At 70.2% G+C, this 54,923-nt stretch carries 53 protein-coding genes (1 of these 53 running past the window's edge); 32 read left to right on the forward strand and 21 right to left on the reverse strand.

Annotated elements, in window-relative coordinates:
- The first annotated feature begins 88 nt into the window (after window positions 1-88).
- Genes HCC78_RS13985 through HCC78_RS13995 form a run of 3 tightly spaced genes read left to right on the forward strand, consistent with a single transcriptional unit; the run spans window position 89 to window position 3,539 of the window.
- Window positions 89-1,585, forward strand: coding sequence for a glutamine synthetase family protein (locus tag HCC78_RS13985; protein WP_172329406.1), 1,497 nt, complete (start codon window positions 89-91; stop codon window positions 1,583-1,585).
- A gap of 2 nt (window positions 1,586-1,587) precedes the next feature.
- A complete protein-coding gene (locus HCC78_RS13990) occupies window positions 1,588-2,892 on the forward strand; it encodes an aromatic ring-hydroxylating dioxygenase subunit alpha (RefSeq protein ID WP_172329407.1) in 1,305 nt (434 codons plus the stop codon).
- The gene (locus HCC78_RS13995; RefSeq protein WP_172329408.1) at window positions 2,892-3,539 is read left to right on the forward strand and encodes an aromatic-ring-hydroxylating dioxygenase subunit beta; all 648 of its coding nucleotides are present in this window, start codon (window positions 2,892-2,894) and stop codon (window positions 3,537-3,539) included. Before HCC78_RS13990 ends, HCC78_RS13995 begins: the two co-directional genes overlap by 1 nt.
- 59 nt (window positions 3,540-3,598) lie before the next feature.
- Here the strand turns inward: HCC78_RS13995 and HCC78_RS14000 are convergent, their stop codons facing one another.
- The 6 genes from HCC78_RS14000 to HCC78_RS14025 all read right to left on the reverse strand — a co-directional run bounded on the left by HCC78_RS14000 (window position 3,599) and on the right by HCC78_RS14025 (window position 9,121).
- Window positions 3,599-5,110: a tripartite tricarboxylate transporter permease gene (locus HCC78_RS14000; RefSeq protein ID WP_172329409.1), complete on the reverse strand. Its 1,512-nt coding sequence runs from the start codon at window positions 5,108-5,110 to the stop codon at window positions 3,599-3,601.
- Between the two features lie 21 nt (window positions 5,111-5,131).
- A complete protein-coding gene (locus HCC78_RS14005; protein WP_172329410.1) occupies window positions 5,132-5,629 on the reverse strand; it encodes a tripartite tricarboxylate transporter TctB family protein in 498 nt (165 codons plus the stop codon).
- 64 nt (window positions 5,630-5,693) lie between these two features.
- Window positions 5,694-6,656 carry a tripartite tricarboxylate transporter substrate binding protein gene (locus HCC78_RS14010; RefSeq protein WP_172329411.1) on the reverse strand — a complete coding sequence of 321 codons (963 nt, stop codon included), beginning with the start codon at window positions 6,654-6,656 and terminating at the stop codon, window positions 5,694-5,696.
- A 56-nt stretch (window positions 6,657-6,712) separates the two neighbouring features.
- Window positions 6,713-7,366 carry a 2-dehydro-3-deoxy-6-phosphogalactonate aldolase gene (locus HCC78_RS14015; RefSeq protein ID WP_172329412.1) on the reverse strand — a complete coding sequence of 218 codons (654 nt, stop codon included), beginning with the start codon at window positions 7,364-7,366 and terminating at the stop codon, window positions 6,713-6,715.
- On the reverse strand, window positions 7,359-8,324 hold the full coding sequence (locus tag HCC78_RS14020; RefSeq protein ID WP_172329413.1) for a 2-dehydro-3-deoxygalactonokinase: 966 nt from the start codon (window positions 8,322-8,324) through the stop codon (window positions 7,359-7,361). Before HCC78_RS14020 ends, HCC78_RS14015 begins: the two co-directional genes overlap by 8 nt.
- Complete coding sequence (locus HCC78_RS14025) at window positions 8,321-9,121, reverse strand: IclR family transcriptional regulator (RefSeq protein WP_172329414.1); 801 nt, start codon at window positions 9,119-9,121, stop codon at window positions 8,321-8,323. Before HCC78_RS14025 ends, HCC78_RS14020 begins: the two co-directional genes overlap by 4 nt.
- 151 nt (window positions 9,122-9,272) lie before the next feature.
- Here HCC78_RS14025 and HCC78_RS14030 point away from each other — a divergent pair, with 151 nt between their 5' ends.
- The 5 genes from HCC78_RS14030 to HCC78_RS14050 all read left to right on the forward strand — a co-directional run bounded on the left by HCC78_RS14030 (window position 9,273) and on the right by HCC78_RS14050 (window position 16,251).
- Window positions 9,273-10,040, forward strand: coding sequence for an SDR family NAD(P)-dependent oxidoreductase (locus HCC78_RS14030; protein WP_172329415.1), 768 nt, complete (start codon window positions 9,273-9,275; stop codon window positions 10,038-10,040).
- A gap of 329 nt (window positions 10,041-10,369) precedes the next feature.
- Window positions 10,370-11,578 (forward strand): plasmid partitioning protein RepA, encoded by a 1,209-nt coding sequence (gene repA, locus HCC78_RS14035; RefSeq protein WP_216671159.1) that lies wholly within the window; start codon window positions 10,370-10,372, stop codon window positions 11,576-11,578.
- A gap of 1 nt (window position 11,579) precedes the next feature.
- Complete coding sequence (repB, locus tag HCC78_RS14040; RefSeq protein ID WP_172329417.1) at window positions 11,580-12,593, forward strand: plasmid partitioning protein RepB; 1,014 nt, start codon at window positions 11,580-11,582, stop codon at window positions 12,591-12,593.
- A gap of 195 nt (window positions 12,594-12,788) precedes the next feature.
- The gene (gene repC, locus HCC78_RS14045; protein WP_172329418.1) at window positions 12,789-13,991 is read left to right on the forward strand and encodes a plasmid replication protein RepC; all 1,203 of its coding nucleotides are present in this window, start codon (window positions 12,789-12,791) and stop codon (window positions 13,989-13,991) included.
- 1,756 nt (window positions 13,992-15,747) lie between these two features.
- The gene (locus tag HCC78_RS14050; RefSeq protein ID WP_172329419.1) at window positions 15,748-16,251 is read left to right on the forward strand and encodes a DUF2076 domain-containing protein; all 504 of its coding nucleotides are present in this window, start codon (window positions 15,748-15,750) and stop codon (window positions 16,249-16,251) included.
- A gap of 142 nt (window positions 16,252-16,393) precedes the next feature.
- Here the strand turns inward: HCC78_RS14050 and HCC78_RS14055 are convergent, their stop codons facing one another.
- Complete coding sequence (locus tag HCC78_RS14055) at window positions 16,394-17,839, reverse strand: trehalase family glycosidase (RefSeq protein ID WP_172329420.1); 1,446 nt, start codon at window positions 17,837-17,839, stop codon at window positions 16,394-16,396.
- A gap of 258 nt (window positions 17,840-18,097) precedes the next feature.
- Between HCC78_RS14055 and HCC78_RS14060 the strand changes: the two genes are divergently transcribed.
- From HCC78_RS14060 to HCC78_RS14075, 4 genes are read left to right on the forward strand one after another with little or no spacing between them, the layout of a single operon-like run.
- On the forward strand, window positions 18,098-19,039 hold the full coding sequence (locus HCC78_RS14060; RefSeq protein ID WP_172329421.1) for a tripartite tricarboxylate transporter substrate binding protein: 942 nt from the start codon (window positions 18,098-18,100) through the stop codon (window positions 19,037-19,039).
- 59 nt (window positions 19,040-19,098) lie between these two features.
- Complete coding sequence (locus HCC78_RS14065; protein WP_172329422.1) at window positions 19,099-19,548, forward strand: tripartite tricarboxylate transporter TctB family protein; 450 nt, start codon at window positions 19,099-19,101, stop codon at window positions 19,546-19,548.
- Between the two features lie 21 nt (window positions 19,549-19,569).
- On the forward strand, window positions 19,570-21,051 hold the full coding sequence (locus HCC78_RS14070; RefSeq protein ID WP_172329423.1) for a tripartite tricarboxylate transporter permease: 1,482 nt from the start codon (window positions 19,570-19,572) through the stop codon (window positions 21,049-21,051).
- Window positions 21,048-22,289, forward strand: coding sequence for an alpha-hydroxy acid oxidase (locus HCC78_RS14075; RefSeq protein ID WP_172329424.1), 1,242 nt, complete (start codon window positions 21,048-21,050; stop codon window positions 22,287-22,289). Before HCC78_RS14070 ends, HCC78_RS14075 begins: the two co-directional genes overlap by 4 nt.
- 9 nt (window positions 22,290-22,298) lie before the next feature.
- Here the strand turns inward: HCC78_RS14075 and HCC78_RS14080 are convergent, their stop codons facing one another.
- From HCC78_RS14080 to HCC78_RS14095, 4 genes are all read right to left on the reverse strand, one after another.
- Complete coding sequence (locus HCC78_RS14080; RefSeq protein ID WP_172329425.1) at window positions 22,299-23,354, reverse strand: Ldh family oxidoreductase; 1,056 nt, start codon at window positions 23,352-23,354, stop codon at window positions 22,299-22,301.
- Window positions 23,355-23,408: 54 nt separating this feature from the next.
- Entirely contained in the window at window positions 23,409-24,923 is a 1,515-nt protein-coding gene (locus HCC78_RS14085; protein WP_172329426.1) for an ABC transporter substrate-binding protein, read from the reverse strand.
- Between the two features lie 91 nt (window positions 24,924-25,014).
- On the reverse strand, window positions 25,015-25,815 hold the full coding sequence (locus HCC78_RS14090) for a FadR/GntR family transcriptional regulator (RefSeq protein ID WP_172329427.1): 801 nt from the start codon (window positions 25,813-25,815) through the stop codon (window positions 25,015-25,017).
- Window positions 25,816-27,442: 1,627 nt separating this feature from the next.
- Complete coding sequence (locus tag HCC78_RS14095; protein ID WP_253949171.1) at window positions 27,443-28,306, reverse strand: LysR substrate-binding domain-containing protein; 864 nt, start codon at window positions 28,304-28,306, stop codon at window positions 27,443-27,445.
- Window positions 28,307-28,406: 100 nt separating this feature from the next.
- On the opposite strand from HCC78_RS14095, the gene HCC78_RS33175 reads away from it, so the two are divergent.
- Window positions 28,407-28,871, forward strand: a complete 465-nt coding sequence (locus HCC78_RS33175; RefSeq protein WP_216671152.1) for a hypothetical protein — start codon at window positions 28,407-28,409, stop codon at window positions 28,869-28,871.
- Between the two features lie 418 nt (window positions 28,872-29,289).
- On the opposite strand, the gene HCC78_RS14105 is transcribed toward HCC78_RS33175, so the two are convergent.
- On the reverse strand, window positions 29,290-30,072 hold the full coding sequence (locus HCC78_RS14105; RefSeq protein WP_172329429.1) for an alpha/beta fold hydrolase: 783 nt from the start codon (window positions 30,070-30,072) through the stop codon (window positions 29,290-29,292).
- Between the two features lie 83 nt (window positions 30,073-30,155).
- On the opposite strand from HCC78_RS14105, the gene HCC78_RS14110 reads away from it, so the two are divergent.
- Window positions 30,156-30,500: a MerR family transcriptional regulator gene (locus HCC78_RS14110; protein ID WP_172329430.1), complete on the forward strand. Its 345-nt coding sequence runs from the start codon at window positions 30,156-30,158 to the stop codon at window positions 30,498-30,500.
- Between the two features lie 8 nt (window positions 30,501-30,508).
- Here the strand turns inward: HCC78_RS14110 and HCC78_RS14115 are convergent, their stop codons facing one another.
- A complete protein-coding gene (locus tag HCC78_RS14115; protein ID WP_172329431.1) occupies window positions 30,509-31,714 on the reverse strand; it encodes an oxidoreductase in 1,206 nt (401 codons plus the stop codon).
- Window positions 31,715-31,890: 176 nt separating this feature from the next.
- Here HCC78_RS14115 and HCC78_RS14120 point away from each other — a divergent pair, with 176 nt between their 5' ends.
- On the forward strand, window positions 31,891-32,874 hold the full coding sequence (locus HCC78_RS14120; RefSeq protein WP_172329432.1) for a hypothetical protein: 984 nt from the start codon (window positions 31,891-31,893) through the stop codon (window positions 32,872-32,874).
- 72 nt (window positions 32,875-32,946) lie between these two features.
- Here HCC78_RS14120 and HCC78_RS14125 read toward each other — a convergent pair whose 3' ends face one another.
- From HCC78_RS14125 to HCC78_RS14135, 3 genes are read right to left on the reverse strand one after another with little or no spacing between them, the layout of a single operon-like run.
- Complete coding sequence (locus tag HCC78_RS14125; RefSeq protein ID WP_216671153.1) at window positions 32,947-34,101, reverse strand: aminotransferase class V-fold PLP-dependent enzyme; 1,155 nt, start codon at window positions 34,099-34,101, stop codon at window positions 32,947-32,949.
- A complete protein-coding gene (locus HCC78_RS14130; RefSeq protein WP_172329433.1) occupies window positions 34,098-34,517 on the reverse strand; it encodes a RidA family protein in 420 nt (139 codons plus the stop codon). The genes HCC78_RS14125 and HCC78_RS14130 overlap by 4 nt, the downstream gene beginning before the upstream one ends.
- Window positions 34,514-35,506: a threo-3-hydroxy-L-aspartate ammonia-lyase gene (locus tag HCC78_RS14135; protein WP_172329434.1), complete on the reverse strand. Its 993-nt coding sequence runs from the start codon at window positions 35,504-35,506 to the stop codon at window positions 34,514-34,516. Before HCC78_RS14135 ends, HCC78_RS14130 begins: the two co-directional genes overlap by 4 nt.
- Before the next feature lie 91 nt (window positions 35,507-35,597).
- On the opposite strand from HCC78_RS14135, the gene HCC78_RS14140 reads away from it, so the two are divergent.
- Window positions 35,598-36,548: a LysR substrate-binding domain-containing protein gene (locus tag HCC78_RS14140; protein ID WP_172329435.1), complete on the forward strand. Its 951-nt coding sequence runs from the start codon at window positions 35,598-35,600 to the stop codon at window positions 36,546-36,548.
- A 21-nt stretch (window positions 36,549-36,569) separates the two neighbouring features.
- On the opposite strand, the gene HCC78_RS14145 is transcribed toward HCC78_RS14140, so the two are convergent.
- The 3 genes from HCC78_RS14145 to HCC78_RS14155 all read right to left on the reverse strand — a co-directional run bounded on the left by HCC78_RS14145 (window position 36,570) and on the right by HCC78_RS14155 (window position 38,926).
- The gene (locus tag HCC78_RS14145) at window positions 36,570-37,397 is read right to left on the reverse strand and encodes a class I SAM-dependent methyltransferase (RefSeq protein WP_172329436.1); all 828 of its coding nucleotides are present in this window, start codon (window positions 37,395-37,397) and stop codon (window positions 36,570-36,572) included.
- 91 nt (window positions 37,398-37,488) lie between these two features.
- Window positions 37,489-37,956, reverse strand: coding sequence for a DUF1203 domain-containing protein (locus HCC78_RS14150; RefSeq protein WP_172329437.1), 468 nt, complete (start codon window positions 37,954-37,956; stop codon window positions 37,489-37,491).
- 532 nt (window positions 37,957-38,488) lie between these two features.
- Complete coding sequence (locus HCC78_RS14155) at window positions 38,489-38,926, reverse strand: hypothetical protein (protein WP_172329438.1); 438 nt, start codon at window positions 38,924-38,926, stop codon at window positions 38,489-38,491.
- A gap of 1,019 nt (window positions 38,927-39,945) precedes the next feature.
- On the opposite strand from HCC78_RS14155, the gene HCC78_RS14160 reads away from it, so the two are divergent.
- A complete protein-coding gene (locus HCC78_RS14160; protein ID WP_172329439.1) occupies window positions 39,946-40,974 on the forward strand; it encodes a Gfo/Idh/MocA family protein in 1,029 nt (342 codons plus the stop codon).
- A gap of 15 nt (window positions 40,975-40,989) precedes the next feature.
- Here HCC78_RS14160 and HCC78_RS14165 read toward each other — a convergent pair whose 3' ends face one another.
- Both HCC78_RS14165 and fdxA read right to left on the reverse strand, forming a co-directional pair.
- A complete protein-coding gene (locus HCC78_RS14165) occupies window positions 40,990-41,778 on the reverse strand; it encodes a ferredoxin--NADP reductase (protein ID WP_172329440.1) in 789 nt (262 codons plus the stop codon).
- Window positions 41,778-42,119, reverse strand: coding sequence for a ferredoxin FdxA (gene fdxA / locus HCC78_RS14170; RefSeq protein ID WP_172329441.1), 342 nt, complete (start codon window positions 42,117-42,119; stop codon window positions 41,778-41,780). The genes HCC78_RS14165 and fdxA overlap by 1 nt, the downstream gene beginning before the upstream one ends.
- 125 nt (window positions 42,120-42,244) lie before the next feature.
- Between fdxA and HCC78_RS14175 the strand changes: the two genes are divergently transcribed.
- From HCC78_RS14175 to HCC78_RS14245, 15 genes are all read left to right on the forward strand, one after another.
- Window positions 42,245-42,535 (forward strand): DUF971 domain-containing protein, encoded by a 291-nt coding sequence (locus HCC78_RS14175; RefSeq protein ID WP_172329442.1) that lies wholly within the window; start codon window positions 42,245-42,247, stop codon window positions 42,533-42,535.
- 61 nt (window positions 42,536-42,596) lie between these two features.
- A complete protein-coding gene (locus HCC78_RS14180; protein ID WP_172329443.1) occupies window positions 42,597-44,339 on the forward strand; it encodes a fumarate reductase/succinate dehydrogenase flavoprotein subunit in 1,743 nt (580 codons plus the stop codon).
- 14 nt (window positions 44,340-44,353) lie between these two features.
- Entirely contained in the window at window positions 44,354-44,596 is a 243-nt protein-coding gene (locus HCC78_RS14185; RefSeq protein ID WP_172329444.1) for a ferredoxin family protein, read from the forward strand.
- Window positions 44,597-44,603: 7 nt separating this feature from the next.
- Entirely contained in the window at window positions 44,604-45,560 is a 957-nt protein-coding gene (locus tag HCC78_RS14190) for a HEAT repeat domain-containing protein (RefSeq protein ID WP_172329445.1), read from the forward strand.
- Window positions 45,561-45,870: 310 nt separating this feature from the next.
- On the forward strand, window positions 45,871-47,250 hold the full coding sequence (locus HCC78_RS14195) for an ABC transporter substrate-binding protein (protein WP_216671154.1): 1,380 nt from the start codon (window positions 45,871-45,873) through the stop codon (window positions 47,248-47,250).
- 82 nt (window positions 47,251-47,332) lie between these two features.
- Window positions 47,333-48,205, forward strand: a complete 873-nt coding sequence (locus HCC78_RS14200) for an ABC transporter permease (protein ID WP_172329446.1) — start codon at window positions 47,333-47,335, stop codon at window positions 48,203-48,205.
- A 5-nt stretch (window positions 48,206-48,210) separates the two neighbouring features.
- A complete protein-coding gene (locus HCC78_RS14205) occupies window positions 48,211-48,867 on the forward strand; it encodes a hypothetical protein (protein WP_172329447.1) in 657 nt (218 codons plus the stop codon).
- Window positions 48,860-49,699 carry an ABC transporter ATP-binding protein gene (locus HCC78_RS14210; protein ID WP_172329448.1) on the forward strand — a complete coding sequence of 280 codons (840 nt, stop codon included), beginning with the start codon at window positions 48,860-48,862 and terminating at the stop codon, window positions 49,697-49,699. Before HCC78_RS14205 ends, HCC78_RS14210 begins: the two co-directional genes overlap by 8 nt.
- Entirely contained in the window at window positions 49,696-50,286 is a 591-nt protein-coding gene (locus tag HCC78_RS14215; RefSeq protein WP_172329449.1) for an SCO family protein, read from the forward strand. The genes HCC78_RS14210 and HCC78_RS14215 overlap by 4 nt, the downstream gene beginning before the upstream one ends.
- Complete coding sequence (locus tag HCC78_RS14220; RefSeq protein WP_172329450.1) at window positions 50,283-50,711, forward strand: copper chaperone PCu(A)C; 429 nt, start codon at window positions 50,283-50,285, stop codon at window positions 50,709-50,711. Before HCC78_RS14215 ends, HCC78_RS14220 begins: the two co-directional genes overlap by 4 nt.
- Window positions 50,698-51,279, forward strand: a complete 582-nt coding sequence (locus tag HCC78_RS14225; protein ID WP_172329451.1) for a c-type cytochrome — start codon at window positions 50,698-50,700, stop codon at window positions 51,277-51,279. Before HCC78_RS14220 ends, HCC78_RS14225 begins: the two co-directional genes overlap by 14 nt.
- Window positions 51,280-51,281: 2 nt before the next feature.
- Window positions 51,282-51,995, forward strand: coding sequence for a Crp/Fnr family transcriptional regulator (locus HCC78_RS14230; protein ID WP_216671155.1), 714 nt, complete (start codon window positions 51,282-51,284; stop codon window positions 51,993-51,995).
- A 143-nt stretch (window positions 51,996-52,138) separates the two neighbouring features.
- A complete protein-coding gene (locus tag HCC78_RS14235; RefSeq protein WP_172329453.1) occupies window positions 52,139-53,185 on the forward strand; it encodes a pyridoxal-phosphate dependent enzyme in 1,047 nt (348 codons plus the stop codon).
- Window positions 53,178-54,341, forward strand: coding sequence for a Xaa-Pro peptidase family protein (locus HCC78_RS14240; RefSeq protein WP_172329454.1), 1,164 nt, complete (start codon window positions 53,178-53,180; stop codon window positions 54,339-54,341). Before HCC78_RS14235 ends, HCC78_RS14240 begins: the two co-directional genes overlap by 8 nt.
- Window positions 54,341-54,923, forward strand: the 5' portion of a protein-coding gene (locus tag HCC78_RS14245; RefSeq protein ID WP_172329455.1) for an Asp/Glu racemase. The gene runs 176 nt beyond the window's last position; 583 of the gene's 759 nt are visible here — the first part of the coding sequence; it begins with the start codon at window positions 54,341-54,343; its stop codon lies off the right edge, out of view. Before HCC78_RS14240 ends, HCC78_RS14245 begins: the two co-directional genes overlap by 1 nt.

Raw genomic sequence — 54,923 nt, forward strand, 5'->3', positions numbered from 1 at the left:
TTATTCCGTAAAATTCCGAACATACGAAGCAGCGAACAGGGGTCCCGCCGCTGCGGCCCGGACCCGGCACCAATCAGGGAATGGCACGATGGCACTGGATGCGGCCGGCGGTGGATTCATCGCCCGGAACAAGCTGTGGACCGAGGCGCAGGCAGAAGCGGCCGCGCGGGTGATGGCGCTGGTCGAAGAGCACGAGCTGCGCACGATCCGCGTGGCGGTGGCCGATCCGCAGGGCAAGATCCGCGGCAAGACCCTGACCCCGCGCGCCTTCCGCGGCGCGATGGCGGACGGGCTCGACTTCACCACCGCGCAGTTCAACTTCGACAGCGCCGAGGGCATCGCCTACAACCCCTTCACCTCCGGCGGCAGCCTCGCCATGGAGGAGATGGAGGGCTTTCCGGATGTCACGCTGGTCCCCGACCCCGCCACCTTCCGCATCCTGCCCTGGGTGCCGAAGACGGGCTGGATCCTCGGCGACATGCATTTTCCCGACGGCGCCCCCGTCCCTTTCGATGCCCGCCACAAGCTGAAGGACGCGGTCGCCGCGCTGGAGAAGACCGGCCATAGCTATGTCGCCGGGCTGGAAATCGAGTTCACCGTCTGCCGCGTGCTCGACCCGATGATGGCGCCCGAGCACATGGGCAGCCTCGGGCTTGCCCCCGAGCCGCCGAAGGTGGAGCCGCTGTTCCGCGGCTTCGCCTACCAGTCCGAGGCGCATCTGGACGTGGCGGACGAACTGCTGGGCGTGCTGGCCGATCATTGCGAGGCGCTCGGCCTGCCCTTGCGCACGATGGAAAACGAGATGGGCCCGGGGCAGCTGGAATTCACCTTCGACGTGACCGGCGCGCTGGAAGCCGCGGACAACCTGACGCTCTTCCGCTCGATGGCGAAGCAGGTCTGCGCCCGGATGGGGCTGCACGCCACTTTCATGACCCAGCCCGGCCTGCCCGCCTTCTTTGCCTCCGGCTGGCACCTGCATCAGAGCCTGTCGAAGGACGGCAGAAATGTCTTCGCCACGCCCGAGGGCTCCGGCGCGCTGCTGTCGCCGACCGCGCTGAATTTCGTCGGCGGGCTGCTGGAACACGCGGTCGAGGCCTCGGTCTTCACCACGCCGACGGTCAACGGCTACAAGCGGCGCAAGCCGAATTCGCTGGCGCCCGACCGCGCGACCTGGGGCTATGACAACCGCGCCGCGATGATCCGCGTGCAGGGCGGGCCGGGGCTCTCCTCCACCCATGTCGAGAACCGCATCGGCGAACCGGCGGCCAACCCGTATCTCTATCTCGCCAGCCAGATCCTCTCGGGCCTCGACGGGCTGGAACGGCAGCTCGATCCCGGTCCGATGGAGCACGCGCCCTACGAGGCGGTGCACCGCCCGGAGCTGCCCAAGGATCTCTACGCCGCGGTCGAGGCGCTCGACGGCAGCGCCTTCTTCCGCGGCCATTTCGGCGACACCTTCGTCGACTGGCTGGTCGGCATGAAGCGCTCGGAACTCGCCCGCTTCGAGGCGGCCGAACCGGCATGGCGGGACGCCCCCGAGGCGGTGACAGCCTGGGAACACCGCGAATACTTCACCCGGTACTGACCATGACGCGCTACCAGAGCATCCCCACCGGCCTCGACGGGCTGGTGGAGGAGGGGCGCGTGCATCGCAGCCTCTATACCGACCGCGCGATCTTCGAGCGCGAGATGACCCATCTCTTCGGCGGCACCTGGACCTATCTGGCGCATGAAAGCGAGCTGCCCGAACCCGACGATTTCGTCCAGCGCCGTCTTGGCCTGCGCCGGGTCATCGTCACCCGCGACGGCGAGGGCCGGCTGCACGGGCTTCTGAACCGCTGCACCCATCGCGGCGCCACGGTCTGCCGCCAGGCCGAGGGCAAGGCAAAGCGATTCACCTGCCCCTACCACAACTGGTCCTTCGCCAATTCCGGCGAGCTGCGCTCGGTCCCCCTGCCCCGCGGCTACGGGCCCAGCTTCGACCGCGCGAAGCTCGGCCTCGGCAAGATCCGCGTCGAGAGCTATCGCGGCTTCGTCTTCGGCACGCTGAACCAGTCCCTGCCGCCCCTGCAGGACCATTACGGCACGGCACTCTCGATCCTCGACGAGTGGCTCGACCGCTGGCCCGGCGCCGAAATCAAGCTGCGGCGCAGGACGCACCGGCTGATCTGCAACGGCAACTGGAAGCTGATCTACGACAACGCCGCCGACGGCTATCATCCGGGCTTTTCGCATGCCTCGCTCTTGCGGATGCGCAAGGCGCGCTATGGCGGCGGCGTGGACATGCAATGGACGCTGGGCGATGTCGATGCCGGGCTTCAGACCGTGGCCGATGCGCGGAACGGCTGCACCTTCATCGACCAGCGCGCCGAGATTGCCCGCTACTGGGACCAGGCCGCGCCGATGCCGGGCGAGGAGGCCTATGCCGCGCAGATCCGCGCGCGCTATCCGGAGGTGGCCGAGCGGGCGCTCGACGTGGTCGTGGGCTCGGGAATGAACCTGAACATCTTCCCGAACCTGCTGGTCATCGGCAACCAGCTGCAGGTGATCGAGCCTCTGGATGTCGATCGCACCGACCTGATCTGGTACGCGACCGCGCTGGAGGCGCCGAACCTGCCGCCGGAGGTCAACACGCTCCGGATGCGGCTCCAGGAGGATTTCCCGAGCTTCGGCGAGCCGGACGACCTGGCGAATTTCGAGGAATGCCAGGCCGGGCTGTCGATCCCCGAGATGGACTGGGTCCATGTCGGCCGCCACATGGATACCGGCGCGGAATATGACGGCCCCCGCGGCCTGACCACCGGGCCGGTCTCGGACGAGCTGCCGATGCGGGTCTTCTGGACCGAATGGCTGAAGCGGATGCAGTCGGATGACGAGATGAGGGCGCTGTGATGGACGATTTTCTCGATGACGGCATCATGGGGGCGGGCTTCACGCTGGAGCAGATCCTGACGGATGCCGTGACCTCGCCCTATCTCGACGACAGCTATTACGACCTGCTTCGCCAGGACATGGCGGAGTGGGAGGCGATGGGCCAACCGCTGAGCGAGGCCGAACGCGCCAGCCACGAAGCGCTGATCCTGCAGGAAAACTGGCTCCTGGACCGCCGCGCCTACGAGAAGTGGCTCCATCTCTACAGCGCCCGCTGCCTCTACTGGATCCCGGCCGCGGACGGCCTGCCCGCGCCCGAGGTGGCCGATCCGCAGCACCAGGTGACCATCGCCTTCGACGACCGCCGCCGCCTGGGCGACCGGATCGTCTGGCTGCGCACAGGGGTCGCCTCGGCCCAGATCCCGGTCAGCCACACGGCGCATCTTAGCTCGGGCTTCGTCCGCGTGCCCACGGTGCGCGAGGGCGAGGTGAAAATCCGCTCGTCCTTCCTCTGCCACGAGATCCGCGCCGGCCACCCGGTGCAGGTGCTGTCGGGCTGGATGGGCCATGTGCTGGTCGAGGAGGAGGGCAGCTGGAAGATCGGCCGCAAGCTGGTCTGCCTGCTCGATGCCGGGCGCGCCCACCACAACCTGACATTCCTGGTCTGAGCCTCCCCGAAGCGGGAAGCCCAACGCAGAACCGGCCCCGCAGGGCCGGTCCGGATGGTTCAGGCGGAGCGCCGCGCGCCGCCGCCGCCCTGCCGCATCTGCCACAGCCAGCGCAGCACCGGCAGGAACAGCGTCAGCAGCGCCAGCGCCAGAAGCGCCACGGTGATCGGCCGCGTCCAGAGGAAGTCGAGGCTGCCGTTCGACAGCGACAGCGCGCGGCGGAAATTGGCCTCGGCCATCGGCCCCATGATCAGTGCCAGCACCACCGGCGAGGCCGGAAAGCCGTATTTCTGCATGAAGTACCCGGCCACGCCCGCCACCAGCATCACGCCGACATCGAACATCGAGTTGTTCAGCGCGTAGGTGCCGACCATGCAGAGCACCAAGATCGTCGGCGTCAGCAGCGCGGGCGGCACCTTCAGCACGTTGCCCATGATCCGCATCAGCCCCAGCCCCAGCACCAGCATCGCGACATAGCAGAACACCATCCCCGCGAAGAGCGTGAAGACCAGGTCGGCATGCTGCTGGAACAGCAGCGGCCCGGGCTGCAGCCCCTGCAGAGTCAAGGCGCCCAGCATGATCGCGGTCACCGCGTCGCCCGGAATGCCCAGCGTCAGCATGGTCAGCAGCGCGCCGCCGGTGCAGGCATTCGCCCCGGATTCGCAGGCCGCCACGCCCGACAGCTCGCCCTTGCCGAAATTCTCGGGGTTGCGCGAGAAGCGCTTGGCCTCGTTGTAGGAGACGAAGGCGGCGACATCCGCCCCCGCGCCCGGGATCATGCCCATCAGCACGCCCAGCCCGGTGGACCGCCCGATGGTCGGCAGCACGCTCCGGAGCTTGTCCCAGGGCGGCACCATCCGGCCGAGCTTCGCCGCCCGGCCCAGCCGCCGCGCCGGATCCTCCATCGTCTTGAACGCCTCCGCCGCGGCGAAGAGGCCGATCATCACCGGGATGAAGGGCACTTCGTAGAGATCGGGGAAACCGAAGGTGAAGCGCGGGAAGCCGCCCATCGGGTCGAGTCCGATCGTCGCGACCAGCAGTCCCAGCATCCCCGCGATCAGCCCCTTGACCGGCGAGCTGCCGGAAATCGAGGAGATGATCGACAGGCCGAACACCGCCAGCGCGAAGCTCTCGGGCGCCGAGAAGTTCAGCGCGAAGCGCGCCAGCACCGGCGCGAGGAAGATCAGCACCAGCACCGAGCCGGTGCCGCCGAGGAAGGACGACACCGTCGCCGTGCCGAGCGCCAGCGAGGCCTGGCCCTTTTCGGTCAGCGCGTAGCCGTCCATCGCCGTGGCCGCCGCCGCGGGCGTGCCGGGGATCTTCAGCAGGATCGCCGTGACCGAGCCGCCATAGACCCCGCCGAAGAACACGCCGGAAATCAGCAGCAGCCCCGGCAGCGGGTCCATGCCGAAGGTGAAGGGCAGAAGGATCGCCACCCCCATCGTCGCGGTCAGGCCGGGCATGGCGCCGATGAAGATGCCGATGGCCACGCCGATCACGGCCATCAGCAGCGCCATGGGGCTGGCCGCCAGCGTGGCGACCCCCTGGGCAAGCATCGAGAAATCGAACATAGCAGTCTCCGTTCGCCGCGCTCAGCCCGCGCCCAGCAGGGCGGAGCCGGGCAGCGGCACGTTCAGCCCGTAGGAGAAGAGCAGGAAGATGGCGGCGGAGGCGGCCGCGGCATAGACGGCATTGCCGACCAGCTGGCGCCGCCCCATCAGCCAGATCATCGCGAAGAGGAACAGCGCCGCGGTGGCGAGGAAGCCAAGCCAGGGCATCAGCGCGATCGCCGCCGCGACGGCCGCCACCGCCAGCGCGACGCGCAGCCTGGCGCCGGGCACCGGCGGCAGGCCCTCGTAGCCGGGGGCGCGCAGCGTCTGCACCGCCGAGACCGCGCAGAGCGCGATCAGCACCAGCGCATAGAGGACGGGAAAGCGTGCCGGGCCGACATCGGTGGGAAGCGTGTTGGGCGGAAAGCCCCGTGTCAGGACGATCGCCGCCACGGCCACCGCCGCGACGAGGCCGAGAAAGGCCAGGGTCCCCGCGCGCTCGCCCGGGGAGACCGCCTGCTCCATTGCAGTGTCAGTCATGGGAATTGCTCCTCAGAGAAGATGCCGGGCGCGGCAGCCCCGCCGCCCGCCCGGCCGCGGAGGGTCAGCGGGCCATGCCCAGCTCGCCCATGAGCTCTCCGAAGAACTCGTCCTGCGCCGCGATCTTCGCCTGGAAGGCATCGGCATCCATGTAGGCATGGTTCAGGTTCATCTTCGCCAGCTGCGCCTTGAAGGCCTCGGACTGCCCGGCAGTGGCAGCCACCTCGCGCAGCACGGCCAGCGCGTCATCCGGCAGGCCGTTCGGCACCAGCACGCCGCGCCAGGTGCCGACCGTCAGGTCGATGCCCTGCTCCCTGAACGTGGGCACCTCCGGGAAGGCGCCGACCCGCTCGTCGGCCATCACGCCCAGCATCCGCAGCTCGCCCGCGGCGACGAAGTTCGACACTTCGGCCGGGCTGACGCTGACCGCCTCGATATGGCCGCCCAGCAGCGAGGTCACCGCCGGCGCCGCGCCCTCGAAGGGGATGTGGTTGAAGGTGGCGCCGGCATCCTTGCCGAAGGCTTCCGCCGCCAGGTGCCAGATCGCGCCGGTGCCGGAATTGCCGATCCGCACCGTGCCCGGGTTCTCCTTGGCGTGGGCGACGAACTCCTCCAGCGTCTGCCAGGGCGCGTCGGCCTTGACGGTGATCGCCGAGGGGTCGGCGTTCAGCTGCGCGATGGCGGTGAAGTCCGTCGCCTTGAAGCTGGCCATGCCCATGTGCGGCAGCATGGTGATCTCCGCGGTGCCGAGCCCGATCGTGTAGCCGTTCGGCCGCGCCCGCGCGATGCCGGTCAGCCCGACCGCGCCGCCGCCGCCGGTGCGGTTGACCACGCCGATCGCCTTGGGCAGCGTCTCGTTGGCGATGTCGGCGAAGGCCCGCGCCACCAGGTCGGTGCCGCCCCCGGCCGAATAGGGCACGATCATCTCGATCGTGCGCGACGGATAGCCCGCCGCCATCGCGCGCCCGCCCAGCGGGATCGCAGCCATGGCACCAAGCGCCGAGAAGGTGAAACTACGTCTGTCCATCGTTATCCTCCACAGGAACAAATGCGGCCCTCTCCTTGTCCGGGCCGCGGAACGCGTCAGGCGGGAACCGCCTGCACCGGAAAAGCCGAAACGAAATCCCGGGCGTTGGCCGCAACCTTGGCCACGCTGTCGCCGGGACGGTAGAGCGCGCTGCCCAGCCCGAAGCCCGCAACCCCGGCTTCCAGGAAGGGCGCCATCGTGGCGGGCGAAATGCCCCCAACCGGCAGCAGCCGCGTGCCTTTTGGCAGCACCGCGCGCATCGCGCGGATCGCCGCCGGCCCGACCAGCTCGGCCGGGAAGATCTTCAGCGCGTCGGCCCCGGCGGCCAGCGCCGCGAAGGCCTCGGTCGGCGTCGCCACGCCCGGCACGCAGATCAGCCCGGCCTCCTTGGCCGCGCGGATGACCGCCGTGTCGGCATGCGGCATCACCGCCAGCTCGGCGCCGGTCTGCGCCAGCTGCGCCACCGCCGCGACCGACGTCACCGTGCCCGCGCCCACCAGCACATCGGCCGGCATGGCCGCGCGAACCTGCGCGATGCTGTCGAAGGGATCGGGCGAGTTCAGCGGGATCTCCATCAGCCGGAACCCGGCCTCCTGCAGCGCGCGGCAGGTCGGCAGGCTTTCCGCCGGGGTCAGCCCGCGCAGGATCGCCACCAGGGGCAGCGCGGCCATGGCCGCGTCGAACCGTTCCGCGAATGCGGTCTCAGACATTGCTGGTCTCCGTTTGTCCGGCCAGGAACCCGGCGGCTCCGGCAAGGGCGAAAAGCCCGGCTGGGGCGGGATTGCCCGGCTGCGCGGCGGGCGCGCGGCCGAGAAGCTGCTCCAGCGCCCGTTCGTAGCGGCGGCAGAGCGCGCCCTCGCCGACCAGGAACAGCGGCCGCCCGGCGTCCAGTTCCCCGGCCGCCGACAGCACCTCGTGGCCGATCAGCAGTCCCGACATGTAGTCGGCCAGCCCCTCCGGCGCGATCCGGCCGGTCAGGCCCAGCGTCCGCACGCTGAACAGCGCGTGGCTGAAGCCGCCCTCGCGCGCCCGCTCCAGCCCGCGGCCGAAGGCCTCCGGGTCGCCGCCGCCGTCCTGCGGCATCAGCCGGCCGAGGATCGAATGCGCCCGCAGAACGGCGAAGAGCTCGCCGGTCATGTAGGTGGCGAAATGGACGACCCGGCCGTCTTCCAGCTGCGCCCATTTCGAATGCGTGCCGGGCAGCACCAGCATCGCGTCGCGCGCCGCCTCCGGATGCGCGGCCAGCGTGCCGGCGATCTGGATCTCCTCGCCGCGCATCACGTCCGGCGCGCCGTCCGGCCCGTCCATCAGCAGCCCCGGCGCGATCGTCACCCGGCGGCCCTTGCGGGTCTCGAAGGACAGCGACGCGGCGGCCAGCGACTCCGGCCCCGCCGGGCAGCGCAGGTACGGCACCTCGCGCCAGCCCTGGGCGCTGCCGACCATGCCGGCCGCGACCACCGGCACCGGTCCCGGCGCCGCGTCCAGCCAGTCGCCGCAGATCGCCTCGAAGGCGGCCTCGAACCCGTCCTCTCCCGGCGCGGGCAGGTGCTGGATGCCGCAGCCGTCGGCCCGGGTCTGCAGGATCGCGCCGCCGGCATCCATCCGGTAGGCCCGCAGGCTCGACGTGCCCCAGTCCAGGGCCACGAGGGCGGTCGGCAGCTCGGTCATTCGGATCGCCCTCCCAGGCGTCTTGAAATTTCCGCGGCATGGGCCGCGACGACGGGACCGAGTTCGGCCAGCCGGGTCTCGGGCATGAAGGGCACGGCGCTTGCCACGCTCAGCCCGGCCGCCACCTTCCCCGAGAGGTCGCGCACCGGCGCGCCGACGCAGCGGATCCCGTATTCGTTCTCTTCCAGGTCGAAGCAGAAGCCGCGCGCGCGGCCCTCCTCCAGATCGGCGCGGAAATCCGGCCAGGGCCGCGGCGGCACCCGTCCGGGATGGCGCGCCTGGATCTCGGCGGCCGCGCGGTAGAGCGGCTCCCAGCGGTCCTCGGGCATGGCCAGCATCATCGCCTTGCCCAGCCCGGTCAGCGCCAGCGGCATCCGCTGCCCCGGCCGCGACCGCATCTCCAGCCCGCGCGTGCCCTCGATCTTGTCGAGATAGAGCACCTCCGCCCCGTCCGGGATGCCCAGATGGACGGTGTCGCCGGTGATCCCCGCCAGCTCGCGCAGCACCGGCTCGGCCAGGCTGCGCACCGGGCGCTGCTCGGCGGCGCGCTGGCCGAGGAAGATCAGCTGCGGCCCCAGCAGGTAGCCCGCCTGCGGCACGTGATGGAGGTATCCCGCCGAAACCAGGCTCGACAGCAGCCGGTGCGCCGTGCTGCGCGGCACGCCGAGCGCGCGGCCGATGCTGCCGGCATCCGACACGCCTTCCGACACCAGCCGCAGGACGTCGAGCCCGCGCAGCAGGGTCTGCGTGCCTTTCGCCGCGCCGGACGCGGCGGTGCTGACCGGATCTTCCCCCATCTTTCCTCCTTTTCCGGGGGGACTATGAATCGGCCCCCGTTTTGTGTCAAATAGTATTATACCGTCCCATATAGTGGGACATATGGAGGAGCCGGGCAGACCCGCGCCGCATCGCGGGCGCCGGGGCCCGGCAAGCAGGAAGGAAGACGACATGCATGACGATCTTGCCGGGCGCCGCGTCCTGGTCACCGGATCGAGCCAGGGCATCGGCCTGGCCGTGGCCTGCGCCTTTGCCGCCGCCGGGGCGCGGGTCGGGCTGAATGCGCGCAGCGCCCCCGGCGGGCTGGACGCTCTGCTGGACGGGCTGGGCGGCGGCGCCGCCTTCTTCCCGGGCGACCTGTCGCGGACCGCGGACTGCGAACGGGTGGTGGAGGACTGCGCCGCCCGCTTCGGCGGGCTCGACATCCTGGTCAACAATGCCGGCGCGCTGGTCGGCCGGGTTCCGCTGGAGGAGATCGACGACGCCTTCTACGACGCGGTGGGCAGCGTCAACTGCCGCTCGGCGCTGATGTGCACCCGCTCCGCCCTGCCACACCTGAAGCGCTCCGCCGCCGAAACCGGGCAGATGGCCTCGGTGATCCTGGTCGGCTCGATCGCCGGCAGCACCGGGGGCGGCCCGGGCGCGGGACTGTACGGCGCCGCCAAGGCCTGGCTCCAGAACATCCAGAAGAACTGGGTCGCCTTCCACACTGCCGACGGCATCCGCTTCAACACGGTCTCGCCCGGCACGGTCGACACCGCCTTCCATGCCGACAAGGACGCCGCCGCCCGCGCCGCGGTCTCGGCAGGCATTCCGATGGGACGGTTCGGCCGCCCCGAGGAGATCGCCCCGGCCTTCCTCTTCCTCGCCTCCAATGCCGCCGCGGGCTATGTCACCGGCCAGGTGATCGAGGTGAATGGCGGCCAGTTCATGCCCTGACGGCCCCCTGCCGGACCGGGCCGTTCCGGCAGCCCGGTCCGTCTGCGGCGCTTCTGTGCCGAATCCTGGATACTTCCGCCGCCGGTCTCCCGGGCCGAGGATGTCCGGTAAACCCTTCCCTGCCGATCCGCCCTGCCCCGTCCCGGCCATGTCCGTGGACCGAGGGACACGCTTGACGCGGCGACAGCGCCAAGCTCCCGTATTGCCGAGAAAACTCTTGCCAGACTCGCTGCACCCATGCAGATAGTAACGGAAGGCAGTGAAATATTCGGCCATAACCGTAACAACAGGCAGGACGGCACCTGATGCCGGACAGAATAGGCAAGGCCATGGCAAAGGACCAGAGCGTCCTTCCCCTCCGCCAGCGCGGAGGCGAACGCATTGACCGGCTGGTCGGCGAGCATGCCGAAAAGCTTTCCGAACGGCTGCAGGCCCACCGTGCCCAGCTTTTTCCCCCGAACGCCCGCAAGGAACTGCGCCGCTTCACCTCCGGCGAGGCCGCGCAGCTGCTGGGCGTCAAGGACGCGTACCTGCGCAAGCTGCATCTCGAAGGCCGCGGCCCCTCGCCCGAGATCCGCGCCGGCGGCCGCCGCTACTACGCGCCCGAGGACATCCAGGCGCTGCGCGAACTGCTCGAACAGGGCGCCAAGACGCCCGGCACCTACCTGCCCGGCCGCCGCGACGGCGACCACCTGCAGGTGATCACGGTGATCAACTTCAAGGGCGGCTCGGGCAAGACCACCACCGCCGCGCATCTGGCGCAGCACGGCGCGCTGCAGGGCTACCGCGTGCTGGCGATCGACCTCGACCCGCAGGCCTCGCTCTCGGCGCTGCACGGATTCCAGCCGGAATTCGACCTGCTCGACGGCGGCACGCTCTACGACGCGATCACCTATGACGACCCCAAGCCGCTGGCCGAGATCATCCAGCGCACGTATTTCACCAATCTCGACATCGTGCCGGGCAATCTCGACCTGCAGGAATTCGAGCATGAAACCCCGATGGCGCTGTCCCGCGGCGAGGGCGGACTGTTCTTCACCCGCGTCGGCGCCGTCCTGGGGCAGGTGGAGCAGGATTACGACCTGGTCATCATCGACTGCCCGCCGTCGCTGGGATTCCTCACCATGTCGGCCCTCTCGGCGGCAACCGCCGTGCTGGTCACCGTGCATCCGCAGATGCTGGACGTCATGTCGATGTGCCAGTTCCTGCTGATGACCTCGAACCTGCTGGGCGTCGTCTCCGATGCCGGCGGCGACATGAGCTATGACTGGATGCGCTACCTGGTGACCCGCTACGAGCCCGGCGACGGGCCGCAGAACGAGATGGTCGCCTTCATGCGCTCGATGTTCGGCGAGCATGTCCTGAACCACCCGATGCTGAAATCCACCGCCATTTCGGATGCCGGCATCACCAAGCAGACCCTCTACGAGATCGAGAAATCGCAGTTCACCCGCTCCACCTACGAGCGCGCGATCGAAAGCCTCAACTCGGTGAACGGCGAAATCGAGGGGCTGATCCAGAAGGCATGGGGGCGCTGAGATGGCACGCAAGAACCTGCTCAAGGGGCTGATGGTCAACGCCGCCGTGCAGGCGGAGAAAGCCGCGGAAGAGGGCGCCGCCCCGGCGCCCGGCCCGGCCGCGTCCGACCCTGCCCCGTCCGGCCGCCCGCGCTATTCCAAGGGCGCCATCGGCGCCGTCAGCCAGTCGCTGGCCGAGCTGAAATCCCGCGCCCTGACCGATCTCGACCCTTTCTCCATCGAGGATGGCGGCGTCACCGACCGGCTCGACGACGACGACCCCGAGGCGCATGCCATGCTGGTCGCCAGCTTGCGGGACTACGGCCAGCAAGTGCCGGTTCTCGTCCGTCCGCATCCCGGCAGCGAAGGGCGCTACCAGATCGTCTACGGCCGCCGCCGGATCCGCGCGCTGCGCGATCTGGGCCAGCCGGTCAAGGCGATGATCCGCGATCTCGACGACCGCGAGCTCGTCGTTGCCCAGGGCCAGGAGAACACCGCGCGCAAGGATCTGACCTTCATCGAGAAGGCGAATTTCGCCCGGCAGATGCGCGACGCGGGCTATGACCGCAAGATCATCTGCGACGCGCTCCACGTCGACAAGACGCAGATCAGCCGGATGCTGTCGGTCGCCGATTCGGTGCCGCTGGCGCTGATCGAGGCGATCGGCGCGGCGCCCTCGGTGGGGCGCGACCGCTGGCTGGCGCTGGCCAACCTGATGTCGGAAACGGGCACGGGCGAGGGCGAGGCGATCGCCATGGCCAATTTCGCCGAGGCCAAGGACAGCGACGGCCGCTTCCAGGGGCTGATGAAAGCGCTCGCCCTGCCCCGGCGCCGCGCGAAGCAGACCGGCGACAGCCGCGACGCGGTGCTGAAATCCGCCGCGGGCGAGCCCGTGGGCAAGCTCACGCGGCGCGACGGCAAGATCACCATGACCATCCCCGCCGGAGCCGCCGAAGGCTTCGACGAGTGGCTGGAGAAGAATTTCGACCGGATCCATGGCGACTGGCTGGCCAGCCGCCGCGGCAAGGGCCGGTAAACGGCCCGCACTGACAGGCAAGAGAGCAGAAACCAAAGGAGGCACGGCACAGGCAGAACCAAAAAGAAAGCCCCCCGGACATGACATCCGAAGGGCCTCTCAAGCGATCTAGCACCTCCTTGATAGGCCACTGCGTTGACAGCTGTCAACAACCGTCTCTGGACGGAGGGGAGGTTTTTGCCCGCGTGAACTGACATGCAGAGATTGACAGCGACGCCCTTCGGGCGGCGGGCGGTGACGGCTGCCCAAATGGAGGCGCAGGCGCGTGCAGCCGCTCCGGCGCCCGTTCCCGCCGTGGACAAATGGCAGGTCTTCCGCGACCTCACCACCGCCCGCAGGCAGTTCGGGCTGTCCGGCCGCAGCCTCACCGTCCTGAACGCGCTCCTGTCGTTCTTCCCCGAAACGGAGCTCTCCGGCGACGGCCCGCTGATCGTCTTCCCCTCGAACCGGACCCTCGGCGAGCGCGCCCACGGGATGGCGGAGGCAACTCTGCGGCGCCATCTCTCGGCTCTCGTCGAGGCCGGGATGATCCTCCGCCACGACAGCCCCAACGGCAAGCGCTACGCCCGGCGCGGCTGCGATGGCGGGCTGTCCGTTGCCTACGGCTTCGACCTGCGGCCCCTGCTCGTCCGATGGCCGGAAATCGCCGCGGCAGCGATCGAAACCCGCGACCGGGAGCTGCGCCTCCGCCGTCTGCGCGACGCGGTGGTGCTGCGGTTCCGCGATGCCGGGAAGCTGCTGGAATTCCTCCGCGCCGATGACGCCCGGACCCTCCGCAGCGATGACATCGCCTTCCTCGCCGAACTGCCGCTGCTGCTCCGCCGGAAGCCCTGCTCGGAGGCACTGCGGAAAGCCGCGGACCATCTGGATGACCTCTGCCAGAGGCTCGCGGCTGCTGCGGTCACCCTCGCTGAAACAGCGGAACCGAGCGGCAGACCCGACCGGAATGAGCGGCACATACAGGTTCAGGATATAAACTTCCCTGACTCTGAAAAGCCCGAGCAGACAGCATTCACGCAAAACCCGGACAGGCTGCAAGACAGAACAGGGACAAACAAAGACAACAACAAAGAAGCCAGCCTTCCACGCATCCTCGCTGCATGTCCTTCGCTATCGGCCTACTCCACCGAACCAGTCGGGGATGCCGACAGCTTCCGCCGTGCAGCTAAGCAAATTGCGCCCTGGCTTGGGATCAGTTCGGACACTTGGCAGGGGGCGGAGAACAGCATGGGAGGATTGGCAGCGGCTGCCACCGTCGCGGCTATGCTGGAAAACCGGGGACGGATCCGTTCGCCCGGCGCCTATCTCAGGAGCCTCAGCCGGAAGGCCGCCCAGGGGACATTCTCCATCCTGCCGATGCTGCGGGCCCTGGAGGGACGGAATGCAGCAGCGAGTTGACGGCTGTCAACTTTCCGATCCGGCCAGACGGCAGGTGCCGAGTTGACAGCCGTCAACTTCCCAATCTCGAACCCGAAGAAGGCGAGCGGAGAAAGGGGCAGGGCATCTTCCGCCGCCAAGCCTCGGCCATCATTGCAGGCGTTACAGCAGGAAACGGAACAGCTTGCCCTTGCTCTCCTCGGGGCCAATTTCGATCTCGGGTTCGACGCCGGATGGACAAATCACTGGGACAGGCTGAATGGCGGATAGCGGCGCATTACCGGACATACCCCGCATGGTCACCAAGCGGCGTTTTCGAAGCTATAATGTATGGGAAAGCGCCTGAGCGCGACACGTCCGCGAACCGGGCATGACATGTCGGCCAAGGGCCGGCATCCTTCTCTAACCATAGCGGAGTCCTAGCTGTGCGTCGACCTTCGATCGCAGGTTCCGCGCTTGCGACGCACCATTGGAGAGATGGCCGAGGGCAAAGGGACAATTTCGGCCAGGCAGCGTGGGACAGCATAACTTGTGCACTCCAGATGCGGTCCGTTTTCCGGGTCAGATCATCGCGATCGGAGTTGCCGTTGCCGCCTTCAGCGTTCGCATCTGCGGCCGCCACGGACCGCAGCAAAACGCGACGGTCAGAGCCAGTCATCGGGAGGAGTCCACCCCAAGCGTCGAACACATGCAGCCGGATGAGCGCACGGATGCCCTGCGGAGCGGCATCGCCGGATGCAAGCGCGGAAGCATGCAGCCCTCGATCTTGGAGGCCACGCGGACCCCGCCAAGGTCCTTTTCGCCGGGGAACGGGCCGGAGAGGGTCACGGTCTGGCAGGAGGGCGTCCCGAAAGGATGCGCGCAGCAGACGGCGGCTGCCGGGGAGGGAACCGCCAGTTCCGGAACGGAGGGATGCACGGACTGCCGAAGGGACCGGGCAGGGAGGATGCGACCCCAGCTGTCAGGTCGGATCGGCGAGGGTCCAGCAGGCGTAGAGGGTTCGTCCGCTCCTGGAATGGAGTGCCGCATTGCGGTGGGGAACCTGCTGGCGGCGGAGCCGCAAGGCCCCACGTGCTCCGCCGGACCGGTGGCCGGTCGGCCGACGCCCGCGGGGGGCGCGATGAACGTCCAATGGAATTCGCGGGCGATCGCGGTGTCCTCCCCGAAAAAGCGGCTGGCGGTGTCTTGCGGCAGTGGCAGGGCAGGGAAGGGCTGCGGAGGCATCCGAAACCGAATTCTGCGGGGGCAGAGGATCGTCCTGGCAGCCTTGTGCGCTCCAGCTTGCGGAAAGGCTGAGGGGTGTTTCGGGCGGGGGGCGGGGGTGTCGGCATGAGCAGCGGGCGGCATCGGTCGCAGCGCCTGTGCCGGTCGATGACGATCCTGCCGGCCGGGACCTGCTGGTTTCCGAGCCCAAGCGGCAGTCGCTGCCCTGCCCCGCCTGCTGCGCCGCTGCCGGCGGTCCTCGCCGGGAACCGGGCGGTGCCGATGGCGGCCCGCAGGAGACGGCAGCCATTGGCCGAGGTGCCAAGGCAGCGGCGGCCGCGGGCTTTGCGGTCCGACTGCGCCGGTTCCGTGCCGGATGGCCATGGCCCAGCCGTCGGCCCGGCACCAGGAGCGGCGCGGGCTGCGCCCTGCTGCCGCAGATGGCGATGACGTTGAGTCACGCCGCCGTGCGTCCTCTCCCGTCGGGGCGGAGCCCGCCATATCTGCAGAGGCACCGGGCGGATGGCCTCCGTCCGGGCGGCACGGTGCCGAAACACTTCAGAGGGAGCCATAGATGGACACGAGCGACCGCCAGGCGATCAGCGGACTTTTCGACAAGCTTGCGGAGGTCGAGCGCCAGGCGCCGTCCCGCGATGCGGAAGCCGAGCGCTTCATCGGAGACGCGATTTCCCGCCAGCCGGGCGCGCCCTACTACATGGCGCAGACCGTGGTCGTGCAGGAGCACGCGCTGACTGCGGCGCAGGCGCGGATCGAGCAGCTGGAGGCCGACCTGGCCGAGGCGCGGCAGCGGCCGCAGGGCGGCGGCGGATTCCTGTCGGGGCTCTTCGGCGGGCAGGCGCCGCGCCGGGCCGCGCCGATGCGCCAGGCGGTGCCGCAGGGCGCGCCGGGCGGGTTCCTTGCCGGGGCCGCGCAGACCGCGATGGGCGTCGCGGGCGGCATGCTGGTGGCCAATGCCGTTTCCGGCCTCTTCGCCGACGAGGCGCAGGCCGCGGAAATGCCGCAGGAGGATGACTCCGATTTCGGCATGGACGACTTCGGCGACGACGGCGAGTGGTAGGCCACCCGCCGTCTCCGCGGTCGGCCCGGCAGCTCTGCCGCGTCCCGGCCGCGGGACAGCTCCGGCAGCGGCGCGTTGAGCGCCGGGCCATGCCGCGGTGCCCTGCGCTCCCCGGCCTCTCCGGGCGCGGCGCGGCGCGCGGCTAGGGATCGGCGGCGAGGTCGAGATAGACGCCGTTGGTCCAGCCGAACCCGTCCTGCAGCTCGTATTCGCCGCCGCCGCCGGGCGACAGCGGGTCGATCACGTTGTATTTCTCGACGAACTTGCCCGAGGCGCGGAACACCGCATCGCAGGTGGCCAGCCACCGGCTGCGCAGTTCCGCGGCCAGCGCGCGATGGCCGTAGCGCCGCAGCCCCTGCACCGCGATCCATTGCAGCGGCGCCCAGCCGTTGGGGCTGTCCCATTGCTGGCCGCTGGCAATGTCCGTGGTCAGCAGACCGCCGCCGCGCAGCAGCCGGCGTTCCGCCCAGTCCGCCGCCCGGGCCGCCTGCGCCTCGGTGGCGGCTCCGGCCCAGAGCGGGAACAGCCCGGCCGCCGAGGTGACCGGGAGCAGCGATCCGTCGTCGGCGAGAAGATCGAAGAAATAGCCGCGCTCCGCGTCGAAGAAGCGTGCCGAGATCGCATCGCGCCGCCGGTCGGCGGCAGCACGGTAGCCCTGGGCGCGGTCCGGCGCGGCGTCCGACGCGGCCAGCGCCAGCAGTTCCTCCATCCGCAGCAGCAGGCAGTTGAGGTCGACCGGCCAGATGCGCGTCGTGCGGATCGTGCCGAGGTCCTGCGGATCGGAGAGCCAGCGCGAGGAGAAGTCCCAGCCGCTTTCGCAGGCGGCGCGCAGGTCGCGGAAGAAGCCGGGATGCGCCCGCGCGTGGTCCTGCCAGGCCAGGTCGGTGGCATACATCTCGATCCGCGGCCCGTCGCCCGCATCCCAGTAGCGCGCCAGCCCGCCGCGGTTGCGCGGGCTCTCCATGAAGAAGCGGTACTCGGCCTCCATCGCGGGCAGGTAGCGGGCGAAGGCCGCGGCCGGATCGCCGGTGGCGCGCCCGTAATCGGCGACCATGGGGGCGAAGAAGGGCGGCTGAGACCGGGTGAGGAAGTAGGAGCGGAAGCCGTTCGGAACGAAGCCGGTCTCGCGGATCGCATGGGCGAAATTGTCGAGCATGTCCCGCACCAGCCCGGTGCGTCCCGAGCGCAGGAGCCCCAGCTGGGTGAAGTAGCTGTCCCAGTAGTAGGCTTCCTGGAACCGCCCGCCGGCGATCACGTAGGGATGGGGCAGGGGGTAGCGGGCCGAGCGCTCCGCCGGGTCGTCTGCCGGGCGGATCAGGTGCGGCCAGACCGCTTCCAGGTGCTCTGCCGGGCCATGCGCCGGATCGGTGCGGTAGCCTGCGCCGGGCGGCTGGGCGGGCCGGAACCAGCGCGCGTGGAAGGCGCGCAGGTCGACCGGCCCGTCCGCCTGGGCCGCGGCATAGGCCGCCCGGATTTCCTCCGCCGGCGCCAGCAGGACCGAATCCGAGATCGCCTTCTCGTCCGGCCAGAGGCCGGAGCAGTGGAGATCGGCGAAGAGCGTCTCCAGGCTCTGGTCGAGATATTCCATCGCATGTCCTCCCCGGCGGTGCGCTGGTCCCGAGGCTAGTCCCGGGCCTCGGCGATGGCCAGTGCGCGGCTTCCGCGGCCGCGGCGCAAACTTCCGCTTGATCTGTCCCGCCAAAAATGTATTACACTAAAAAACACAAAATACATTAAATCGCGGACCCCGCGGAACCGGCCCTGCAAGGAGACGCCGCCCCCGTTTGCGCGGGAGGCGGGCGGTCCGGACTTTGCCGCGCCACGGGCGCATGATGGGAGGAAGACGATGAAGAGAAGACTGGTCCTTGCCGCAATGGCATCGCTCGCGGCGGCGGGCGCCCTGCCTGCCGGAGCGCAGGAAGCCGCATGGCCGGCCAAGCGGGTGCAGATCTACGTGCCTGCCTCGCCGGGCGGCATCACCGACTCGGCGGCGCGAACCTTCGCCCGCGCGCTGGAGCGCCAGACCGGCGCCACGGTCGCGGTGGTCAACCAGACCGGCGGCGGCGGGGTTGTCGCGGTGCAGAGCGTCACCTCGGCAAAGCCCGACGGCAGCACGCTGCTGGTGTTCCATGCGATGCTGCATGCCGCCAACCTGTTCGGCCGCTCGCCCTATACCTACGAGGATCTGACGCCGATCTCGACGCTGAGCCAGGCCAATGACGTCTATGCCGTGCGCGCCGACGCGCCCTACAGCACCCTGCCCGAGCTGTTCGAGGCGGCCCAGGCCGATCCCGGTTCGATCCGGCTGGCCTCGCAGCTCGGCGGCACCACGCAGGTCAAGGGCGAGGCGCTGGTCAAGGCTTCGGGCGGCGCGCTGAAGCTGGTCGATGCCGGTTCCGAAGCCGAGCGCATGGCCGCGCTGATCGGCGAACAGGTGCAAGTCTCGTCGATGAGCGTCGCCACCGCGCAGCAATACGTGGAGTCGGGCGACATCAAGGTGCTGGCCGTGCCGACCGCCAAGCCGGATCCCTTCGCGCCCGACTGGCCGACGGCCGTCTCGCAGGGCGTCGACATCGATTTCCCGCTGACGTTGGAGCTCTACGGCCCGCCGGGCATGGATGACGACGTCTCCGGCTTGGCCGCGACCGCGCTGCAGGCCATCGCCGCGGATCCGCAATATGCCGAGGAAATGGCGAAGATCCGCCAGACCCCGCATATCCTGTCGCCGGAGGAGACCGCTGCCTTCGTCGCCAGGGAATACGCGTTCGTCGACAGCATGATCGACTGAACCTCCCGCCGGGGCCGCTTCTGTCGGGCGGCCCCGGTCCCAGCCAACGCGGAGATCCCATGTCCAGCACCCGCATTTCCGCCCTCGCCTTCCTGGCGCTGGCCGTCTTCATGCTGTGGTCGAACGAGCAGCTCGGCAAGATCGACATGATGGGCGATCCCGGCCCGCTCCTGATGCCGCGCATCACCGGCGGACTGATGGCCGCGCTTGCGCTGCTCCTCGCCCTCCGCCCCGACGCCGGAGAGGCGCCGAAAGCTGCAGCCTCCGCCCTGCCGCTGCCTGCCGTCGCCGGGCTCGTTGCCGCTGTGCTCGGCTATGCCGCGCTTTTCGGCATCCTGGGCTTCACCCTGTCGACGGCGCTGTTCCTCGCAACGGCAATCCTGCTCTTCGGTCCGCGCCGCCCGCGCGACATCGGCATCGCCGCGGCGGTCGGCATCGCGGTCTCGCTGGGGCTCGGGCTGGTCCTGAACGGCCTTCTGGGCGTCAACCTGCCCGGCACCCTGATCTGATCCCGCCAAAGGAGCCTTCCCATGCTGCCGGATTTCCTTTCCAGCCTCGCGGCCCTGCTGGTTCCCGGCCAGCTGGCGCTGATGTTCGGCGCCGTCGCGATCGGCCTGTTCTTCGGCGCGCTGCCAGGGCTGAACGCGATGATGGCCGTCGTCATCATGCTGCCGCTGACCTACGTGCTTTCGCCCTCGGCCGGGCTCGCCGTGCTGATCTCGGCCTATGTCGGCGGCATCTCCGGCGGCCTGGTCTCGGCCGCGCTGATGCGCATTCCGGGCACGCCGTCCTCGGTGGCGACGACCTTCGATGCCTTCCCGCTGGCCCGCGAAGGCAAGGCGGTGAAGGCGCTCGGCACCGGCATCGTCGCCTCCTTCTGCGGCGGCATCATCAGCCTCGCCATCCTCGTCGCCTTCGCCCCGGCGATCAGCCAGATTGCCGTGCGCTTCGGCCCGTTCGAATACACCGCCCTGACCGCGCTCGCCCTGACGCTGGTGGGGGCGCTGGCGGGCGAGCACATGGTCAAGGGGCTGCTCGCCGCGCTGCTGGGCCTCGGCCTGTCGCTGATCGGCTTCGCGCCGATCGACGGCACGCCGCGCTTCACCTTCGGCCAGGTCGACATGCTGGCGGGGATCGGGCTCGTGCCCTTCATGATCGGCCTCTTCGCCATCCCGCAGCTCGTCACCGAGGCGCTGGCCCCGGCGCGCAAGCTGGAGCTTGACGTGACCGAGCGCGGCATCGGCGTCACCAGCCGCGAACTGCGCGGCAACGCGCCCAACATCTTGCGATCTTCCCTGATCGGCACCGCCATCGGCGTGCTGCCCGGGATCGGCGGCGGCGCCTCGAACCTCGTCGCCTATGCCGCCGCGAAGAAGCGTTCGAAACGCCCCGAAACTTTCGGAAAGGGCGCGGTCGAGGGCATCTATGCCGCCGAATCCGCCAACAACGCGTCGATCGGCGGCGCGCTGCTGCCGCTGCTGACCCTGGGGATTCCGGGCGATGCGGTGACGGCGATGCTGATCGGCGGCTTCCAGATCCACGGGCTGCAGCCCGGGCCGCTGCTGTTCCGCACCCAGCCGGACGTGGTGACGGCGATCTATGCCGCCTTCCTGATCTCGGCGCTCATGGTGCTGGCGATCCAGCTGTCGACCATCCGCATCTTCCCGCGCGTGCTGCAGACGCCGAAACGCTATCTCGTGCCGGTGCTGGTCGTGCTGTCGGTGATCGGCGCCTTTGGCGCGGACAACCGGGTCTTCGACATCTGGGTGATGCTCGGCATCGGCGCGCTCGGCATCGCGATGGAGCGCTACCGCTTTCCGCTGGCGCCGATGGTGCTGGGCTTCGTGCTCGGGCCGATCCTGGAACAGAACCTGCGCCGCGCGATGATCTATTCCGAGGGCAGCCTGACGCCCTTCGTCACCCAGCCCATGGCCGCTGCCTGCACCTTCGCCTGCCTCGCAGTCATCGCCCTGAACCTCTGGCAGGCCGCAAGACGGAAACGCCCGGCATGACGATCACCGCAGACACGCCCTCCGCCCGTTCGACTGCCAAGCAGGATCCTGCGCCGCCGCGCCTGCCGCGCCGGATGCGCAAGGTCTACGCGCTGGAGGACCTGGAGCCCTTGGCCCGCCGCCACCTGCCGCGGCCGATCTTCGGCTATGTCGAGGGCGGGGCCGAGACCAACGCCTCGCGCGCCGATGCGCTGGCGGCCTTCTCCGAGATCGCGCTGCTGCCGCGCATCCTCAACGATGTCTCTGCGCGGCGGCTCGACACGGAGCTGATGGGCGAGCGCTGGGACCTGCCCTTCGGCATCGCGCCGATGGGGGTCTCGGCCCTGACCGGCTACCGCGGCGACCTCTCGCTGGCGCGCGCCGCCGATGCCGCGGGCATCCCGATGGTGATCAGCGCCGCGAGCCTGATTTCGCTGGAGGAGATCCGCGCCGCAGCACCGCGGGTCTGGTACCAGGCCTATCTGCCGAAGGACGAGGCGGACATCCTGGCGCTGCTCGACCGGCTGGTCCGGGCCGACATCCGGACGCTGGTGATCACCGTCGACAGCGCCGTGGTGCCGAGCCGCGAGAACAACCTGCGCACGGGCTACAAGACGCCGCTGAAGCCCAGCCTGTCGCTTCTGCTGGACGGGCTGACCCATCCGGCCTGGGCGATGGGCACCTTCCTGCGCACCTTCCTGAACCACGGCAACCCGCATTTCGAGAACGCCTCGGCGGGCCGCGGCGCACCGCTGCTGTCGCGCCAGGCGGTGCGGGACTTCTCCGGCCGCGAGTTCCTGAACTGGGAGATGGTCAAGACGATCCGGGAGCGCTGGCAGGGGCGGCTGGTGCTGAAGGGCGTGCTGCATCCGGCGGATGTGGCGCTGGCGCGCGGGGCCGGGCTCGACGGCGTGGTGCTGTCGAGCCATGGCGGGCGGCAGCTCGACTACGCGGTCTCGCCCCTGCGCGTGCTGGCGGCGGCCAAGGCCGTGTCGGGGGAGATGCCCCTGATGCTCGACAGCGGCATCCGCCGCGGCACCGACATCCTGAAGGCCTTCGGGCTGGGAGCGAGCTTCGTCTTCATCGGGCGTCCGTTCAACTACGCTTCGGCGCTTGGCGGCGAGGCGGGCGTGGCCCATGCGATCGGGCTGATGCGCACGCAGCTGCGCGCTGATCTGGGCATGATGGGGCTGCTGTCCATGCAGGAGATGAGCCCGGATCTGCTGCTGGCGGAAGGGTTCCGCCAGCGCAGGCCGTGATCCCGCGGCTCAGGCGGAGACGGCGAGGGCGGGAACGCCCAGCCTCGAAGCCAGCGCGCAAAGCGCGTCCATCCGGTAGTCCGAGACCGGCACGCCATCGGCCAGCGCCGCCCTGCGCTTCGCCGCCGCCCTGTCGCCCGGCATCCGCACCGAACCGCCCGGCTGGGCGGCAGGCGTCGCGCGGCAGGTTTCTGCCAGCCAGGTCGACTGCTCGAGGAAGGCGTCGTGACCGGCGAAGGCCTCCGGATCGAGCACCTGGAGGAAGACGTTCTGCGCGAATTCGCCGACCGCCGTGTTGGCGCGGCCCTTGCCGGACAGGCCCTGGCCCAGCATCTCCTCTCCGATCGCCATCGAGAAGCCCTTGTAGCCCTTGAGCTGCCCGCCGAGCGGCAGCAGCGTGCCGCCGCGCTCGGTGAATTCCTTCGGATCGTCGGTCGGCTGCCCGTCCGCGGTCAGCGCCCAGGCCTCGGGATAGCGCTTGCCCTCCGCGGCCAGCGATTGCGACATGGTCACGGTAGTGATCGAGCAGGAAATGTCGATCAGGATCGGGTCGCCCGCGGTGGGGAAGCCCATCGCCGTCGGGTTGGGCGTCAGGAGCGGTTCGGTCCCACCGAAGGGCGCCATCCGCCGCGCGCCGGGATTGGACGAGCTCAGCCGGACCACATAGCCCTGGTCGGTCACCTTGCGCATGAAGGCGGCCAGCGCGCAGGTGTGATGCGAATTGCGGATCGTCGCGGTGACCACGCCATGGTCCGCCACGCGGGCGCAGGCCTGCTCCAGCGCCTTCGAGACCAGCCAGGCCCCGGGAAGCGACTTGCCGTCCCAGACGAAGATCGCGCCGCCCCTGTCGCGGACGACCTCGTGCTCGCCGGTGCCCGCCATGCCGCCCTGGGCCAGCGCATCGGCATACCAGGGCAGCAGCCCGACGCCATGCGTGTCATGGCCGATCATGTCGCCCTCGACGAGGACATCCGCCGTGACGGCGGCCTTGGCCGGGTCCATCCCGGCGGCTTCGAGGATGGCGGCGGCATGGCCGCGCAGGGTGTCATGGGGGATATGGTGCATTGCGGTCTCCTTGCATGCAGCGGCGCCCCGGACCGGCCGGGGCGCCTGCGGGTGTCAGTCGTTGAAGCCGATCTGCGACAGCTGCAGTTCCAGGTTGGTGGCGATGGTCGGCGTGAAGGCCAGCCGAGGCGAAACCCGGGTGTAGCCCACCATGTGGAACAGCATGATGTCGGCGATGATCTCGTCGTTGGCCCGGGCGAAGACCTTCTGCCAGAGCGCCTCGCGCTCCGCGCCGGTGGCGGCGGTGGCCTTCTCGATGGCCGTGTCCAGCTCGGGATCGGAGACCATCGAATGGGCGCCGTCCGAATGGTACTTCACGTAGGCGGTGAAGACCGGGTCGCCCATCGCGTTGTCATGCTGGGCCTGGGTCAGGCTGGGGCCGTCATCATCCGGGAAGGGCTTGACGAAATAGGTGTTCCAGACCGAGACGTCGTTCATCTGCAGGTCGATGTTGAAGCCGACCTCGCGCAGCATGGCGGCGATCGCCTCCATCGCCTCGGTGGCATTGGCGAACTGGTTGACGCGGCCGATCATGTGGATCGGCATGTCGACCGGAACGCCGTCGGCCTTCGCCTCGGCCAGAAGCGCGCGGGCGCGGTCGGGATCGTAGGGGAAGGGCTCGATGTCCTTGTTGTAGCCCATCGTCGTCGGCACCACGAGCTGGGTGGCGATCTGGACGTCCTCCGAGAACAGCGTGCCGATCATCGCCTCGCGGTCGATGGCGAGGTTCAGCGCCTCGCGCACGCGGCGGTCGTCGAGCGGCGGCTCCAACGTGTTGATCCGGATCCGGGTGGTTTCGGAATTCGGGTAGGAGAAGTCCGTCTCGGGATCGGTCGCGTCCTGGATGGCGATCGAGGGCACGATGTCGGCCTCGCCCGCCTGGACCATCGCGGCCGCCACGGCCGAGTCCGCGCGGAACACGTAGCTGGCGGATTCGACGATCGGCTGCTCGCCCCAGTAGTCCGGGTTGCGCGCCAGCTTGATGCTCTTGCCGACATCCCAGCTGTCGAAGACATAGGGCCCGGTGCCGACCGGGGCGCGGGTGAACTCGTTTTCGGGCGTGGCCGCCCTGCTCTCCACCGGCATGACCGCCATCAGGAGCGGCAGGATCGGCGAGGGGGGCGACGTGGTGATCTCCAGCGTGTGCGGATCGGGCGTCTCGAAGCTGAAATCGATCCCGCCGAAGAATTTCGCGCCGACCTCGCAGGGCAGGTTCGGGTTCTGGTTCCTCTGGATCGAGAAGATCACGTCCTCGGCGGTGAAATCGCCGCCGTCATGGAATTTCACCCCGTCGCGCAGGTGGAACCGCCAGGTGTCCTCGTCCACCTGTTCCCAGCTGGTGGCCAGGCGCGGCATGATCCCGCCGTCGCGGTAGTTGTACTCGGTCAGGCGTTCAGTGATGTTCTGCGAAATGATCCGGCTGATGTTCTGGCGCCCGACCATGCAGGGCTCCATCACGTCGACTTCCTCGTTCAGGACGATGGTCACGTCCCGCCCCTCGGCGGCGGCCGCACCGGTCCAGGCCGCGGCAACCATCGCCGCAGCCACAGCAGTCTTGCTGATCTGCATATTTCTCTCCTCCTCGCGGAATCCCCCCGTTTCTCCTCCGGGGATTTGCGCAGGAATTAATGTATTATAAAAATATCGGATTGAAAGACATTTATTCGGAAACCGGCGCGCCGTCCTGCGGATTGCCCGATTCCCGGTCTTTCACGCCGGCGAAGACGCGTTCCTTGCCGCGCTGCATGTGATAGGCCATGTAGTTGCGCGCGGCATCGGCATCGCGGGCCTCGATGGCGTGCAGGATGGCGGCATGCTCCTCGGTGACGCGGGCCGAGCGTTCGGCGAAATCGCGCGGCATCGAGCGGCGGGCATAGTTCATCGCGCTGGCGAAGGTCTCCCTGCGCGAGGCCAGGGCGTCGGTCAGGAAGTTGTTCCGCGCCGCCTTCACGATGGCGATATGGAAGGCCAGGTCGTTCTCGACGCTCATCTCGCCGCGGGCGAAGGCCGCGGTCTGTGCGGCATGGGCCTCGCGGATGCGCCGCAGGTCCGAGGCCTCGGCCCGCTGCGCCGCCAGCCCGGCCGCCTCGCGCTCGATCAGTTCGCGGAATTCGTGGAAGCGCTGCACCTCGGCGACCGAACCGACCTGCGGCGGGCCGAGCACGTCGCGCGAGGGGCGCTTGAGCACCAGGCTCTTCTTGCCCGGCGAGGAGGAGATGATCCCGTCGGTCTTCAGCCGCGACATCGCCTCGCGGACGACGGTGCGCGACACCGAGAAGCTGTCGCAGAACTCCGCCTCGGTCGGAAGGCACTGGCCGACCGGGATGGTGCCCTCGACCACGAGGCGCAGGATCTCCTCGTAGACCTTGTCGCTCAGCGGCACGTCTGGGGTCTTCGAGACCGCCGCGAGCGTTTCGAGCGCGGCCGCCGCCACAGGGTCATGTACCTTCGTTCTCGCCATCCGCCCGATCTGCCTTCCCGCCTTGCGATGGGGCAAGGTTAGCGGAGGCCCGCCCGCGATTGAATAGCGGATCCGCAGGCGTCCGGGACCGGCCGGGCGCGCGGAGGCACGTGCGGGCCGGGGCAGGGCGGCCGGCCCCGGCAAGGGGCCCCTCCCATGCCCCCGGGCCGGGAGGGCGCTGGCTTGCGCGGCGAGGATGCTCCGGCGGCCACCGTCCCGGCCTCGCGGGAACCGCGGCGGGCGCCCTGACTTGGACCGGAACCTGGCTGAACCGGGCGGGATCATGGGGCTGCGCGGTGGCGCTGCCGCCCGGCGCGCTGACTCTGGGTCCGGGCGGCACGGCGCTCCCGGGGCAAGGGCGCCGTGCCGCCGCTTCCCGTGGAGAACCGCGTCATGTCCGGCAGCTCTGCCGCCAGTGGCCGGCATGGTGATCCGGCTGCCCAGGACATGCCTCGTGCCGGGGCAGGTGCGCATGCTCCATTCCTTGGGGCGTCCGGCGCAGGTCCCGCTGCCTGAAGGACCATATCCGCGCCCATAGGCAGGAGAACCGGGCCGCCGCTGTCCTGTCACGGCCGGGGGGGCTTGGCGGCCGGAGGCATAGCGGTGGCGCCGGATTTCGGCTCCGGCGCCGCAGGGCACCTGCGATGCGAGGCAGCGGGCGCGCCAGGATTTCGGGTATCGGCAGCCGCATTTTGCCGGCCCTGATCTCGGACCCGGCGCTGCGCTCGGCGCGCCGTTGCCGGGTCCATTGTCCGGGCCGTCGCACAGGACGCCATGCCGCCCCATGTGGCAGATTGGAGAGCCGCCGGTCCGGGTCCGCCGCCACCGCATCATGTCGAGGCCGCCGCCTGCGATGCGTCCGCTCCGGACGTGGGTCGGCCCGGGACCGCTGCCGGTCGACGCGCCCGAGCGCAGCGCTGTCCGCTGCGCAGCGGAACCGGCCGTCATGGCGGCAATGACGCGATCCTATTGTACGCTGTTGCGGGAGAAATCCGACATCCCCCATCTACCCGTTGATATGGACGTAGGATCGCACGGTGCCGATCGCATCGGCCGTCAGCCCGTACAAATCGGATGCGCGTGCTCTCCGCCGCCCCGGCGAGCGTCGCGCAGGTAATCAGCGGGATGGTTCTGCGGCATGCCGGTCGGCAGGACGGTTCCGCCTTTGCCGTCCGGCCGACGAAAGCGGCGGAGGTGCCGTCATTCGCATTTCGAGGAAACCCATGGCGGGGCCGCCGATGCTGTCGAAGCCGCGGATGCGGCGGCGCAGGCCGGCGCCGATCTAGCGGATAAATGCTGACTCCGGCCCGGGGAGGGAGTCCATCTCAAGCGCCTCCGGACAGGCCGGAAAGGGCTGCCGTGCCGGTCAGGTCGCCGGCCTTCGTCTCCGCGCCGGCTGGTCCGAACGGTCCGGCCCGCGCGGTCCGGGATCGCGGAAAATGGCGCAGGCGGGGCTGTCCCGCCGTTGTCCCCGGGCGCTGCCGGACCCCCCGGAAATCCCGCTTGCGGGGCGCTTCCCGTCAATGGCGTGGCTGATCTCGGCGCACCGGGTCCGGCCGGAGGTCGTGGCCGGACCCTTCCGGCAGCAGCCGCGCCATCCCGGGGCCTGCGCAGGCCCCGCACGGCATCACCAGGGGGCATCCGCCCCGGGGTCGCGCAGCAGGGCCGCCGCAATCGCCCGGGCCGGGCCGCCGCCGTCATGTGCCACGCGGACATGGGTCAGGGGCAGGGCGGGGAGGCCCGCAGAGGCCGGGACTTCCTCCAGATCCCGCCCGGCCAGCGACCGCGGCAGGGCGGCAATTGCCAGATCGGCCCGCAGCGCCGCCACCTGTCCCATCGCGGTGTCGCTGCCATAGGCGATCCGGTAGCGGCGGCCGGCGGTGTCCAGCGCCTCCAGAGCCGCGCGGCGCCAGGCGCAGCCGGGATCGGCCGCCGCCAGCGGCAGGGGATCGGTGTCCGCCGCCCGGCCGCCCCGCGCCGTCAGCCAGCAGAGCGGGTCCGAGCGGATCTCGTCGCAAGGCAGCGCGGCAGGACCGACATCGTTGAAGAGCGCCAGGTTGCAGGCCCCCTCGCGGAAGCTCTCCGCCACGCGCGCCGCCGTCCCGAGCCGCACGTCGACGCGCAGCTCCGGGTAGTCCCCGGCGATCCGGCGGAGCAGTCCGGGCAGCAGCGACACGCCCAGATCGTGCGGGGCGGCAACGCTCACCAGTCCCTCCAGCGCGGGGCGGCGGAACAGGGCCAGCGTCTCGTCGCTCAGCGAAAGCATGTCCCGCGCCTGCCGCAGCAGCAGTTCGCCGTGCCGGGTCAGGGCCACGCGGCGGGCATTCCGCTCCAGCAGGCGGTGGCCGAGCGCGTCTTCGAGCCGGGCGATCTGCAGGCTGACCGCCGAGGGCGAGAGGTTCACCCGTGCGGCGGCCAGCCGGAAGGACCCGGTGTCATGGATGGCGACGAAGCTGCGCAGGGCGTCGAGATTCAGGGTCCGGGCGGCCATGGGTTCCATTCATGAGAATTTCGAAACCATAAGATTTAATAATGCCGTTTTCCTGCATCTTGGTCTGCCGGTACCGTTCCGTCAACCCGAGGAGATGCCGATGCCGCGCCCGCCCCGCCCGATCCTGTCCGGCCTTGCCTGGGCCGCCCTTGCCGTCCTGGTCTGGTCCGGTTCGCTGCTGCTGCTGCGCACCGGGGTGACCTCCGGGCTGACGGCGCATGACCTGGCCGCGCTGCGGTTCGGCACGGCCGGGCTTCTGCTGGCGCCTGTCCTGCTGCGCGGCGGCACCCGTCTGCGCCTGGCTGTGACGCTCGCGATGGCGGCCAGTTTCGGGGCGCCCTATGTGCTGCTGCTGTCGCTTGCCATGAAGACGGCCCCGGCGGCCGCTGCCGGGGCGGTCAATCCCGGCGCGATGGCGATTGCCTCTGTGCTTCTGGCGCGGGCCGCCCGCTGGCTGCGGCGCAGAGGCTGGGCATCCTGGCGGCCGCGGCGGGCCTCGCCGTGCTCGTCCTGGCCGGAGGCGGACCCGCGCCGGGGCATGTGCTGCTGCTGGCCACCGGGCTGATGTGGGCTGGATACGCGGCGCTGGTGCGGCATTTCCGGGTGCCCGCCCTGGCCGCGACGGCGGCGGTCTCGGTCGCGTCTGCGGTTCTCTACCTGCCGGTCCACGCCCTGTTGCTGCCAAGCCGGATCGGGCAGTGCCGGTGGCGGAGGTGCTGCTGCAGGCCGGTTTCCAGGGCGTGCTGGTCAGCATCGTGGCGGTGTATGCCTTCACCCGCTCGGCGGAGCTTCTGGGACCGGTCGCCGGGACCAGCCTGCCGGCGCTGATCCCGGTGGCCACGCTGGCGCTCGAGTCGGCCGTGCTGCGGCAGGCCCCGCCACCGGGCGAGGCCTGCGCGGCCGGGCTCGTCGCGTTCGGCATCGGCGCGATCCTGGCAGGCCGGCATGCGGACGGCCTGCTGCACAGGTCCGCGCGTTGCGGGTCAGCCGAGGAAGCCGGAGATCGCGGCGGCGACCGCGCCGGGGCATTCCATCGGCGACAGGTGCGGCCCGTCGATCCAGCCGAGCCGCGCCCCGGGGATTCCGGCTGCCAAGGCTGCGGAGGCTGAGGGCGGCACCATCTGGTCGGAGCGGTTGCCGAGCACCAGGGTCCGCGCCCGGACATCGGCAAGGTCGCCGGAGATGTCCAGCTCGCGGTCCAGCCGCGCCTGCCGCGCCATGCCGTCCCAGTCGGTGGTGGCTTCCATTCCGCGCAGGACCTCGCCGATATCCGCCATGCCGGCCACGAAATCGGCGCTGAAGCCTGTCAGCAGGAGCAGCCGGGCCAGCGCCGCCCTGTCCCGCCCGGCCAGCTCGATCCAGTGGTCGAACTGCATGCGCGAGCGCGGGTCGGTCCCTGTCGCGAACCCGCCCAGGGCGACCAGGCTGCGCACCCGCACCGGCTGCCGCGCGGCGATCCGCACCGCGACCGCCGCGCCCAGCGAGAACCCCGCAAGGTCGAAGGTCTCCGCCCCGGCATGGTCGGCCGCGGCAAGGACCTGCGCTGCCAGCATGTCGAGCGTCAGGGCGCCGCCCGCGTCCCGGGTCAGGCCCGAACCGGCATAGTCGGGCCGCAGGATGCGCCGCCCCGGCAGCTGCGCGGCGACCCCGGCCCAGTTCGCCTCGCCGTCGCCGCCGGTGCCGTGGACCAGCACCAGCGCCGGGCCCCTGCCGTGATCGCGGTAGCCGACCGAAGCGGCGCCCGCGGGAACATGATGTATCGCCATCGTGAAAGTCTCCGTCTTGATCCGATGGCATCCCTCCTGCATCCTGACAGCGCTGTGAGGGTCAAGGCCCGGAAGGAGAGCCAATGCAGATCGGAGAAATCGCGGAGCGCAGCGGCGTCAGCGTGCGCATGCTGCGCTATTACGAGGCCGAGGGGCTGCTTGCGCCCGCGCGGCGCGGCAGCGGCTACCGCGACTATTCCGGACGCGACCTCGAAGAGGCGCGCCGCATCCGGCAGCTGGCCGAGGCCGGGCTGACCATCGAGGCGATGCGCGACCTGCTGCCCTGCGTCATCAGCCCCGAGCCGAGGTTCCATCCCTGCGACAATCTCCGGGCGCGGCTGGCCGGGGAGCTGGAGAAGCTCGACCGCAAGCTGGAAGACGTCGCGCGGTCGCGCGCGCTGATCGCGGGCTATCTCGACAGCCTCTAGCCCTGCGCTCAGGCGAAGCGCGCCAGCCAGCCGGCGCAGCGCGCGGCATCCCGCGCGTCGTATTCCGCCATCGCCGCGGCGGGGGGGCGGTCGAACTGCCGCTCGCTCTCCTCGCCGATCGCGGCGAGACGCATCGAGTACCAGGCGGTCATCGCGCCCGGCGGCGGCGCCTCGAAGGACGGGAACGCCGGATCGCCGCCCGGTCCGTCCAGCCAGGCTGCGGCCAGCGACGGGTCGAGCGCCAGCGCCCGCGCGATCCCCACCGCATCGGCGGCGCCGCTGCGCACCGCCATGGCGGCCGCCGCGCGGGTCTTGATCCCCCCGGTCAGCATCAGCGGAACGCGGGTGACGGCCTTGGCGCGCCGGGCGAAATCCAGGAAATAGGGGCCGGAAGCCGAGCTGCCTTCCGAGCTTGCCGGCGCACCGGGAAAATAGGTGCCGCCGCTGATGTCGATCAGATCGGCCGATGCCCGGTCCAGCATGCGGACCACTTCCAGCGCCTCGTCCGGTCCCAGCCCGCCGGCAAGCCTGTCGGTCGCGTTGATCTTGACGGCGACCGGGAAGGCGGGGCCGACGGCGCGGCGCACGGCTCCGAGCGTCTCGCCGATCACCCGGAACCGCGCGGCAACCGGACCGCCATAGCCGTCGCCGCGGCGGTTGAAGAGCGGCGACAGGAACTGGCTGAACAGGAAGCCGTGCCCGGCATGGATCTCGACCCCGCCGAACCCGGCCTGCCGTGCCTGTGCCGCGGCCCGCGCATAGGCATCGGGCAGCGCGGCGATTTCCTCCGCGGTCATGCCGCCGCAGCGCAGTCCCTCGACATCCAGAGGCGAGGGCCCCTTGGGCGTGCTCAGGGGCGCATGGGCCAGCGCGCCGGCATGGCCCAGCTGCGGCCAGATCTTCGCGCCATGGGCCGATCCGCGGGCGGCGAGCCGTTGCAGCGCCGCCATGTCGGCATCGGGCACGAGAACGAGGTTGCCGGGCTTCTCGGGATAGCGCGGGTCAGTCTGGACCTCGCCGATCAGCGACAGCGCCGCGCCGCCTTCGGCCCAGCGTTCGTAGAGCCGCATCTGCGCGCAGGTCGGATTGCCCCTGCCGTCGCCGAGGCTGTCGGACATCGCCGCCTTGACGATGCGGTTCTTCAGCCGCGCGCCGCAGGGCAGCTCCAGGGGCTGCCCCAGCACCGCGCCGTCATCCGCGTGTTCCGTTTCCATGCCGTCTCCCTGTCCGGGGGTCCGCCCTGCCGGGCCGGGCCCGTGCCTGCGGAACAGTGTCGGGACGGCGGCTGGACGGGTCAACCCCGCTGCCGGGCCTGTCTGTGTCGCCGGGCACAGCGGCGCGGCCGGTGCCGGGATACCGTCCGGGCAGATGCTGCGAACGGGAGGCTTGCATGCCAGAAGACTTCACCAATGTCCCGGTGCCGGGCTGGATCGGCGGCTTTGCCCAGTCCGATCCGCATTTCGCCTATCCGGACCCCGAGCTCGGCGCGCTGCCGCTGCTCGACAACATGGCCAACATTGCCAGGCTGCAGCGCCAGCAGGCGGTGCTCTGGCCGGAATTCAGCTGGCAGTCCGTGCCGGGCGACGAGAGCTCGCGCTGCTACCAGATGTTCGCCCCGGACATCTCGCGCATCGGCTATACCGACGAGGGCCGGGTCTATTCGATCATCTGCCCGCAGCAGGGCGCCTGCTCGCCCGCCTTCGGCTGCCTGAATGTCGAGGTGACCGTGACCGGCCAGCGCGGCTGGGTCGACGAGACCGCCCGCACCATGGCGGCGGACATGACCGTGACCGGCAAGGTCTGGTTCAGCCCCTCTGCCAAGGAAAGCGGGCTGGTGCGGATGCTGTGGCATGCCTTCGAGGCGCTCGGCAGCAAGTTTCCCCATGACAAGGCCCATGCGATCGAGGTCGCGACCCATCTCAAGGGCGACCCTTCCCAGCCGGTCTTTCCGCTGCGCAAGGGCGAGACCGATGCCTTCGCCATCCCGGATTTCGCCCGGCATCCCGAGGCCTGGGACGTGGCGAACCTGCTGGTCGAGATCGGGCCGGTGGCGAAGACCGGCGATCCGCTGGCCGATGCCTTCAACGCGCTAGTGATGGAGGCATTCAACGCCGCCTCGGGCAACCTTCTGCTCGAAGGCAACACGCTGGCCTGGAATGTCTGGTTCGCCGCGCCGGCGCTGGTCGACCGGGCCGAATGGCAGGCCCATGCCGAGAGATGGCGCAAGTCCATCGATGCCGATCACGGCAGCCCCGGCGGCAAGGGCACCGCGCCGCGCCATTTCGACGGCAGCCCGTTCCGGCCGCTCGACTCGCTGCTCGAGGAGGAGGCGGCCAAGATCTGGAAATTCATCCGCGACCACCTGCGCGGATGATCCCGGCCCGGCCGGGAGGGCCGGTTCCCGCTCCGCGCTCCCCGGGGCGGGGCCGGTCCCGGGCCGGGCGGGTCAGGGCAGCGCGTCGAGCATGCGGTCGACGTCTTCGGCCGTGTTGTAGACATGGGCGCCGGCGCGCAGCGCGCCGTTGCAGTCGGTCACGTCGATCCCCGCCTCTTCCAGCCGCGCCGCGATCGCGGCGGACGGCAGGGACGGGTGACGGAAGGCGGCGATGCCGGAGCGCTCGCCCTTCCCCGCCGGGCTGGCCAGCCGGTATCCCTTGCGCAGCGCCCCGTCAGCCATCCGTTCCGACAGGCCGAGAACATGCGCCTCGATCCGCGGCAGGCCGATCTCCAGCAGCGTCTCCGCCGCGGCGTTCAGCCCCCAGAGCCCGGCATAGTTCGGCAGCGCCTCCTCGAAGCGGCGGCCGTCGCGGTGGAACTGCGGCAGGCTGCCGGTGCCGGTCCAGGCAGATCCGACCGATCCCGGCCCCGGCGCATGCGAGGCCAGCCGGTCCGCGGACTCCTCGCGGCAGTAGAGGAAGCCGGTGCCGACCGGGCCCGCCAGCCATTTGTGTCCGCCTGCCTGCAGGAAATCGACCGGCAGCCGGGCGACGTCGATCTCCAGCGCGCCGACCGCCTGGACGGCATCGCAGTTGAGCAGAACGCCCTTCTCCCGGCACAGCGCGGCGGTCGCCGCCATGTCCTGGCGGAAGCCGTTGGAATACTGCACCAGGCTGACCGAAACCAGCCGCGTGCGGCTGTCGATCAGCGCGGCGATGTCGTCCACCGCCAGCCTTCCGCCGCGGGCGCGGGCATCGGCGATCCGCGTCTCCACGCCCCGGCGCCGCAGGTTCAGCCAGCACAGCGCATTTGCCGGATACTCGATGTTCGAGATGACCACGTTGTCGCCGGGCCGCCAGTCCAGCCCGTTGGCGACGGTGTTCAGCCCCTCCGTGGTATTGCGCAGGAACGATATCTCGGACGCCCGCGCCCCGATCAGGCGGGCGAGGGTGGGCCGCACGTTGCCTTCGGCGAAGGCGTTCCGGCGGTCGACATGGCGGGGCCCGTCGAGATGCTGGTCGGCGATCTGCGCGTGCATCGCCGCGACGGCGCGGGTCGACAGCGGCCCGACGGAACAGGCGGCAAGGTAGGCGCGCTCCCGCGTGACAGGGAAGAGCGCGCGGCAGCCCTGCGGATCGAGGCGGGCCGGGGCGGGGGGCATCATGGCTGCGCTCCGTCCCCGGCGGGCTGCGCCAGCTGGAGGGCGATCGCATCGACCTCCACGAGGTAGCCGTGATGCAGCTCCTGCACCGGCACCACCGTGCGGGCGGGCCGGGCGGGGCCCATCACCTCGGCATAGACCGCATCGAAGGCGGGCCAGTGCTCCACCCCGGCGATATAGGCGGTGACCCGCAGGAGGCTGTCCCGGCTGCCGCCGTCGGCCCCGACGATGGCCAGCAGGTTTTCGAGGCATTGCCGGACCTGCGCCGCGAAGGGCGCGTCCGGGCCATGCGCTCCGTCCGGCTGCCGCGGCAGCTGGCCCGAGACGAAGATCAGCGGCCCGCCCGGGCCGATCGTGCCATGGGCGTAGTGGCCCTGAGGGGCGGGGAGGCCGGGGGCCGTGACGGGCTGCACGCTCATGCCTCCGCCTCCCGGGCCTCGAGGACCAGCTGCGCGAACCGTGCCAGGTCGACATTGCCGCCGCTGAGGATGACGCCGACGCGCTTGCCCTGCAGGTCTGCGGCGCGCTTCAGCACAGCCGCCGCGCCGAGGCAGCCGGTGGGTTCGACGTAGAGCTTCATCCGTTCGGCGAAGAAGCCCATCATCGCCACCAGCTCGGCGTCGCTGGCGGTCTCGATCCCGGCCACGGTCTGGCGGATCACCGGGAAGGTGCAGCGCCCGAGCGAGGTGACGATCGCGCCGTCGGCAATGGAGCGCGGCACCGCGATCCCGACGATCTCGCCCTTGGCCAGCGACATCTGGCCGTCATTGCCCGCCTCCGGCTCGACGCCGAAGACCTGGCAGCCCGGCGCCATCGCCTGCGCGGCGATCCCGGCCCCGGCCAGCAGGCCGCCGCCGCCCAGCGGCACGAAGAGCGCGTCGAGCGGTCCGGTCTCCTCCAGCAGCTCCGCCGTCGCCGTGCCCTGTCCCGCGATCACGTCCGGATGGTCGAAGGGCGGGATCAGCGCAGCGCCGCGGCCGGCGGCCAGGGCGGCGCCGATCTCCTCGCGGGATTCCGTGTAGCGGTCGTATGACACGACCTCGGCGCCGTAGCCGCGGGTCGCCGCCACCTTCAGCGCCGGCGCGTCCTGCGGCATGACGATCGCCGCCGGGACGCCGGCCAGCTTCGCCGCATAGGCCAGCCCCTGGGCATGGTTGCCCGAGGAATAGGCGACCACGCCGCGGGCGCGGACCTCTGCGGGCAGCGACAGCACCGCGTTCATCGCGCCGCGGAACTTGAAGGCGCCGCCGCGCTGGAAGGTCTCGCACTTGAAGAACACCTGCGCGCCGGCCAGGGCGTCGAAGCTGCGCGAGGTCAGAACCGGCGTGCGGTGGGCATGGGGGGCGAGCCGCTCCCGCGCCGCCAGGATGTCGGCGAAGGCGGGGGCTGGGGGGATGTCCTGTTGCATGGCGGGCGGGCTCCTTGGGGCCGGGGGCTGCGTTCGGGCAAGCCCTACCGGCCGCGGGGACTTGCGTCCAAAGCCGTTTGGGCAAAAGGTCATGCCGAAACGGCATGAGGCGCGGGACCCGATGCATCTGGATTGGCTGGAAGATTTCCTCGCGCTGGCGAAGACCGGCAACTTTTCGCTGGCCGCCGAGGTCCGGAACACCACGCAGCCGGCCTTCAGCCGCCGCATCCGCCGCCTGGAGGACTGGGTCGGCGAGACGCTGATCGACCGATCGAACCACCCGGTGCAGCTGACCGGCGCGGGCCGGAGCTTCCAGGCCGAAGCCGAGGCCGTCCTGGAACGGCTGGCCGCCGCCCGCGCCCGCGCCGCCCACGCGGCCCGGGCCGAGCGCGAGACGGTGCTGTTCGCCGCCACCCACATGCTGGCGACCGAGTTCTTCCCGGCCTGGCTGGAGCGCCTGCCGCCCGGCCGGGACAGGGCGCAGTCGCGGCTGAACTGCCATTCCGTGCCGCGCTGCTTCGAGGAGCTAGCGGCGGGCCATGTCGACTTCATGCTCTGCCCGATCCCGCATGCGCCGCGCCGCGGGGCACGGGAATGGGAGCAGCATGACTACCTGGTGGCCGGCCGCGACCGGATGGTGCCGGTATCGGTGCCCGATGCCGCGGGCCGTCCGCAATTCGCCATCCGGCCGGACCCGCCAGCGCGGCTGCCCCTGCTGGCGCTGGCCGAAAGTTCGGTCCTGGGCAGCGCGGTCACGCACATGCTGGCTTCGCGCGGCGCGCAGGGCATGTTCGACATCGTGTTCGAAAGCCCCCTGAAGGAGGCGGTCCGCGCCATGGCGCTCAAGGGCCACGGGATTGCCTGGCTGCCGGAAAGCTCGGTCGCGCGCGAGCTGCAGCAGGGGGCGCTGGTCCCGGCCGGCGACGGCGGCTGGTCGGTCGGCTACGACATCCGCTGCTACCGCAAGGCGGGCGCGCTGACCGACGGCGCGGAGCGGTTCTGGCAGGCGGCGCAGCATGTCGCGGCCGGAGCGGGGGCCTGACCGGACGGTGCCGCGGACGCCTCAGGGCCGCCGGCAGAGGATCTGCACCGGGTGGGTCCGGCCTTCCGCGATGTTGCGCGCGGCGTTGCGGATGATCTCGGGCGCCTGCGGGCCGATCAGCACATGCGTGCCGAAGGGCGGCAGGCCGCCGCTCTCGTCTAGCGCGATCGCGGCATTGTAGGCCTCGAGGTATTTCGCGCCGGTTCCGGTCACCTCGTCCACCTCGAACCCGGCCGCTTCCAGCGCCGCCACCGTGTCGCCGGGCCGCATCAGATGGGCGCCGCTGCCGTCCTTTGACCAGGGCAGCGGATGGTGCGGCGGGCCGCCCTCGCCAAGGCCGTGCTCGGTCAGGGCGAAGAAGCCGCCGGGCTTCAGCACGCGGAACGCCTCGCGGAAGAAGGCGCCGCGGTCGGGCACGTTCATCGTCACGTGCTGGGCATAGCCGCCGTCGAACGTGCCGTCGCCGAAGGGCAGGGCCTGTCCGTCGCCGAGCCGGACCGCGACTGCGCCCTCCATTCCGACTAGCGCCGTCAGCCGGTTGGCGGCCTCCACGAAGGGGGCGGTGATGTCGATGCCGTCGACATGGCAGCCGAAGCGGCCGGCCATGTAGCGGGCCGGGCCGCCCAGTCCGCAGCCGATGTCGATCAGCCGGTCGCCGCGGCGCACCGGCAGGGCATCGGCGAGGTCCCGGGTCGCGGGAAAGCCGCGGGCATGGAAATGGTCGATCGGCGCGAGCTGCTCGACCGTGACGCCCGCCGGATCGATCTCGGCCGCCTCCATTGCGGCCAGGATCCGGGCGAAGACGTCGCCGGTCGCCCAGTGATCGGAAATCGGTTGCGTGGCTGCCATCTCCTGTCCCCCCTTGGCGCTGCAGGCGGATGCTAGCACGGATCGGCCCGCCGCGGGTCCGGCGAATGCCGTCTGCGCCGCGGGCGCGGGGTCAGGCGCGCTCGGCCCGCGCGGCGAAGCAGCCTGGCCGGGCGAAATGCAGATGCGCATAGGCCGCGGCAGGATCGGCAAGCATCCTGCGAAGCGCCGCGTCGAGGTCTCTGCCCTCGACGACATCGGCATCGGCCATCATGCCGTCGCGGTCGAACAGGCGCACCGAGATCAGCCGGCTCCGCAGGACTTCGGGGATCTCGTCCGGCGCCGGGCGGGCCTGCCGGGCGCCGCGGCTGACGAAGATCGCGTGGCAGGAGCGGTAGGGCGATGCGGCCGGCTGGTGCTCGTAGTTCAGCAGCAGCACGGTGCCGCCGGCGGGGACATCGGCGAGGCTGACCCGGCAGGGGGTGCCCGGGCAGTCGGCGACCTCCATCCGGCGGATGTTCCGCGCGCCGAGTTCGGCATCGGACAGGTCGAATAGCGGGGCGAAGGGCTCCGGGGCAAGGGCGTGTATCTGGTAGGCCATCGGCGGTCTCCGGTGTTGCGGACGGGCCGATCATGCGCCCTGCCGCTGGCGGGGCGACCCGTTTCCCGCGCAAAGCAGCGGCGCGCCGCCTGGCGCGGGGCGGCAGGGCACGGCCGGCCGGGCGCAAGGCGCGCGCGCTGCAGGGGAGCCGGGACGCGGCGGCGGTCCCCGGCGGCGGCGGAACCGGATCGCAGCCCGCCCCGCCGACGGGGCCTGCCTCAGCGGGACGGGCGGCCCTGGCCTCCGGATGATGCCGGTTCCCGGCCCCTGTGCTCGGGCAATGCATGCGACAGGGGCCGGGGCTTGCGCCGGACAACCGGTGCTGCGGGCCCGACCGCCTCCGGAGCACGTTCTCCTGCCGGCCGCCGATGGTCCGGTCTCGGCGCCGAAGGGGCTGGAGGCGCGCGGCGGTTCGCGGCATGTCCGTGCCTGTCCCGCCGGTCGCTGACATGGGGGCCGGGCCATGGGGCAGGGGGCGCGGGAAAGCACGCGGTCCGGCCCGTTCTCCTGCGCCGCGCAGAGGGGGCGCTGCCTAGAGGACGATGTCGCCCGGCAGGCTGGCGGCGAGGTCCAGCCAGGCGGCGCGCAGATCGGCGAAGGCGAGATCTTCGGTCTCGATCCAGGCGGTGGCCGACGTCTCTTCGCCGCCCGAAAGATAGGCAAGTTCGATGCCGAGGCTGTCGGGCTCCCCGTCCGGGCCGCCGTCGGCGAAGGAGAGCGTGACCGCAACCGGCTCGATCCCGGTTCCGCTGCCGCCGCCGAAGATCAGCGCGTCGGTCTCCGGCGCGGCGAGCGCTGCCAGGATTGCCCGTGCCCAGCCGGGCGGTGCGCCCGCGGCCTGATATGTCACCTCTGCGCCGCTTCCCGCTGCGACAGCGCTGAGGGAAACGTCGAACTGGCCGGGGGACAGGGTGCCCCAACTCCAGCTCAGCACCTCGATCTGGCCGCCGCCGGTCTTCGCGTCTTCCATTGGATGTCCTCCTTGCAGAGCCGCCCATCCCCGGACCCGCGGCCGCAGGATAGCACAGGGCGGCCGGCCTGTCCCGCAGCGGCCCCCGTGTTTCCGCCGCCTGGCGTGCAGGCCGGTGCGGAGCCTGCAGCGTCCCGGGCGCGGCCAAGCTGCGCGGGGCGCAGAGCATGGCGATGCGCAGAGCTGCTGCCCCGGACCCGCCGGACGCCGCGCCGGTCTGCGCCTTCCCGGGCAGCGACGCGGTTCCGGCGGTCGGGGCGATCCTGCCGGTTCCGGCAGCACTCCGGTCCGCGTCGCGCGCAAGGGGGGGCAGGGCGCCGGGTTTTTCCCGGTCAGGGCGGCAATGGCGGGATCGTGGGATGTGGCGCCGGCGTCCGGACCCTCGGCCGTCGCCTGGATCCCAGTCGGCAGGCGAGGCTGGTCCGGACTTCAGCTGCAGCGGCGCAGAAAATCGACACGCCGCTCCCTGCCGCCCGAGTCCGCCGTGCCGATTTTCTGCACCGCGGGCGCGTGCCTGTCCCGGCCAGGATGGGGCGTCGGCCCGGCCGGGACGGACCGGAACGCCGGTGGGGCGGGCGACTGCCCGGGCTTGGCGGGGATTGCCCGGGCGCGAGGCTGTCTGCGCCCGCCGAAGGTTATGACTGGGCGCGCGTCGCAGCCGAGGGTGGCTTCGAAGGCGATCAGAGCATCCGCGGGCAGAGACGCGGCCCGGCCTGGGCGATGTGTGCGGCAGTGCCTGCTGTGCACATTGCCAAAGCCGGTGATGGTCCGTGCCATGGCAATGGCGCCTGCCCATGCCGCGCGGGCTGGCGGCGGCCCGGGCAACCGTTCGGGCCGAAGGCGGAGCGGGGCGGGCCGTTGCGACCATGCGGGCCCGCGAGCCCGGAGCGCTTGCCATCGTGCAAGTCCCGCTGGCGGGGGAGGCGGCGAGATCGCCCATTGCCGCGGTGCCGCGTTCTCGGGCAGGCTGGCGGCCGGGCCGGACGCCGGAGGGGCGGCCGGATCGCGACGGAGGTCCCATGCCCCAGCCCCTGAAATTCGCCGCCATCGGCATCGATCACGGCCATATCTTCGGCATGGCCGATGGCATGCTGGCCGCCGGGGCGGAGTTCGCCGGCTGGTGGAGCGCGGCGGACTCGCCGCAGCAGGCGCAGATGCGGGCGCGCTTTCCGGACGTCCTGCAGGCGACCGAAATGGAGCAGCTGCTGGACGATCCGTCGATCGCGCTGGTGCTGACCGCCTCGGTGCCGGATCTGCGCGCCGAACACGCGATCCTGGCGATGGAGGCCGGGAAGGACGTCATGGCCGACAAGCCCGGCTGCACCAGCAGGGCGCAGCTGGACGCGCTGCGCGGTTGCGTGGCGCGGACCGGGCGGATCTGGTCGGTGAATTTCTCGGAGCGCCTCCGCGTGGCCTCCGCCGCCAAGGCGGGCGAGCTGGTGCAGGCGGGCGCGATCGGCGAGGTGGTGAACATCGTCGGCCTGGGGCCGCACCGGCTGCGCGCGGCGACCCGGCCGGACTGGTTCTTCGAGCGCCCGCGCTACGGCGGCATCCTCGTCGACATCGCCGCGCACCAGATCGACCAGTTCCTGCATTTCACCGGATCGGCCACGGCGGAGGTCACCATGGCCAGCGTGGCGAACCGCAGCTGCCCGGAGCATCCCGGCCTGCAGGATTTCGGCGAGCTGGCGCTGCGAAGCGGCCATGCGACGGGCTATGCGCGGGTCGACTGGCTGACGCCGGACGGCCTGCCTGTCTGGGGCGACGGGCGGCTGACCATCCTCGGCACCGAAGGCTATGTCGAGCTGCGCAAGTACATCGATCTGGGCCACGGTACTCAGGGCGACAACCTGTTCCTGGTGACGCGGGACCGCTGCGAGCGGGTCGATTGCCGCGGCACGGAGCTGCCCTATTCCGCCGCGCTGATCGCGGATATCCGCGACCGCAGCGAGACCGCGATGTCCCAGGCCCATGCCTTCGAGGTCACCACGCTGGCGCTGGAGGCGCAGGCCCTTGCCGAGAAGGGCACGCGCTGGGAGGGCGCCTGAGCGGCGCCCGCGGGATCAGTCGACGAAGGCCTTCTCGACCACGTATTCGGCGGGCTTGCTGTTGGCGCCCTCTTCCAGCCCTGCCGCCTCGCAAAGCCCCATGATGTCCTTGTTGAGCGCGAGGTTGCCGCAGACCATCACCCGGTCCTCCGCCGGGGTCCATGCGGGCAGGCCGAGCCGCGAGAACACCTCGCCCGTGCGGATATGGTCGCTGATCCGCCCCGTCACGGGAGACGGATCGCGGGTGGTCGTCGGGTAGTAGGACAGCTTGTCCCCCACCAGCTCGCCGATCAGCGGGTCTTCGGGCAGGTCGGAGACGATCTTCGCGCCGTAGGCCAGCTCGGAGGCATGGCGGCAGGTATGGGCCAGCACCACCCGGTCGAAGCGCTCCCAGGTCTCGGGATCGCGCAGGATCGAGGCGAAGGGCGCGACGCCGGTGCCGGTGGCCACCAGCCACAGCCGCTTGCCCGGCAGCAGCGCGTCATGTACCAGCGTGCCGACGGGCTTCGGCCGCAGGATGATCTGGTCGCCGGCCTCGATCTTCTGCAGGCGGGAGGTCAGCGGCCCGTCCGGCACCTTGATCGAGTAGAATTCCAGCTCGTCGTCCCAGGACGGCGAGGCGATCGAATAGGCGCGCAGCAGCGGCTTGCCGTCGTCCTTCAGCAGCCCGATCATCGCGAATTCTCCGGAGCGGAAGCGCAGCGACCGCGGCCGCGTCACGCGGAAGGAAAACAGCGTGTCGCTCCAATGCGTCACGGCGGTCACGGTCTGGGCATCGGGCAGGGTGCGTTGGGCAATCGTCATCAGGCGGCTTCCTGTGCGGGTTTCTCGGAGAAGATTCGGTCGAGCTTGCCGTCCTGGCCGTCGAGTTCGGCAGCTTCGGGCAGCGGGTCCTTCGATTCGGTGATCACCGGCCAGAGCTCGGCGTATTTCCCGTTCATCGCGATCCAGGCCTCCAGGCCGGGCTCGGTGTCGGGGCGGATCGCGTCGGCAGGGCATTCCGGCTCGCAGACGCCGCAGTCGATGCATTCGTCGGGATGGATCACCAGCATGTTCTCGCCCTCGTAGAAGCAGTCCACGGGGCAGACATCGACGCAATCGGTGTATTTGCAGCCGATGCAGTTGTCGGTCACGACATAGGTCATTCGGGGTCCTCGCTGTTCGCTTGCCCCAGTCATGCCGCCGCGGCGCGGCATCCGTCCGTAAAGGAATTGCTATTTCGGCGACTCATCTTCCGGGCAGGCTGGAGGGGCGAACAGAAAGGACCCCCATGCTCGACGAACTGGTGACCACACCCGATCTGAGGAATCTCCGGCTGATCTGGACCGATGCCGGGGAAAGCGTGCTGCCCGCGGACTATCTGCGCCGCCACGCCCGCGACGCCTGGAGCCTGCGCGAACTGATCGACACCGGCGAGATCGCCATTGCCCCGGACCTGAAGATCACCGCGCTGGAAGGCGTCGGCGACTACGGCGTCAACGTGCATTTCTCCGACGGGCACGAGCGGGCGATCTACCCGTTTTCCTACCTCCGCGAGCTTTCCGAGAGCTTTGGCAAGTAATTGACATTCTCCCCGCCGCGCCGCGGCGACAGTGGGGAAGACAGCGAACAGGACAGCAATCATGGACGAGATACTCGACGGCCTGACGCAGATCGACTGCGACATCCTCGTGATCGGCGGCGGCACCGCAGGCCCGATGGCCGCGCTCAAGGCGAAGAAGAAGAACCCCGGCGCGAATGTCGTGCTGCTCGACAAGGCCAACGTCAAGCGCTCCGGCGCGATCTCGATGGGGATGGACGGGCTGAACAACTCGGTGATCCCGGGCTATGCCACGCCCGAGCAGTACACCAAGGAAATCACCATCGCCAATGACGGCATCGTCGACCAGAAGCCGGTCTACCGCTATGCCGAGGAATGCTACGGCATCATCAAGGAGCTCGACAGCTTCGGCATCCGCTTCCAGAAGGACCAGAACGGCGAATACGACGTCAAGAAGGTCCACCATATCGGCACCTACGTGCTGCCGATGCCCAACGGCGACACGGTCAAGAAGGCGCTCTACCGCCAGCTCCGCAAGGCGCGGATCAGCGTCGTCAACCGCTACATGGCGACCCGGCTGCTGACCGGCGAGGGCCGCGTTGCCGGCGCGGTCTGCGTCAACACCCGCACCGCCGAGTTCCTGGTGATCCGCGCCAAGGCCGTGATCATGGGGCTGGGCGCCGCCGGGCGGCTGGGCCTACCGACCTCCGGCTATCTCTACGGCACCTACGAGAACCCGTCGAACTCGGGCGAAGGCTACGCCATGGCCTACCATGCCGGTGCCGGGCTCGCGAACCTCGAATGCTACCAGATCAACCCGTTGATCAAGGACTACAACGGTCCCGCCTGCGCCTATGTCGCCGGGCCGATGGGCGGCTACACCTCGAACGCCCAGGGCGAGCGCTTCATCGAATGCGACTACTGGTCGGGGCAGATGATGCAGGAATTCTACGACGAGCTGCAATCCGGCAAGGGCCCTGTCTTCCTCAAGCTGAACCACCTGGCCGAGGAAACCGTCGCGGAGATCGAGAAGGTCTTGCATATCGTCGAGCGCCCGACCCGCGGCCATTTCCATGCCGGGCGCGGCACCGACTACCGCAAGCAGATGATCGAGATGCACATCTCGGAAATCGGCTTCTGCTCGGGCCACTCGGCTTCCGGCGTCTTCGTCGACGAGCATGCCCGCACCACCATTCCCGGCCTCTATGCCGCGGGCGACATGGCGAACGTGCCACATAACTACATGCTGGGCGCCTTCACCCATGGCGCCTTCGCCGGCGAGGACGCTGCTGACTTCATGGGCGAAGTGGATTTCGCCGAATTCGACCTGGCCGATGTCGAGGCCGAGCGCGCCCGGGTGCTGGCGCCGACAAAGCGCGACGACGGCATCCCGCCGAACCAGATCGAGTACAAGACCCGCCGTCTGGTGAACGACTACCTCCAGCCGCCGAAGGTCACCGCCAAGATGGAGCTGGCGCAGAAGCGTTTCGCCGAGGTCCGCGAGGACATGGAGCAGGGCATGCATGTCCGCGACGCGCATGAGCTGATGCGCTCGCTCGAGGCCGCCTCGATCCTCGATTGCGCCGACATGGCCGCCGCCGCCTCGCTCTACCGCACCGAGAGCCGCTGGGGCCTCTACCACAACCGCGTGGAATACGCCCGCGACGACGAGAACTGGTTCTGCCACACGCTGCTGACCAAGGGCGCGGACGGCAGGCCCGCGCACGAGAAGCGCGAGGTTCAGCCCTATGTCGTCGACATCGCCGAGGACGAGAAGGACGCCTACTACAAGCAGCGCGTCGATGCCTCCGTGGCCGCAGAGTAACAAGGACAGCCATCATGCCCCTGGCACAGACCGCCACCTCCGTTCCCGTCACCATCGATGACGCCAAATGCATCGCCGACAAGGGCTGCACCGTCTGCGTCGATGTCTGCCCGCTCGACGTGCTGCGCATCAAGGAGCTCGCGGACGGCACCAAGACCGCCTACATGAAATACGACGAATGCTGGTACTGCATGCCCTGCGAGGCCGACTGCCCGACCGGCGCCGTCACCGTCACCATCCCCTACCTGCTGAAGTGAGGACCAGATGACGGCTATCTTCGAGGATTTCTCCGATATCGACGACCTGGCCGAGGGGCTGGACGACCCGTCCCCCGGCGCGCGCATCATGGCGGTGATCGAGCTGGCCGACAGCGCCGATCCGGACGCCATCCCGCATCTGGCCCGCGCCATCACGGACACGGATGCGGGGGTGAGGAAGCAGGCGGCGCAGGCGCTGACCGATTTCGACGGCCCCGAGACCGCGGCGGCGCTGGTCGACGCGCTGTCCGACCCGGAGGCGGAGGTGCGCGAAGCCGCCGCCGTCAGCCTGACCGAGCTGAAGGATCCGGCCTCGGGCGACGCGATCCTGCCCCATCTGGGCAGCCAGGACGAGTTCGTGCTGACCGCCTGCCTGGCCGGCATCAAGGAACTGCGCCGACCGGAAGCGATGGAGCCCGCGATTGCCGCGCTTGCCTCGCCCTCGCAGGTGGTGCGGGTGCAGGCGGTCGGGGTGATGGGCTGGCTGCAGGACGAGGCATCGCTGCCCGCGCTCTGCGGCGCCGCGCGCGATCCCGAGATCCCGGTGCGGAAGGCAGCGCTGCTGGCGCTCGGCTTCTCGTCCTCGGAGGCCGCCCAGGCGGCTCTGGCCGCCGGGCTGCAGGACCCTGAATGGCAGGTCCGCGAGGCCGCGGCCGAGACCCTGGCCAAATCGGGCGGATCGGGCTGCGTGGCGGCCCTGACCGGCGCGCTGGCAGATGATTTCTGGCAGGTGCGGCTGAAGGCCGTGCGCTCGCTCGGGCGGCTCGGCGCCACCGGGGCGGCCATGCAGATCGGCCCGATGATGGACCTGCCGATCCCGAACTTGCGCAAGGAATGCGCCGCCGTGCTGGGCGAGCTGGCCGTGCCGGAGACGCGCCGCTTCCTCGATCCCTATGCCGACGACACGGATCCGGACGTGCGCAAGAACGTCCGCTGGGCGCTGGACCGGATCGCGGCCGCCTGACGAAAGCCCAAAATTTGATCGCTTTGACGGCCCTCCCGGAGACCCCTCCGGGAGGGCCGTCATGCGTTATGGGAATGTATCTAAGTAATTGTTTTTATTATTTATTGTGGTTTACAAATCGAATCGATTCCGCCCTGATCCAGATCAATTTTCCGGTCGGTAAGGCCGCAGTGGGAGAAAAAACAGCACAAATAATGGTCAGTTTCGGATTCACCTTCCGGCATTGCCGGCGGCAGCCTTCCCCGGCCGCGCAGGGGCCCGGATAGTGGATCCAAGGCACCAAGAACCGGAACCGACAGGGGAACCAACCATGACCATGAGAGCCGTTCTGAAGGGAAGCATCTTCGCCGCCGGGCTGAGCGCCCTCGCCAGCGCCGCCCTGGCCGAGAAGATCGAGATCGCCATCGGCCACCAGTCCATGTGCACCGACACCTATACCGCCGGGATCGTCATCAAGGAGCTGGGGCTGCTGGAGCAGAACCTGCCGCATGACGGCAAGTATGCCGATGCCGAATACGACGTGAGCTGGTCGGACTATTCCTCGGGCGGCCCGATCACCAACCAGATGATGGCCGGCAAGCTGAATTTCGGCGTGATGGGCGACTACCCGCTGATCGTCAACGGCGCCAAGTTCCAGGAGACCGACAGCCTGCGCACGCTCTATGTCGCCGGAACGGGCTACAACATGAAGGGCTCGGGCAACGCGATCGTCGTGCCGATTGACAGCGACATCTATTCGATCGACCAGCTCAAGGGCAAGGACGTCTCCACGCCGGTCGGCTCGGCTGCCTGGGGCATGCTGCTCAAGGCGATGCAGGACAACGGCATCTCCACCGCCGACTACGCGCTGAAGAACCAGAGCCCGGCCGTCGGCGCCGCCAACATCGCGGCCGGCAAGGTCGATGCGCACAGCGATTTCTGCCCCTGGTCGGAGATCATGGAATTCCGCGGCACCGGCCGCAAGATCTATGACGGCTCGGAAGCGGGCGTGCCCTACCTGCACGGCGTCGTGGTCCGCCAGGACTTCGCCGAGGAATATCCCGAGGTCGTCACCGCCTTCGTCAAGGCCGTCTACCAGGCGGGCGAGTGGATCCGCGAGGATCCGGTGCGCGCCGTCACCCAGATGGAGGGCTGGACCGGCGTCGAGAAAGAGGTGCTCTATCTCTATTTTTCCAAGGGCGGCCACCTGACGCTGGACCCGACGATCAAGGACCAGTGGGTCGAGGCGCTGGAATTCGACCATTCGGTGCTGGAGCGCGAGAAGGCGATCCCGCCGCTCGATTTCGGCGCCTGGATCACCGAGGACTACGTCAAGGCCGCCTATTCCGAGTTGGGCGCCGACTACGAGGCCGACAAGGCGAAGACGGTCGACCCGAAGGAGGCCAATGCCGGGCTGCCGATGGAGATCTGGCATGCCCGCGACGGCATCTCCTCCTACGCGACCATGCCGGAATTCCTCAAGGCGATGGCCGAGATGCAGGCCACCGGCGCCAAGCTGAACGCCACCTATGTCTATGACAGCGAGACCGGCCTGAAGCTCTTCGGCAAGACCGCCTTCTGGGTCAAGTCGGGCGAGGACTACGCCACCTTCCTGCGCAAGGGCGAGGCCGAGGACTACGCCGCCGCGCATGGCGGCAACGTGATCACCTTCGACGACGCCGTCGCGGATTTCGCCTCGACCGAGGGCTGATCCCGGCGGCCGCATCCGCCAGCAATCGCGCAAGGGGGCGGGGCCGCAGCGGCCCCGCCCGGACAGCCAGACAGGACACGCCATGACCCAGACCGCAGACCTCCTGGACCCGCCGATGGCCGACGACCCGGCGCCCCGACCAGCCGAGCCGGCGCCCCCGGCCGCCCGGCGCCGCCTGGTCCCGCCGGAAAAGCTCCGCGAGATCGCGATCGGCGCCGGGTCGCTGGCGATCGGCGTGGCGCTGTGGCACTGGGCCTCGGCGACCAACCTCGACTGGATCGTCGATTTCGGCAACATCCCCGGCCCGGGCAAGGTCTTCGCCGCCTTCTGGGGCCACCTGGGGACCGAGATCTTCTACACCCACATCCTGGTCTCGATGCAGCGCATCCTGGTCAGCTACCTGATGGCGGTGGTGATCGGCATCGGCATCGGCGTGATGATGGGCCGCTCGCGCTTCGCCCGAGCCTGCATCACCCCCTATATCGAGGTGCTGCGCCCGATCCCGGCCGTCGCCTGGATCCCGCTGGCCATCCTGATGTGGCCGACCGAGGAGGCCTCGATCATCTACATCACCTTCCTCGGCGCGCTCTTCCCGATCGTGCTCAACACGCTGCACGGGGTCGAGCAGACCCCCGAGGTGCTGGTGCGCGCCGCGCAGTCGCTGGGCGCTTCGCGGATGGCGATCTTCGGCCATGTGGTCCTGCCCGCGGCGCTGCCGTCGATCTCGGCGGGGCTTGCCATCGGCATGGGCGTCAGCTGGTTCTCGCTGCTCGCGGGCGAGATCATCTCGGGCCAGTACGGCATCGGCTACTTCACCTGGAACGCCTACAGCCTGATCAACTATCCCGACATCGTCGTGGGCATGCTGGTGATCGGCTTCCTCGGCACGCTGTCGACCGCGGCCGTCCGGGTGCTGACCGCGCCGCTGCTGAAATGGCAGAAGCGCACGAGATGAGCGCCATGCTGGACCCTCTGCGGCGCGAGTTGCGCCATGGCTGGCGCAGGCTCCTGTCGTGGGGGCTTGCCACCGCGCTGCTGTCGCAGGTCACGATGCTGGTCCTGCTGGCGGTCCGCTTCGGCGAGCTGCCGAACTACGCCACCTTCTATGACTGGCCCGGCAACGTGCTGCGGATCATCGAGACCGTGCCTTCGGTGCGCGACATGGGGCCGATCATCGCGCAGGAATGGCTGCTGGAGATCGGCCGCATGAACTACGACTACGGCAACGGCATCTCGGTCTGGGCGCTCAGCGTGGTGCCTGCCAAGCTGGCCATGCTGTTCCTCCTGGGCGCGCTGGCCGGGCTGGCGACCGCGCTGATGCGGCGGCCCTCCTGCCCGGCCTCCCTGCGCGGCGGGGCCGGGGCCGTCACCGGCGCGGGCGCCGTCCTGGTTGCCATGACCAATGCCACGATGAGCTGGGTGGTCTGCTGCGCCACGCCCAACTGGGTCGTCGGGCTTGCCATGATGGGGCTCGGCACCTCGGCCTCGCTGGCGCTGGAACCCCTCGGCACGCCGCTGGCGCTCGCGGGCTTCGGCCTGCTGGCCCTCGCCATCCTCGCCCTGTCCGCAAGGGCGTCCCGCCTGCCCTCTTTCGAAACGGAGCCTTCCCATGCTTGATGTCCTGAAATACCAGCGCAGCGGCCAGCCGAAGGCCTCCAACGGCAAGGGCGCGATCGACATCGACCGCGTGTCGATCACCTTCGGCACGGGCCCGACCGCGCACCGCGCGGTGGAGACCACCTCGCTAAAGATCATGCCGGGCGAGTTCGTCTGCATCCTCGGCCCCTCGGGCTGCGGGAAATCCACGCTGCTCAATGCCATCGCGGGCTACGTCAAGCCCAGCTCCGGGTCCGTGCGCGTCGACGGCGTGGAAGTGGAGAAGCCCGGCCCCGACCGAGGCATGGTCTTCCAGCAGTATTCGCTGCTGCCCTGGAAGACGGTCTACGAGAACGTCGCCTTCGGGCCGCGCATGGCCGGCAAGAGCCGCAGGGAAGCGGGCTCCATCGCCAATACCTTCCTCGGCATGGTCGGCCTGAGGAAATTCGGCAACCGCTATCCGGCGGAGCTGTCGGGCGGCATGCAGCAGCGGGTGGGCATCGCCCGCGCCCTGGCCAACTATCCCAGCGTCCTGCTGATGGACGAGCCCTTCGGCGCGCTCGATGCGCAGACCCGGCTGATGATGCAGGAAAGCCTGCTGGAGATCTGGCAGAAATTCGGCACCACCGTCGTTTTCGTCACCCATGATGTCGACGAGGCGGTGTTCCTCGCCGACCGGGTGCTGGTGATGTCGGCTGCGCCGGGGCGGGTGATCGAGGACCTGCGCATCCCGCTGCCGCGCCCGCGCAGCACCGACATGGGCTCGATGCCCGACTACATCCGCGCGCGCCAGCACTGCCTGGAGGTGATCCGCGCGGAAAGCCGCCGCGCCTTCGAGGAGCAGAACGCATGATCCGGCTGCTGGCCGCGCTGCTGCTGGCGGCAGCGCCCGCGGCGGCGCAGGTGCAGGGGGTGCTGCTCGACGATCCGGTGGAAATGCCGTCCTTCGCGCTCGACGGCACGGCCACGACGCGCTTTTCGGACGCGGACCTGCAGGGCCGCTGGACGCTGGTGATGTTCGGCTACAATTCCTGCCCGGATGTCTGCCCTTTCACCATGCAGAACCTGGAGGCCGCCTGGTCGGAGACCTCGCTGCGGGTCAGGCCGGACAACATCCCGCAGGTGGTCTTCGTCTCGGTCGATCCGGAGCGCGACCGCGAAACCGTGGCCGACTACGCGGTGTTCTTCCATCCCGACTTCCTCGGCGTGACCGGCCGGCAGGAGGACATCGACCGGCTCGTGGAGGCCTCCGACAGCTTCTACCGGCTGATGCCGCCGGACAGCTCGGGCTATTACGAGGTGCAGCATTCCTCCTCGGTGCTGGTGATCGCACCGGACGGGACGCTGCGCGCAAAACTGCAGCCGCCCTTCGACCCCGGCCGCACCGCGGAGTTCCTGTCCATGCTGCAGATCCAGTACCGCCGGGAGATGATCCAGTGAGATCGCTTCTGCTTGCCGCCGTCCTGTCCTTCCCAGCGCTTGCCCATGCAGGGGACATCGCCGTGACTGAGGCCCGCGTCGCGCTGGCCCCGCCCGGCGCGCGGACCCTGGCGGCCTACATGGTGGTGGCGAATGCCGGCGCGGCGCCGCGCGCGCTGGCCGGGGTGCGCGCCGAGGGCTTCGCCATGGCGCATCTGCACCATTCGATGGAGAAGGACGGCGTCGCCATGATGGCGGCGATGGACCAGATCGAGATCGCCCCGGGCGGCAGCGTCGCCTTCGCGCCGGGCGGGCTTCATGTCATGCTGATGGGGCCGCGGAAAGCCCTGGCCGTAGGCAACGAGGTGGTGCTGACCCTGATCTTCGCCGATGGCGCGGAGATCGCGGTCACCGCGCCGGTCGAGAGGATCGATGCGGGCTCGTGACCTTGCGGCCGCGCTTGTCCTCGGTTTCGCTGCCGCGCAGGCCGGGGCCTGGGAGATGGCCGAGCCGCAGGAGCGCTGCGCGCTATGCCACGGCTATTTCGGCGACGATCCGCGGCCGAAATTTCCCAAGCTCGCGGGCCAGCAGCCCGGCTATCTGGAGGCGCAGATCGATGCCTTCCTCGGCGGCCACCGCGCCAATGACGGCGGGCAGATGGCCAAGACCGTGACCGAGATCGCGCCGGAGGACATCCCGCAGGTGGTCGAATGGTTCGCCGCGCAGGACCCGCCCGCGGCGGACCCGCCCGACGATCCGGCACTGGCCGGGCGCGGCGCGCTGGTCTACGCTGTCTCGGGCTGCGGCGAATGCCATGACGCGGGGCCGGGGCTGAAGCCCGCCACCCCGCTGCTGACGGCGCAGCACCCGGCCTATCTGGCCAAGCAGCTCCGCGACTTTCGCTCCGGCGCGCGGGCCATGCCCGACCGGCTGAAGCGTCAGGCGGTCGAGGGGCTGGACGAGACCGACATAGACGCGGTTGCGGCCTGGCTGGGCGCGGCCCCGAGGGAATGAGAATGACAGAGGACCAGGAGGCGCAGAGCGCCATCTACCTGTCGGAATACCTGCTCGACATCAACGAGGGGGCGGGATTCCTCGCCTCGCTGCGCGACGAGGACCGCAAGGCGGTGCGCCACATGGGCGTGCGCACGACCGTGGGCAAGGGCCAGGGGCTCTTCTTCCAGGGCGATCCGCATACCGGCGTCTGGGTGATCGAATCCGGCCGGATGCGCACCTTCTATGCCGGCCCTTCGGGGCGCGAGATCACCCTGGCCTACTGGACGCCCGGCCATTTCATCGGCGGTCCCGAGGTCTTCGGCCGCGGCCGCCATGTCTGGTCGGCGGATGCGCTGGAGGATTGCGAGCTGCTGTTCCTGTCGGGCATGTCGATGCGCAACCTGGTGTGCAAGATCCCCGACGTGGCGCTGGCGGTGATCGACGGGCTAATCGCCAAGGGCAAATGCTATTCGGCGCTGCTGCAGATGCTGGGCACGCGCAGCGTCTCGGACCGGCTGCGGCAGCTGTTGGTCATCGTGGCCGACACCCATGGCCGCTACGAGGACGGGGCGACGATCATCGAGCGCTCGATCACCTATGACCAGATCGCGACCATGGTCGGCGCGACCCGGCAATGGGTGACCCAGACACTCGACAAGCTGGAAAGCGACGGGGTTCTGAAGGTGTCCCGCAAGGAAATCCGTATCTACAAGCTGGACGCGCTGACCGAGTGACCCCGGCGGCCCGGGCAATTTCCGGGCGCGGGCTTCGCCGGCCTGCGGGGCCGCGCGGATTTCCGGCGCGCGCGGCCCGGTTTTCCGTGCAGGGCCGTGCCGGGGCGCTAGTGTTGCGGGACAGACCAGCGCGGAGCCCGGCCATGCCCGACCTATCGACCAATCCCCGCCGCGGCGGCAGTCTCGGCCTCGGCGCGCCGATGCCGCTGGACGATGCCGCCGCCGTGCAGCGCCTGCTGGCGCTCTGCCCGGCGCACCGCGAGACCCCGCTGCTGGACCTGCCCTGGCTGGCCGCGCGCTGCGGCGTGGCGCGGGTCTTCCTGAAGGACGAGCGCGCCCGCATGGGGCTGGGCAGCTTCAAGGCGCTCGGCGCCGCCCATGCCATCGCGCGCGAGGCCGCGGCCGCCCGCTCGGGCGGGGACTGGACCCGGGCGCTGGCCGGGCGCACCTATGTCACTGCCAGCGCGGGCAATCACGGCCTCTCGGTGGCGGCCGGTGCGGCACAGTTCGGCGCCCGGGCGGTGATCTACTTGGCCGGGACCGTGCCCGAGGGCTTCGCCGCGCGGCTGCGCGGCAAGCGGGCCGAAGTGGTCCGTGCCGGCGCCGACTATGCCGCTTCGATGGCGGCCGCGGCGGAGGCGGCGGAGGCGCATGGCTGGACGCTGCTCTCCGACAGCTCCTGGCCCGGCTATGACGCGCTGCCCCTGCGCGTGATGGAAGGCTATCTCCAGCTTGCCGAGGAAGTCGCCGCGCAGATCCCGGCACCGCCGACCCATCTCCTGCTGCAGGCCGGGGTCGGCGGGCTCGCCGCCGCCGTGGCCGCGCATGCCCGCCGCGTCTGGGGCGATGCTCCGCAGATCGTGGTGGTGGAGCCGGAGGCCGCCCCGGCGCTGAAGGAGAGCATCCGCGCGGGCCGGGTGACCGAGACGTCCGGACCGGTTTCGGCCATGGGTCGGCTCGACTGCAAGACGCCGTCGGCGATCGCGCTCGGGGGGCTGGCGCGGGATGCCGACCTCTTCGCAACGATCTCCGAGGAAGAGGCCGCCGCGGCGGTGGCCGAACTGGCGGCGCAGGGCATCGCGACGACGCCTTCCGGCGCGGCGGGGATCGCGGCGGCGCTGGCCGGGCTGCCGCTGCCGCCGGGCGCGCGGGTGCTGGCGATCCTCAGCGAGGGTCCCGAGGATGGCTGAGCGCTCGCTCGTCTTCCCGGCGGAGGAATACCGCGGCCGCGTGGCGCGGCTGCAGGCGGGCATGGCGGCGGCGGGGCTTGGCGCGCTGCTGCTGACCGCGCCCGCGGATGTCTTCTACGTCACCGGCTTCCTCACCCGGTTCTGGGAAAGCCCGGCGCGGCCCTGGTTCCTGCTGGTGCCGGCCTCAGGCAGCCCGGTGGCAGTGATGCCGTCGATCGGCGCGGAGCTGATGGGCCGGACCTGGATCGGGGAGATCCTGACCTGGGACGCGCCCGACCCGGAGGATGACGGCGTCTCCCTGCTGGCGGAGACCCTGGCGGCGATGGTGCCGGAGCGCGGGCGGATCGGCCTGCCGATGGGGCTGGAGACGCATCTGCGCATGCCGGTCCGGGATTTCCGGGAGCTCGAGCGGCGCCTTGCCCCGCGCGCCTTCGCGGATGCCACTGCCTGCGTGCAGCGGGTGCGCGAGATCAAGTCGGAGGCCGAGATCGCCAAGATCCGCGCGTCCTGCGCCATTGCGGGCCGGGCCTTCGCGCGCGTGCCCGAGATCGCGGGGGCGGGCCGCCCGCTCGATGCGGTGTTCCGCGGCTTCCAGCGGCTGCTGCTGGAGGAGGGCGCGGACTGGGTCGCCTATCTCGCGGGCGGCGCCGGGCCGTACGGCTATGGCGACGTGATCTCCCCCGCCGGGCCGCAGCCGCTGGTCCGCGGCGACGTGCTGATGCTTGACACCGGCGCGGTGCGCGAGGGCCATTTCTGCGATTTCGACCGCAATTTCTCCATCGGCCCGGCCTCGGACCTGGCCCGGCAGACGCATGCGGCGCTGTGGGAGGCGACGGAGGAGTGCCTGCAGGCACTGCGCCCGGGCATGCTGGCCCGCGACGTGCACGGAATGCTCTGCGCCGGGCTGCGCCGCCGCGGCGCCGAGCCGGGCGGCGGGCGGCTGGGGCACGGGCTGGGGCTGAGCCTGACCGAATGGCCGTCCTTCGCGCCGAAGGACGCAACCCCGCTTCGCCCCGGCATGGTGCTGACGCTGGAGCCGGGGGCCGTCCTGCGCCCCGGCTGCATCATGGTGCACGAGGAAAACATCGTCCTGCGCGCGCAGGGCGCGGAGCTGCTGTCGCCGCGCGCCCCCGCGGATCTGCCGGAGATCGCCTGATGGAGCGCTTCCCATACGGGCTGGAGGAGGATCCCCGGCCGCGGCTGGGCCTGATCGCTCTGCAGGCAGACGAGACCGTCGAAGACGATTTCCGCCGCATGCTCCCGCGGGCGTCTGCCCGTCTGCACGTGTCCCGCGTGCCCTCCGGCGCGGAGCTGACGCCGGAGACCATCGCCGCGATGGAAGCGGATCTGCCGGGGGGCGCGGCGCTGCTGCCGCCTGCCGCGCGATACGCTGCCGTCGCCTATGGCTGCACGTCGGGCACCACGCTGATCGGGGCCGGGCGCGTGCGCGCGCTGGTGCAGGAACATGTCCGGACGCGCGCGGTCACCAATCCTCTTTCGGCGGCGCTGGCCGCTGCCCGCGCGCTGGGACTGTGCCGCGTCGGCATCGTCTCGCCCTATGTCGCCTCCGTTGCCGCCCCGGTGCGGGCGGCCTTCGAAACGGCCGGGATCGCGGTGCCGGACATGGCGGGCTTCGGCGAAGGGACGGAGGCGCGCGTCGCCCGCATCGCCCCGGCCTCGATCCGCGCGGCGGCTGGGGCGCTGGCGGCGCGCGCCGATCTGGACGGGCTGTTCCTGT

The sequence above is a fragment of the Mangrovicoccus sp. HB161399 genome, assembly GCF_013184745.1.
Classification (GTDB): Bacteria; Pseudomonadota; Alphaproteobacteria; order Rhodobacterales; family Rhodobacteraceae; genus Mangrovicoccus.

Coding starts and splice junctions, on each gene's coding strand:
- HCC78_RS13985 (WP_172329406.1), top strand. CDS start 89: ATGGCACTGGATGCGGCCGGCGGTGGATTCATCGCCCGGAACAAGCTG.
- HCC78_RS13990 (WP_172329407.1), top strand. CDS start 1,588: ATGACGCGCTACCAGAGCATCCCCACCGGCCTCGACGGGCTGGTGGAG.
- HCC78_RS13995 (WP_172329408.1), top strand. CDS start 2,892: ATGGACGATTTTCTCGATGACGGCATCATGGGGGCGGGCTTCACGCTG.
- HCC78_RS14000 (WP_172329409.1), bottom strand. CDS start 5,110: ATGTTCGATTTCTCGATGCTTGCCCAGGGGGTCGCCACGCTGGCGGCC.
- HCC78_RS14005 (WP_172329410.1), bottom strand. CDS start 5,629: ATGACTGACACTGCAATGGAGCAGGCGGTCTCCCCGGGCGAGCGCGCG.
- HCC78_RS14010 (WP_172329411.1), bottom strand. CDS start 6,656: ATGGACAGACGTAGTTTCACCTTCTCGGCGCTTGGTGCCATGGCTGCG.
- HCC78_RS14015 (WP_172329412.1), bottom strand. CDS start 7,366: ATGTCTGAGACCGCATTCGCGGAACGGTTCGACGCGGCCATGGCCGCG.
- HCC78_RS14020 (WP_172329413.1), bottom strand. CDS start 8,324: ATGACCGAGCTGCCGACCGCCCTCGTGGCCCTGGACTGGGGCACGTCG.
- HCC78_RS14025 (WP_172329414.1), bottom strand. CDS start 9,121: ATGGGGGAAGATCCGGTCAGCACCGCCGCGTCCGGCGCGGCGAAAGGC.
- HCC78_RS14030 (WP_172329415.1), top strand. CDS start 9,273: ATGCATGACGATCTTGCCGGGCGCCGCGTCCTGGTCACCGGATCGAGC.
- repA (WP_216671159.1), top strand. CDS start 10,370: ATGGCAAAGGACCAGAGCGTCCTTCCCCTCCGCCAGCGCGGAGGCGAA.
- repB (WP_172329417.1), top strand. CDS start 11,580: ATGGCACGCAAGAACCTGCTCAAGGGGCTGATGGTCAACGCCGCCGTG.
- repC (WP_172329418.1), top strand. CDS start 12,789: ATGCAGAGATTGACAGCGACGCCCTTCGGGCGGCGGGCGGTGACGGCT.
- HCC78_RS14050 (WP_172329419.1), top strand. CDS start 15,748: ATGGACACGAGCGACCGCCAGGCGATCAGCGGACTTTTCGACAAGCTT.
- HCC78_RS14055 (WP_172329420.1), bottom strand. CDS start 17,839: ATGGAATATCTCGACCAGAGCCTGGAGACGCTCTTCGCCGATCTCCAC.
- HCC78_RS14060 (WP_172329421.1), top strand. CDS start 18,098: ATGAAGAGAAGACTGGTCCTTGCCGCAATGGCATCGCTCGCGGCGGCG.
- HCC78_RS14065 (WP_172329422.1), top strand. CDS start 19,099: ATGTCCAGCACCCGCATTTCCGCCCTCGCCTTCCTGGCGCTGGCCGTC.
- HCC78_RS14070 (WP_172329423.1), top strand. CDS start 19,570: ATGCTGCCGGATTTCCTTTCCAGCCTCGCGGCCCTGCTGGTTCCCGGC.
- HCC78_RS14075 (WP_172329424.1), top strand. CDS start 21,048: ATGACGATCACCGCAGACACGCCCTCCGCCCGTTCGACTGCCAAGCAG.
- HCC78_RS14080 (WP_172329425.1), bottom strand. CDS start 23,354: ATGCACCATATCCCCCATGACACCCTGCGCGGCCATGCCGCCGCCATC.
- HCC78_RS14085 (WP_172329426.1), bottom strand. CDS start 24,923: ATGCAGATCAGCAAGACTGCTGTGGCTGCGGCGATGGTTGCCGCGGCC.
- HCC78_RS14090 (WP_172329427.1), bottom strand. CDS start 25,815: ATGGCGAGAACGAAGGTACATGACCCTGTGGCGGCGGCCGCGCTCGAA.
- HCC78_RS14095 (WP_253949171.1), bottom strand. CDS start 28,306: ATGGCCGCCCGGACCCTGAATCTCGACGCCCTGCGCAGCTTCGTCGCC.
- HCC78_RS33175 (WP_216671152.1), top strand. CDS start 28,407: ATGCCGCGCCCGCCCCGCCCGATCCTGTCCGGCCTTGCCTGGGCCGCC.
- HCC78_RS14105 (WP_172329429.1), bottom strand. CDS start 30,072: ATGGCGATACATCATGTTCCCGCGGGCGCCGCTTCGGTCGGCTACCGC.
- HCC78_RS14110 (WP_172329430.1), top strand. CDS start 30,156: ATGCAGATCGGAGAAATCGCGGAGCGCAGCGGCGTCAGCGTGCGCATG.
- HCC78_RS14115 (WP_172329431.1), bottom strand. CDS start 31,714: ATGGAAACGGAACACGCGGATGACGGCGCGGTGCTGGGGCAGCCCCTG.
- HCC78_RS14120 (WP_172329432.1), top strand. CDS start 31,891: ATGCCAGAAGACTTCACCAATGTCCCGGTGCCGGGCTGGATCGGCGGC.
- HCC78_RS14125 (WP_216671153.1), bottom strand. CDS start 34,101: ATGATGCCCCCCGCCCCGGCCCGCCTCGATCCGCAGGGCTGCCGCGCG.
- HCC78_RS14130 (WP_172329433.1), bottom strand. CDS start 34,517: ATGAGCGTGCAGCCCGTCACGGCCCCCGGCCTCCCCGCCCCTCAGGGC.
- HCC78_RS14135 (WP_172329434.1), bottom strand. CDS start 35,506: ATGCAACAGGACATCCCCCCAGCCCCCGCCTTCGCCGACATCCTGGCG.
- HCC78_RS14140 (WP_172329435.1), top strand. CDS start 35,598: ATGCCGAAACGGCATGAGGCGCGGGACCCGATGCATCTGGATTGGCTG.
- HCC78_RS14145 (WP_172329436.1), bottom strand. CDS start 37,397: ATGGCAGCCACGCAACCGATTTCCGATCACTGGGCGACCGGCGACGTC.
- HCC78_RS14150 (WP_172329437.1), bottom strand. CDS start 37,956: ATGGCCTACCAGATACACGCCCTTGCCCCGGAGCCCTTCGCCCCGCTA.
- HCC78_RS14155 (WP_172329438.1), bottom strand. CDS start 38,926: ATGGAAGACGCGAAGACCGGCGGCGGCCAGATCGAGGTGCTGAGCTGG.
- HCC78_RS14160 (WP_172329439.1), top strand. CDS start 39,946: ATGCCCCAGCCCCTGAAATTCGCCGCCATCGGCATCGATCACGGCCAT.
- HCC78_RS14165 (WP_172329440.1), bottom strand. CDS start 41,778: ATGACGATTGCCCAACGCACCCTGCCCGATGCCCAGACCGTGACCGCC.
- fdxA (WP_172329441.1), bottom strand. CDS start 42,119: ATGACCTATGTCGTGACCGACAACTGCATCGGCTGCAAATACACCGAT.
- HCC78_RS14175 (WP_172329442.1), top strand. CDS start 42,245: ATGCTCGACGAACTGGTGACCACACCCGATCTGAGGAATCTCCGGCTG.
- HCC78_RS14180 (WP_172329443.1), top strand. CDS start 42,597: ATGGACGAGATACTCGACGGCCTGACGCAGATCGACTGCGACATCCTC.
- HCC78_RS14185 (WP_172329444.1), top strand. CDS start 44,354: ATGCCCCTGGCACAGACCGCCACCTCCGTTCCCGTCACCATCGATGAC.
- HCC78_RS14190 (WP_172329445.1), top strand. CDS start 44,604: ATGACGGCTATCTTCGAGGATTTCTCCGATATCGACGACCTGGCCGAG.
- HCC78_RS14195 (WP_216671154.1), top strand. CDS start 45,871: ATGACCATGAGAGCCGTTCTGAAGGGAAGCATCTTCGCCGCCGGGCTG.
- HCC78_RS14200 (WP_172329446.1), top strand. CDS start 47,333: ATGACCCAGACCGCAGACCTCCTGGACCCGCCGATGGCCGACGACCCG.
- HCC78_RS14205 (WP_172329447.1), top strand. CDS start 48,211: ATGCTGGACCCTCTGCGGCGCGAGTTGCGCCATGGCTGGCGCAGGCTC.
- HCC78_RS14210 (WP_172329448.1), top strand. CDS start 48,860: ATGCTTGATGTCCTGAAATACCAGCGCAGCGGCCAGCCGAAGGCCTCC.
- HCC78_RS14215 (WP_172329449.1), top strand. CDS start 49,696: ATGATCCGGCTGCTGGCCGCGCTGCTGCTGGCGGCAGCGCCCGCGGCG.
- HCC78_RS14225 (WP_172329451.1), top strand. CDS start 50,698: ATGCGGGCTCGTGACCTTGCGGCCGCGCTTGTCCTCGGTTTCGCTGCC.
- HCC78_RS14230 (WP_216671155.1), top strand. CDS start 51,282: ATGACAGAGGACCAGGAGGCGCAGAGCGCCATCTACCTGTCGGAATAC.
- HCC78_RS14235 (WP_172329453.1), top strand. CDS start 52,139: ATGCCCGACCTATCGACCAATCCCCGCCGCGGCGGCAGTCTCGGCCTC.
- HCC78_RS14240 (WP_172329454.1), top strand. CDS start 53,178: ATGGCTGAGCGCTCGCTCGTCTTCCCGGCGGAGGAATACCGCGGCCGC.